Source organism: Nonomuraea sp. NPDC059194 (assembly GCF_042754765.1).
GTDB lineage: Bacteria > Actinomycetota > Actinomycetes > Streptosporangiales > Streptosporangiaceae > Nonomuraea.
Genome location: NZ_JBHZBH010000016.1, coordinates 1 through 55,891 on the forward strand (window position 1 = coordinate 1; position 55,891 = coordinate 55,891).

The 55,891-nt window shown below is 69.5% G+C and carries 47 protein-coding genes (1 of these 47 cut by a window edge); 22 read left to right on the forward strand and 25 right to left on the reverse strand.

What is annotated here, in order from left to right; translation table 11 throughout:
* Window positions 1–538: 538 nt before the first annotated feature.
* The gene (locus tag ACFXJ8_RS20335) at window positions 539–973 is read left to right on the forward strand and encodes a C40 family peptidase (protein WP_379645626.1); all 435 of its coding nucleotides are present in this window, start codon (window positions 539–541) and stop codon (window positions 971–973) included.
* Window positions 974–1,265: 292 nt separating this feature from the next.
* Here the strand turns inward: ACFXJ8_RS20335 and ACFXJ8_RS20340 are convergent, their stop codons facing one another.
* Both ACFXJ8_RS20340 and ACFXJ8_RS20345 read right to left on the reverse strand, forming a co-directional pair.
* Window positions 1,266–1,556 carry a hypothetical protein gene (locus ACFXJ8_RS20340; protein WP_379645470.1) on the reverse strand — a complete coding sequence of 97 codons (291 nt, stop codon included), beginning with the start codon at window positions 1,554–1,556 and terminating at the stop codon, window positions 1,266–1,268.
* A gap of 803 nt (window positions 1,557–2,359) precedes the next feature.
* A complete protein-coding gene (locus ACFXJ8_RS20345; RefSeq protein ID WP_379645471.1) occupies window positions 2,360–2,650 on the reverse strand; it encodes a hypothetical protein in 291 nt (96 codons plus the stop codon).
* Between the two features lie 1,048 nt (window positions 2,651–3,698).
* Here ACFXJ8_RS20345 and ACFXJ8_RS20350 point away from each other — a divergent pair.
* The gene (locus ACFXJ8_RS20350; protein ID WP_379645472.1) at window positions 3,699–4,067 is read left to right on the forward strand and encodes a hypothetical protein; all 369 of its coding nucleotides are present in this window, start codon (window positions 3,699–3,701) and stop codon (window positions 4,065–4,067) included.
* 226 nt (window positions 4,068–4,293) lie between these two features.
* Here ACFXJ8_RS20350 and ACFXJ8_RS20355 read toward each other — a convergent pair whose 3' ends face one another.
* Window positions 4,294–5,118, reverse strand: coding sequence for a tryptophan 2,3-dioxygenase (locus ACFXJ8_RS20355; protein ID WP_379645473.1), 825 nt, complete (start codon window positions 5,116–5,118; stop codon window positions 4,294–4,296).
* Window positions 5,119–5,194: 76 nt separating this feature from the next.
* Here ACFXJ8_RS20355 and ACFXJ8_RS20360 point away from each other — a divergent pair, with 76 nt between their 5' ends.
* The gene (locus tag ACFXJ8_RS20360) at window positions 5,195–5,662 is read left to right on the forward strand and encodes an Lrp/AsnC family transcriptional regulator (RefSeq protein ID WP_379645474.1); all 468 of its coding nucleotides are present in this window, start codon (window positions 5,195–5,197) and stop codon (window positions 5,660–5,662) included.
* 69 nt (window positions 5,663–5,731) lie between these two features.
* Window positions 5,732–6,568, forward strand: a complete 837-nt coding sequence (locus ACFXJ8_RS20365) for an LLM class flavin-dependent oxidoreductase (protein WP_379645475.1) — start codon at window positions 5,732–5,734, stop codon at window positions 6,566–6,568.
* On the opposite strand, the gene ACFXJ8_RS20370 is transcribed toward ACFXJ8_RS20365, so the two are convergent.
* The 7 genes from ACFXJ8_RS20370 to ACFXJ8_RS20400 all read right to left on the reverse strand — a co-directional run bounded on the left by ACFXJ8_RS20370 (window position 6,565) and on the right by ACFXJ8_RS20400 (window position 21,067).
* Window positions 6,565–7,125, reverse strand: coding sequence for a hypothetical protein (locus ACFXJ8_RS20370; RefSeq protein WP_379645476.1), 561 nt, complete (start codon window positions 7,123–7,125; stop codon window positions 6,565–6,567). The two genes, ACFXJ8_RS20365 and ACFXJ8_RS20370, sit on opposite strands and share 4 nt — an antisense overlap.
* A complete protein-coding gene (locus ACFXJ8_RS20375) occupies window positions 7,118–7,645 on the reverse strand; it encodes a hypothetical protein (protein WP_379645477.1) in 528 nt (175 codons plus the stop codon). The genes ACFXJ8_RS20370 and ACFXJ8_RS20375 overlap by 8 nt, the downstream gene beginning before the upstream one ends.
* A 35-nt stretch (window positions 7,646–7,680) precedes the next feature.
* Entirely contained in the window at window positions 7,681–18,882 is an 11,202-nt protein-coding gene (locus tag ACFXJ8_RS20380) for a hypothetical protein (RefSeq protein WP_379645478.1), read from the reverse strand.
* Window positions 18,883–18,929: 47 nt separating this feature from the next.
* Complete coding sequence (locus ACFXJ8_RS20385; protein WP_379645479.1) at window positions 18,930–19,280, reverse strand: hypothetical protein; 351 nt, start codon at window positions 19,278–19,280, stop codon at window positions 18,930–18,932.
* Window positions 19,277–19,681, reverse strand: coding sequence for a YbaB/EbfC family nucleoid-associated protein (locus ACFXJ8_RS20390; RefSeq protein ID WP_379645480.1), 405 nt, complete (start codon window positions 19,679–19,681; stop codon window positions 19,277–19,279). Before ACFXJ8_RS20390 ends, ACFXJ8_RS20385 begins: the two co-directional genes overlap by 4 nt.
* A gap of 103 nt (window positions 19,682–19,784) precedes the next feature.
* Window positions 19,785–20,180, reverse strand: coding sequence for a hypothetical protein (locus tag ACFXJ8_RS20395; RefSeq protein ID WP_379645481.1), 396 nt, complete (start codon window positions 20,178–20,180; stop codon window positions 19,785–19,787).
* A complete protein-coding gene (locus ACFXJ8_RS20400) occupies window positions 20,177–21,067 on the reverse strand; it encodes an SseB family protein (RefSeq protein ID WP_379645627.1) in 891 nt (296 codons plus the stop codon). The genes ACFXJ8_RS20395 and ACFXJ8_RS20400 overlap by 4 nt, the downstream gene beginning before the upstream one ends.
* Before the next feature lie 93 nt (window positions 21,068–21,160).
* On the opposite strand from ACFXJ8_RS20400, the gene ACFXJ8_RS20405 reads away from it, so the two are divergent.
* A complete protein-coding gene (locus ACFXJ8_RS20405) occupies window positions 21,161–21,568 on the forward strand; it encodes a hypothetical protein (RefSeq protein ID WP_379645482.1) in 408 nt (135 codons plus the stop codon).
* A 148-nt stretch (window positions 21,569–21,716) separates the two neighbouring features.
* On the forward strand, window positions 21,717–22,217 hold the full coding sequence (locus tag ACFXJ8_RS20410) for a DUF1269 domain-containing protein (RefSeq protein WP_379645483.1): 501 nt from the start codon (window positions 21,717–21,719) through the stop codon (window positions 22,215–22,217).
* Here ACFXJ8_RS20410 and ACFXJ8_RS20415 read toward each other — a convergent pair.
* Entirely contained in the window at window positions 22,207–23,523 is a 1,317-nt protein-coding gene (locus tag ACFXJ8_RS20415; RefSeq protein WP_379645484.1) for a DUF5994 family protein, read from the reverse strand. The two genes, ACFXJ8_RS20410 and ACFXJ8_RS20415, sit on opposite strands and share 11 nt — an antisense overlap.
* A 303-nt stretch (window positions 23,524–23,826) precedes the next feature.
* Here ACFXJ8_RS20415 and ACFXJ8_RS20420 point away from each other — a divergent pair, with 303 nt between their 5' ends.
* The 7 genes from ACFXJ8_RS20420 (at window position 23,827) to ACFXJ8_RS20450 (ending at window position 32,226) form a co-directional block, all read left to right on the forward strand.
* Window positions 23,827–24,033 (forward strand): cold-shock protein, encoded by a 207-nt coding sequence (locus ACFXJ8_RS20420; RefSeq protein WP_379574641.1) that lies wholly within the window; start codon window positions 23,827–23,829, stop codon window positions 24,031–24,033.
* 275 nt (window positions 24,034–24,308) lie between these two features.
* The gene (gene kdpF, locus ACFXJ8_RS20425) at window positions 24,309–24,398 is read left to right on the forward strand and encodes a K(+)-transporting ATPase subunit F (protein WP_379645485.1); all 90 of its coding nucleotides are present in this window, start codon (window positions 24,309–24,311) and stop codon (window positions 24,396–24,398) included.
* Window positions 24,398–26,047 (forward strand): potassium-transporting ATPase subunit KdpA, encoded by a 1,650-nt coding sequence (gene kdpA, locus ACFXJ8_RS20430; protein ID WP_379645486.1) that lies wholly within the window; start codon window positions 24,398–24,400, stop codon window positions 26,045–26,047. The genes kdpF and kdpA overlap by 1 nt, the downstream gene beginning before the upstream one ends.
* The gene (gene kdpB / locus ACFXJ8_RS20435) at window positions 26,044–28,146 is read left to right on the forward strand and encodes a potassium-transporting ATPase subunit KdpB (RefSeq protein WP_379645487.1); all 2,103 of its coding nucleotides are present in this window, start codon (window positions 26,044–26,046) and stop codon (window positions 28,144–28,146) included. The genes kdpA and kdpB overlap by 4 nt, the downstream gene beginning before the upstream one ends.
* Window positions 28,147–29,004: a potassium-transporting ATPase subunit C gene (locus ACFXJ8_RS20440; RefSeq protein WP_379645488.1), complete on the forward strand. Its 858-nt coding sequence runs from the start codon at window positions 28,147–28,149 to the stop codon at window positions 29,002–29,004. It begins immediately after the preceding gene.
* 4 nt (window positions 29,005–29,008) lie between these two features.
* Entirely contained in the window at window positions 29,009–31,555 is a 2,547-nt protein-coding gene (locus tag ACFXJ8_RS20445; RefSeq protein ID WP_379645489.1) for a DUF4118 domain-containing protein, read from the forward strand.
* Window positions 31,552–32,226, forward strand: coding sequence for a response regulator (locus ACFXJ8_RS20450; RefSeq protein ID WP_379645490.1), 675 nt, complete (start codon window positions 31,552–31,554; stop codon window positions 32,224–32,226). The genes ACFXJ8_RS20445 and ACFXJ8_RS20450 overlap by 4 nt, the downstream gene beginning before the upstream one ends.
* 331 nt (window positions 32,227–32,557) lie before the next feature.
* Here the strand turns inward: ACFXJ8_RS20450 and ACFXJ8_RS20455 are convergent, their stop codons facing one another.
* Complete coding sequence (locus ACFXJ8_RS20455; RefSeq protein WP_379645491.1) at window positions 32,558–32,818, reverse strand: SAV_915 family protein; 261 nt, start codon at window positions 32,816–32,818, stop codon at window positions 32,558–32,560.
* Window positions 32,819–33,087: 269 nt separating this feature from the next.
* On the opposite strand from ACFXJ8_RS20455, the gene ACFXJ8_RS20460 reads away from it, so the two are divergent.
* Window positions 33,088–33,486, forward strand: a complete 399-nt coding sequence (locus ACFXJ8_RS20460) for a hypothetical protein (protein ID WP_379645492.1) — start codon at window positions 33,088–33,090, stop codon at window positions 33,484–33,486.
* On the opposite strand, the gene ACFXJ8_RS20465 is transcribed toward ACFXJ8_RS20460, so the two are convergent.
* On the reverse strand, window positions 33,470–33,889 hold the full coding sequence (locus ACFXJ8_RS20465) for a YbaB/EbfC family nucleoid-associated protein (protein WP_379645493.1): 420 nt from the start codon (window positions 33,887–33,889) through the stop codon (window positions 33,470–33,472). The two genes, ACFXJ8_RS20460 and ACFXJ8_RS20465, sit on opposite strands and share 17 nt — an antisense overlap.
* Window positions 33,890–33,977: 88 nt before the next feature.
* On the opposite strand from ACFXJ8_RS20465, the gene ACFXJ8_RS20470 reads away from it, so the two are divergent.
* Window positions 33,978–34,298 carry a hypothetical protein gene (locus ACFXJ8_RS20470; protein WP_379645494.1) on the forward strand — a complete coding sequence of 107 codons (321 nt, stop codon included), beginning with the start codon at window positions 33,978–33,980 and terminating at the stop codon, window positions 34,296–34,298.
* 160 nt (window positions 34,299–34,458) lie between these two features.
* Here ACFXJ8_RS20470 and ACFXJ8_RS20475 read toward each other — a convergent pair whose 3' ends face one another.
* Window positions 34,459–34,602: a hypothetical protein gene (locus ACFXJ8_RS20475; protein WP_379645495.1), complete on the reverse strand. Its 144-nt coding sequence runs from the start codon at window positions 34,600–34,602 to the stop codon at window positions 34,459–34,461.
* Between ACFXJ8_RS20475 and ACFXJ8_RS20480 the strand changes: the two genes are divergently transcribed.
* Window positions 34,592–35,281, forward strand: coding sequence for a hypothetical protein (locus ACFXJ8_RS20480; RefSeq protein WP_379645496.1), 690 nt, complete (start codon window positions 34,592–34,594; stop codon window positions 35,279–35,281). The two genes, ACFXJ8_RS20475 and ACFXJ8_RS20480, sit on opposite strands and share 11 nt — an antisense overlap.
* 48 nt (window positions 35,282–35,329) lie before the next feature.
* Here the strand turns inward: ACFXJ8_RS20480 and ACFXJ8_RS20485 are convergent, their stop codons facing one another.
* The 3 genes from ACFXJ8_RS20485 to ACFXJ8_RS20495 form a co-directional block, all read right to left on the reverse strand.
* A complete protein-coding gene (locus tag ACFXJ8_RS20485) occupies window positions 35,330–37,249 on the reverse strand; it encodes an amino acid transporter (protein WP_379645497.1) in 1,920 nt (639 codons plus the stop codon).
* 226 nt (window positions 37,250–37,475) lie between these two features.
* Complete coding sequence (locus tag ACFXJ8_RS20490) at window positions 37,476–39,158, reverse strand: glycosyl hydrolase family 18 protein (protein ID WP_379645498.1); 1,683 nt, start codon at window positions 39,156–39,158, stop codon at window positions 37,476–37,478.
* Window positions 39,159–39,302: 144 nt separating this feature from the next.
* A complete protein-coding gene (locus tag ACFXJ8_RS20495) occupies window positions 39,303–40,142 on the reverse strand; it encodes a sulfurtransferase (RefSeq protein ID WP_379645499.1) in 840 nt (279 codons plus the stop codon).
* 130 nt (window positions 40,143–40,272) lie between these two features.
* Between ACFXJ8_RS20495 and ACFXJ8_RS20500 the strand changes: the two genes are divergently transcribed.
* Together ACFXJ8_RS20500 and ACFXJ8_RS20505 are read left to right on the forward strand one after the other, a co-directional pair.
* Complete coding sequence (locus ACFXJ8_RS20500) at window positions 40,273–40,992, forward strand: DUF427 domain-containing protein (protein ID WP_379645500.1); 720 nt, start codon at window positions 40,273–40,275, stop codon at window positions 40,990–40,992.
* Window positions 40,993–41,074: 82 nt separating this feature from the next.
* Entirely contained in the window at window positions 41,075–42,259 is a 1,185-nt protein-coding gene (locus ACFXJ8_RS20505; protein ID WP_379645501.1) for a hypothetical protein, read from the forward strand.
* Between the two features lie 18 nt (window positions 42,260–42,277).
* Here ACFXJ8_RS20505 and ACFXJ8_RS20510 read toward each other — a convergent pair whose 3' ends face one another.
* From ACFXJ8_RS20510 to ACFXJ8_RS20525, 4 genes are read right to left on the reverse strand one after another with little or no spacing between them, the layout of a single operon-like run.
* The gene (locus tag ACFXJ8_RS20510; RefSeq protein WP_379645502.1) at window positions 42,278–43,171 is read right to left on the reverse strand and encodes a hypothetical protein; all 894 of its coding nucleotides are present in this window, start codon (window positions 43,169–43,171) and stop codon (window positions 42,278–42,280) included.
* The gene (locus ACFXJ8_RS20515; protein WP_379645503.1) at window positions 43,168–43,719 is read right to left on the reverse strand and encodes an RNA polymerase sigma factor; all 552 of its coding nucleotides are present in this window, start codon (window positions 43,717–43,719) and stop codon (window positions 43,168–43,170) included. The genes ACFXJ8_RS20510 and ACFXJ8_RS20515 overlap by 4 nt, the downstream gene beginning before the upstream one ends.
* Before the next feature lie 58 nt (window positions 43,720–43,777).
* Window positions 43,778–44,488 (reverse strand): YqjF family protein, encoded by a 711-nt coding sequence (locus ACFXJ8_RS20520; RefSeq protein ID WP_379645504.1) that lies wholly within the window; start codon window positions 44,486–44,488, stop codon window positions 43,778–43,780.
* Window positions 44,489–44,529: 41 nt separating this feature from the next.
* The gene (locus tag ACFXJ8_RS20525; RefSeq protein WP_379645505.1) at window positions 44,530–45,039 is read right to left on the reverse strand and encodes a TetR/AcrR family transcriptional regulator; all 510 of its coding nucleotides are present in this window, start codon (window positions 45,037–45,039) and stop codon (window positions 44,530–44,532) included.
* Between the two features lie 68 nt (window positions 45,040–45,107).
* Here ACFXJ8_RS20525 and ACFXJ8_RS20530 point away from each other — a divergent pair, with 68 nt between their 5' ends.
* Both ACFXJ8_RS20530 and ACFXJ8_RS20535 read left to right on the forward strand, forming a co-directional pair.
* Complete coding sequence (locus ACFXJ8_RS20530) at window positions 45,108–45,623, forward strand: NAD(P)H-binding protein (RefSeq protein WP_379645628.1); 516 nt, start codon at window positions 45,108–45,110, stop codon at window positions 45,621–45,623.
* A 57-nt stretch (window positions 45,624–45,680) separates the two neighbouring features.
* Window positions 45,681–47,093 carry a hypothetical protein gene (locus ACFXJ8_RS20535; protein ID WP_379645506.1) on the forward strand — a complete coding sequence of 471 codons (1,413 nt, stop codon included), beginning with the start codon at window positions 45,681–45,683 and terminating at the stop codon, window positions 47,091–47,093.
* Here the strand turns inward: ACFXJ8_RS20535 and ACFXJ8_RS20540 are convergent.
* The 4 genes from ACFXJ8_RS20540 to ACFXJ8_RS20555 all read right to left on the reverse strand — a co-directional run bounded on the left by ACFXJ8_RS20540 (window position 47,065) and on the right by ACFXJ8_RS20555 (window position 53,617).
* Window positions 47,065–48,240 carry a flavin-dependent oxidoreductase gene (locus ACFXJ8_RS20540; protein ID WP_379645507.1) on the reverse strand — a complete coding sequence of 392 codons (1,176 nt, stop codon included), beginning with the start codon at window positions 48,238–48,240 and terminating at the stop codon, window positions 47,065–47,067. The genes ACFXJ8_RS20535 and ACFXJ8_RS20540 overlap by 29 nt on opposite strands.
* Window positions 48,241–48,308: 68 nt before the next feature.
* Window positions 48,309–49,172 carry an alpha/beta fold hydrolase gene (locus ACFXJ8_RS20545; protein ID WP_379645508.1) on the reverse strand — a complete coding sequence of 288 codons (864 nt, stop codon included), beginning with the start codon at window positions 49,170–49,172 and terminating at the stop codon, window positions 48,309–48,311.
* A 99-nt stretch (window positions 49,173–49,271) separates the two neighbouring features.
* On the reverse strand, window positions 49,272–52,772 hold the full coding sequence (locus tag ACFXJ8_RS20550) for a S8 family serine peptidase (RefSeq protein ID WP_379645509.1): 3,501 nt from the start codon (window positions 52,770–52,772) through the stop codon (window positions 49,272–49,274).
* 119 nt (window positions 52,773–52,891) lie between these two features.
* Window positions 52,892–53,617, reverse strand: a complete 726-nt coding sequence (locus tag ACFXJ8_RS20555; protein ID WP_379645510.1) for a MarR family transcriptional regulator — start codon at window positions 53,615–53,617, stop codon at window positions 52,892–52,894.
* A 214-nt stretch (window positions 53,618–53,831) separates the two neighbouring features.
* Here ACFXJ8_RS20555 and ACFXJ8_RS20560 point away from each other — a divergent pair, with 214 nt between their 5' ends.
* Window positions 53,832–54,818 (forward strand): hypothetical protein, encoded by a 987-nt coding sequence (locus ACFXJ8_RS20560; RefSeq protein ID WP_379645511.1) that lies wholly within the window; start codon window positions 53,832–53,834, stop codon window positions 54,816–54,818.
* A gap of 30 nt (window positions 54,819–54,848) precedes the next feature.
* Window positions 54,849–55,891, forward strand: partial view of a serine hydrolase domain-containing protein gene (locus ACFXJ8_RS20565; protein WP_379645512.1) — the 5' portion only. Its footprint extends 124 nt past the window's final position; 1,043 of the gene's 1,167 nt are visible here — the first part of the coding sequence; the start codon lies at window positions 54,849–54,851; its stop codon lies off the right edge, out of view.

The following is a 55,891-nucleotide window of genomic DNA, read 5'->3' on the forward strand; positions in this document are numbered from 1 at the left end:
CCACCCAGCCGGACACACAGAAAAGGATGATCAGGCGGAAACTTCCGCCGTGCCGATTGACTCAGCCGACACCGTCAAGGCGTGAGTCATCGAGGTCGGTGGTGGTGGTTTGTCCGGAAGACAGGAGCCTTGCCCGTTGAGAATCGAACGGGCAAGGCTGCCGTCCCTTCGGTGGACATGAAAAAAATAACCTATCCACAGCCCGAACTCATGGCCATTCGGGGCGTCGCCTCGCGCATTCTGAAAACGTCAATCAAACGCTTTCCAGCGCCCAGGGGAACGTCGCGAAGATCTCCCGCCCAGACAAATTCCGCGCCGAAACGCGCGGTCAACTGTCAATTCTACGGCTGCTGCGGCAAATGGCCCGCGTGTCGCATGGGATGGTTGACAGACGAGGACTGTCGCCAGGGGAAGAACGCGTGGTGAACCGATGACCAGGACCAGACGAGGGCTGTCGGCCATTCTGCTTGTCGGCTGCCTGGGAAGCGGATATGACACGCCGGTCTCCGGCGGCCTGGCGGTGAATGCGGCAGTGGAAATGATTGGCCTCCCCTATTCGTGGGGTGGCGGGGGAGTGGCAGGCCCGAGTCTCGGAAAAGGGCGCGGCGCCATGACGTTCGGGTTCGACTGCTCGGGGCTCGCCCAGTACGCGTGGGCGCAGGCGGGGGTGCGCATCGGGCGCACGGCGCGGGATCAGTGGAAGAACGGCTGGCGGGTACCCGAGGGGCAGGTGCAGCCGGGGGACCTGGTCTTCTACGACAGCGACCCGAAGTCGCCGGGGCCCGAGCACGTGGGCATCGCCGTCGACGGGGAGCGGATCGTGCACGCGCCGTCCACGGGCGGGTTCGTGACGTATGCGCCGCTGATCAGGCGCGGATACCTGGGGGCGGTCCGCCCCGGAATGAGCCCCGACATGGAAGCGGTCCGCCCCGCTGGGACGGCTCCGGCGACGTCTGAGGTCGCGACCAGATAACCGGAGATCCACGCGGGACGGACTCGCTGACTACCGTTTCAGATGAGGGCGAATCGCTGCTGAGCGTTGTTCGTCATCTCTGATATTCCTGGACTGCCTGAGGCCTGCCCAGGTCTGTGCCGTGGTGCACGGCGAAACCAGCCTTGTGCCCTGCTGTTCGCGATGAGCGGTCCGCTCTGGAGAAGCGGACCGCCCCAACTGACACCAGAAAGAACTGCGTCACAAGGGGGAGTGCAATTCGTTTCAATGGGACGGATCAGTGTCAGAACATCTCGCGTCCAACGAGTTCGGACTAGTCGTCGTTCTCGCAGTACTCGACGTCCTGGTCGATGTGGGCACCCAGGACGCCGATAGCGATCGGGCTGTTCTGGTTCACCACGTTCAGGTCCAGGCCAATCACTTCCTTGACGAGGACGAGGAGCCCTTCCTTGTCGTTGTCGTGGATGTTGGCGACCGGCGAGCACCTGTGCTCGTTGTGGATCTTCTTGTCGTCCTTCTTCGGGTAGTCATCCGCGTAAGCGGTGGCCGACCCGGCGAAGACGGTGCTGGCGATGGCTGCACCAATGAGGATGCGGCGAAGCATGTGTGTCCTCCGTTGAGATGGCCGGCGGATAAATCCGCTGCCGTTAGTCGTTTCTGGCAGAGCACCAAAGCGCTCGGCAATCATAATGGGCGATCACCTGGGTGCTTTCAAGTGGATTCCTACCGTGCCAGGACCAAAGGTCAGTATTCTTTCGGTAGTCCCGCGGCCCCTCCGCTAAACCTGTGCCCCAAGACTCTGAGTATTGCGGAACCTTCCTTACCCGCATTCGGGAAAAGGGTGTTGTTCGTTTGGCCTCTCTTGGGCTGCGGTAAACATGGACGAAAGAGAGCGTCGGCGGGGCGCAGACTCCATGCTGGCGCCAAGTTGACTATTCGGAGCATCTCCGGCATCACACGGAAGCCCTGCGAGAATGGGCAATCAGCGGAGCTGCCCGCTGGAATCGGGCGATAGTCTCACGGCGGACACTCCGTGCCTTCTTTGCAAAAGGAGTCGTTACGGGATCTTGTGGACCTCTGGCCTAGTGGTCCGGTTTATTCCATCCAGGGCTGTGGCATGACTAGTTATCGGCTGGGTTGGACGGAAGAATCACGTTTCAGATGATGGCGAATCGCTGCTGAGCGTTGTTCGCCATCTCTGATATTCCTGGACTGCCCGAGGCCTGCCAGGCCTGTGCCGTGGTGCACGACGAGACCAGCCTTGTGTCCTGCTGTTCGCGATGGGCGGTCCGCTCTGGAGAAGCGGACCGCACAGCTGACACTCGAAAGAACTGCGTTAGGAGGGATTGCAATTCGTTTCAATGGAACGGATCAGTGTCAGAACATCTCGCGTCCAACGAGTTCGGACTAGTCGTCGTTCTCGCAGTACTCGACGTCCTGGTCGATGTGGACACCCGCGACGCCGACAGCGATCGGGCTGTTCTGGTTAATCACGTTCAGGTTCAGGCCAATCAGCTCCTTGACGGCCTCCACCATCCCGCCCTTGTCGTTGTCGTAGATGTTGGCGACCGGCGAGCACCGGTGTTCGATGTGGACCTTCTTGTCGTCCTTCTTCGGCCAGTCATCCGCGTAAGCGGCGCTCGAGCCGACGAAGACGGTGCCGACGACCGCGGCACCAATGAGGATGCGACGAAGCATGTTTGTGTCCTCCGTTGAGATGGCCTGCGGATAAATCCGCTGCCATTAGTCGTTTCTGGCAGAGCACCAAAGCGCTCGGCAATCATAATGGGCTGATCACCTGGGTGCTTTCAAGTGGATTCCTACCGTGCCAGGACCAAAGGTCAGTATTCTTTCGGTAGTCCGGCGGCCCCTCCGCTAAACCTGTGCCCCCGAGACTCTGTGTATTACGGAACCTTCCTTACCCGCATTCGGGAAAAGGGTGTTGTCCGTTTGGCCTCTCTTGGGCTGCGGTAAACATGGACGAAAGAGAGTGTCGGCGGGGCGCAGACTCCATGCTGGTGCCAAGTTGACTATTCGGAGCATCTCCGGCATCACGCGGAAGCCCTGCGAGAAAGGGCAATCAGCGGAACTGCCCTCCGGAATCGGACGATAGTCTCACGGCGGACACTCCGCGCCTCCTTTGCAAAAGGAGTCGTTACGGGATCTTGCCGACCTCTGGCCTAGTGGTCCGGTTTATTTCATCCAGGGCTGTGGCATGACTAGTCATCGGTTGGGCTGGACTGAAAAATCACGACCGGATGGCTAATAGTGCGTTTTCAGCACTATGTCGGACTTTCTTTTTGAGTAGTGAGTCTTGGAGGTCATATGGGGAGCGGGCACGGCTGATCCGTCCATGGGCTGGGTAGATCGGCGCTACCCAGGTCTGTCATGAAGTTCGCTACTTCTGCAGGCCATGCACACGAAATGGACAAATATGACGACACAGAACGGCCTTCCGCAGCGTCGCGGAAGTGTTCGCAAGCTGACGCTGGCGGCCCTCACCATGGGCGCCCTCCTCCTGCCCTCCGCCCAGGCGTGGGGAGCGTCGAGCGCTGTTCTCGGAGTCCAGACCGCCGCTCAGCCGACGGTCCTCTCCCACGGGAAGTCACTGCAGGGCTGCAGCGGGCACGGCTGCAAGATCAGGCGCTGCTGCAGCCGCCACCACTGCCACTGCCCGCGTGGTCCCCGTGGTCCTCGGGGGCCGCGTGGTCCGCAGGGACCGAAGGGTCTACAGGGTCCGAAGGGTATGCAGGGTCCGAAGGGCGACAAGGGCGCCACGGGTCCGGGTGGCAGCGTCGCCACCGCCTTCCTCAAGAAGTGGAAGTTCGTCGCCACGGTGACGAGCGACGGAAGGACCCTCGTTCGCGACCCGCGCACCATGCCCTCGTGGCACGACCTGTCGACGGTGGAGAACTACCCGGGCAACGCCGTCGCCGTCGCGCTGGCGACCTCGGGTCCCGACCTGCACGTGACCGTCCGCAACGCCGAGGGCAAGATCGCCCATTCGGCTTGCCGCGTCTGGCCTGTGCCCGGTGAGGAAGAGGACGACGAGTACGAGAACGAGCCGTGGCCCGGCAACTGCGAGCCGTTCTGGGACATGACCCCGCCGAGCTAACACCCTGCTCTCGCCCGACCAGGGCACATGAGAGCCGGCCACCGCATGATCACCCGAGATCATGCGGTGGCCGCGGCCTTTTCCGGCCCCGGCCGCTCCCGACTGCTTCCGGCCGCTCCCGGCCGCGCGCCAGGAGCCCAGGACCCGGCCGGGTGTCCGGGGCCCGGGACGCTGGAACGGATGTCCGGGGGCCAGACCTCCGGAGAATGCCCGGAGCCGGGCGGCCCTAGATGAAGGTGCGGGCGGTCCACAGTTCGGGGAAGACCGTGCGCGCCATGCTGCGCTCCAGCCAGACCAGTCCCGCCGAGCCGCCGCTGCCCGCCTTGGCGCCCATCGCTCGCCGTACGGCCTGCAAGTGCTGGTAGCGCCAGTCGCCGAAGCCCTCGGCCACGTCCGCCAGCGCCTCGCCGAGCATGCGCAGGTAGTTGCCGGGCCCGGTGTCGCCGTAGATCGACACCCACGCGTCGACCACGCCCTCCCCGCCGGCGACCAGGCCGCGCCGCTCCAGCAGCGCGATCACCTCGTCCCACAGCGACGGCGACTCCAGGCTGTCCACGAGTTCGGCGTAGACCTCGGGCTGGCGCCTGAACGGCCGGATCAGCGACTCGGTCTTGAGCCCCAGCGCGAACTCCAGGTGCCGGTACATCGCGGACTGGAAGCCAGAACCCTCACCGAGCAGGTCCCTGAACCGGTTGAACTCGGCGGGGGTCATCCAGCGCAGCCCCCGCCAGGCGGCGTTGAGCCCGTCCAGGTGCAGCGCGGCCCTGCGCAGCGGCGCGAGCGCCCCCCACACATCGTCGTCGCGCAGCAGCCCCTGGGCCTGGCGCAGCTCGAAGCGGATCAGCCCGAAGTACAGCTCCATGATCTGGCTGATCATCAGGAAGGACATCTCGCCCGGGTCGTCGCTCAACGTCCGCTGCAGGGTGTGCAGCGTGCTCGCGCGCACATACCTGTCGTACGGCACGCGACGGTCGAACTCGAGCGTCGGCGCACCGCCGTTGGCCTCGGCTCTCTCGTCTCGCTCGACGGCGGTCCTGGGCATGACTTCCATGCGCCTCATCCTGCCGCCGCGCCTCGCCGAGTGGAATGCCGATCGAACGGTCCTTAGGCTGGTTACCCACACGTTCATGGCAGATTTCGCCTTACCGCCTTTGGAAGTGAAAGTGGACGATCTGGACTGGTTGTTGCTGGGTGAACTGCAAGCCGACGCGCGGTTGTCGTTCAGCGAGCTGTCGCGCAGGGTGCACCTGTCGCCGCCCGCCGTCGCCGAGCGGGTGCGCAAACTGGAGGAGTCAGGCGTCATCGCCGGTTACCGGGCGCACGTCGACCCCAGGCACACCGGCCGCAGCGTGGTCGCGCTCGTCACGATGTCCTGTTACGGGCCGGGGTGCGTGCTGCGTCACCCGGAGGTGCTCGACTCGGCGGACATCTTCGAGGTGCACAGGGTGACCGGCGGAGCGTGCTGCGTGCTGAGGGTCGCCGTGGCCACGATGGAGGACTTCGAGTCGCTGATCGACAGGCTCGCCGGGTACGGCACGCCGTCCAGCTCGATGGTGCTGTCGAGCCCCGTGCCCTGGCGTCCGACCCAACCCTGACCTCAGACGGAGGACCCCGAGCCCATGGGCGACACTGGGCAGCGGCAGATCTCGACGAGAGGAGACCCCATGCGTTTCGGCCTCAAGGTCAACCCGGGCACCTGGCAGGAGGCGGCCGACTGGGCGCGGGTCGCCGAGGAGTCGGGCTTCCACAGCCTGTGGACGGGCGACAACCTGCTCAACTCGCGTGACGCCGCCACCCCCGTGCACGACGGGCCCACGATCATCGCCGCGTGGGCGGCCACCACGACGCGGATCAGGGTCGGCCTGCTGATCGCCAACATGGCCTACCGGCGGCCGACCGTGCTGGCCAAGCAGGCGGTGAGCATCGACCACGTGTCGGCGGGGCGGTTCGAGCTCGGCATCGGCTCCGGTCTGTGGCCCGCCGACCACGCCATGGCCGGCGTGCCGTTCTGGAACCCCGGGGAGCGGGCCGAGCGTCTGCGGGAGTTCGTCGGCGCGGTCGACCGGCTGCTGTCGGGCGACACCCGCGACCACGAGGGCCCGCACTACCCCTACTCCGGCGCGGCGATGTCGCCCGCGCCGGTCCAGCCGCGCATCCCGCTCATCGTCGCCGCCAACGGCCCGAAGGGGCTCGCCGTGGTGGCCGACCACGCCGACGCGTGGGTGACCTTCACCGGGGCGTCCGCCGAGGAGGAGTTCTACCAGGCGTCGGTCGAGCGGTCCCGCACCCTCGACCGGCTCTGCGGCGAGCGCGGCCGGCAGCCGGGCCAGGTGCGCAGGATCCTGCTCGCGTACGGCTCGCTCACGCCGTGGGCCTCGGTCGACGACTTCGCCAGGATGGCGGAGCGCTACGAGGCGATCGGCTTCGACGAGATCGTCTGCTACGCGCCCAAGCCCGACGAGCGTGCTGTGTTCGACAAGGTCGTCAGCCGCTTCGCCTAGAACTCGGCGTCGGGCCGGTGCAGCTGCCAGAAGTCCTCCAGGTTCTGCCGGTAGAAGAGCAGGTCGCTCTCCAGCCGCTCCCTGGTGAACCGCTCGGGGTTCGCCTCGTGCAGCGCCCTGCCCATGGGAGTCCAGCACGCCTCGGCGGGTACGGCGTCGGCCCCGGGCGGCAGGAACTTCAGCGCCTCGGCGATCGCGTCGGCCGCGAACTCCCAGCCGGCGGCGACGTTCTCGAACATCTCGTCGTCGTCGGAGTTCGCGGTGAACGCCAGGCTCTCGCTGAGGGTACGGCGCGCGTAGGTTCCGGCCACGAACACCCACTGGCCAGGGTCGATCAGCTCCGAGCGCCCTTCGCCGAAGGTCAGCTCGTCGAGCCTGGCCGTGGCCTCACCCTCGTACGACACCTCCACCTCGACGCCGTCGAGCCGCAGGGTCCAGGTCTTCTCGCCCTCGCTCAGCGTCGCCCGCTCCACCGCGTTCCCCCCGGCCTCCTGGGCCGCCAGGTCGAGGTAGAGGTAGCCCTCCGCCAGCGAGCGGGCCAGGCCGAGCTCAGGCATAGTCGGCCCCCAGGTCTCGGTAGGTGTCCCTGACGACCTGCAACCGGTCGGCGGTGAACCTGCCGGGCTCCGCCGCGCGCACCTTCAGCCCGCGTTCGGACCAGAACGCCGACTCGGGCACCTCCTCAGTCCCCGGCTCGACGAACTTGAGCACCTCGGCGACGGACGCGGCGGCGATCGACAGGGTTCTGCGCGCCTCGGCCCGGTCGTCCACGGGCACGTTGCCCGCCGTCAGGTCGGCGACCCACATCCACTCGCCGGCGTCGAGGAGCTGCGAGGGCTCGGGGCCGCCGAAGGTGGGGTAGCCCTCGGGCATCACGGGGTGCGGCGGCAGCCCGAACAGGAACTCCCGCTCCGCGCCGCACTCCTCGCAGGCGCCCGCGTAGCGGCTGGCCAGCTCACCGTCGACGGTCACCACCGAGGTGGCCCACGTCGTCTCGACCGAACCGCACTCCTGGCACGGGTGCAGGTCGAGGTAGAGATGCGCCTCGTCCCTCGTACGCGCTACCGCGAATGGCATGGCCGTCCTTTCCTTCGTCCCATCATGCACCGCCGTCATGGAGCTCCCACCTTCTCCGGCATGATGAGCTCCATACCCGCTTCCAGCGCGTCGGGATCGGGCCCGATCAGATCGCGGTTGCGCTTCCAGATCTCCGGCCAGTAGCGCCCGTCACCGTAGACGTCCTCGGAGATGTCCGACAGCGAGTCGCCGGTGCCGACGACCCGCCGCACGGGCGTCGGCGTGGGTGTCGGCGTCGGGGTGGGCGTGGGAGTCGGGGCCGGCGTGGGGGTCGGGGCCGGCGTGGGGGTCGGAGCCGGGGACGGCGTCGCCGACGGTTCGGGAGCAGGCTCGCCCTCCGAGCCGCCGCGGCGCCGCCCGCAGACGCACACCTCGTCCGGCGGGCAGAAGCACTCCTCTTCTTCGTCCTCCGGCGGGTACCAGCCGGTGGTGTTGCTGCGCCTGCGGGCCTGCTCCAGCCGCTCCCTCCACCGGGCCTGCCGCGTCGCCAGACGGTTGTCCACCATCGTGACGAGGGAGTCGACGAGAGACGGCGGCAGCAGAGCCCGGTTGGGTCCGTCCTGTCCGACGCCCATCGAGTCGGCCATGGCCATCAGGACCAGCAGCCTGCTGGGCCGCTGTTGCGGCGTCGCGGCCTCGACCTGACGGGCGGCTTCCCGCAGCCTGGCGATGTTCTGGTGATCCGCCGCGGTCAGGACGGCCTGCCGGCCGGTCACCTGCTCCCGCGTCAGGAGCGCGGCGTCGGACGGCAGACCCAGCCGCGCGGCGATGGCGCCGACCGCCGCCGCGGCCGCTTCCCGCTCGATGGCGCCGATGGAGCCGAACGTCGCCACCTGGAACGTCGCGACGTGCTCCTCGACGGTCGCCTTGAACGGATCCGACCGCAGCCCCCGGTGGGCCGTCAGCTCCACCGCGACGGGGGCGTGCCCTGGGATGACGATGTCGAGCAGGCTGCTGCCGTACCTCCGCACACTGGCGCCGGCCCGCTGCGCGGCGCGCTCAACGGCGGCCACGGCCGCGTTCACCGCCGCGGTCGGCTGCTGGCCGATGAGGGAGAGGATGGCGTCGACCTGGGCAGGGGTGAGCTCGCCCGCCCGAGCCGCCGCGATCAGCCGCGTCCTCGCCCCGGGAGTGCCGGGCTCCAGGCCCGCCCGCGCCGCCTGCTTGCGGACGGCGTCCTCGCGCTCGCGGCGGGCGAGCCGGGGGGCGTCGGCCAGGTCCTCGATCTTCGCTCTGAGCCTGGCCAGCACCGCGAGGTCCTCACGGCCGAGAACGGGCGTGCTCTGCTCCAGGCGAGGGTCGGCGGCGCCGCGCGCCATCGTTCTGCCGGGTGGCAGCCCGTTCAGCTCGGCGATCCGCTCGGCGATCCGCGCCGCGACGCCGGTGGTGACGGCCCTGCCACCGCTCTGGGAGACCTCCAGCACGAGCTCGCCAGGGCGCCCGAGCTGCGGGTACGTTCGCACCTCGCCGGGCGCGAGGTCGGCCTCGGACACCACCAGCGTGAACTGGCCGCCCGGCCACTTCACCTCGAAGCGGCCAGGCCCGGTCGCCGTGACGGAGTCGACGTTGGCGATCCTGCTGAGGGCGTCCGCGGCCGCCGGCGTCGTGTCGAGCGCGCCGATCGTGGCCGCCGAGCCCAGCACAGGACCGGCGCCCGTGTTGAGGAGAGCGGCGATCGAGCCCCTGGCGGGCGTCGAGGTCACCTGCGGACCCGAGCCCCACGGCGGTTCGGGGGCCAGGTGCCCGCGCGCGACGATGTCGGCGGTGACCGCCTCGATCGCCTGGGCTATCCGCAGCTGGACCGCCGGGTCGCTCGCCTGCCGCCAGTCGCTGGACAGGACCGCGTGCTCCCTGAGCCGCGGCTCCAGGCAGTGGTCACGGCCCTCCTGCTGCTCGGCGGAGGGCAGGGAGCCTCTGACCACGCCCTGGCCCGCGCCGTTCTGCTCGGCCGCCGCCCACTGGAGCAGGTGGACGATCTCGTGGGCCACCGTCGCCTTGACGATAACGGGGTCGGCGTGCTCGTTGATCGTCGTGGTGGCCGGCGCGTCGGGGGTGGTCCCCCTGGTCGTCACGGCGTTGTCGCTGGAGACGAGCTCGCCGACGTTCAACTGGGTGTAGAGGATGCCGTGCTTCTCGGTGGCGACCTCCAACGTCCGGCCGTCGGCCATCAGGCGCACCGAGACGAAGCCGTCGCCCAGCTCCGCGGGCGTGGGCAGCCGCTGCTTGAGATCGTCCATGGTGAGGGGAGCGCTCCCGGCGCGAGCCGAGGGATCGTACGGCGTGCCGGGGATGGCAGGGGAAGCGGCGGACAGCCCGGACTGAGCGCTGACGCCGCCCTGGCCCACGCTGCTGCCTGCCAGGGCCGGATCCATGGCGGGCGTCTCCGCCGCCGAGGGCGCGGGGAAGGCCGGAGCGGGTTCCGCGTACGACACGTCGAGGCGGTCCAGCTCCGCCCGCACCTTGTTGGACAGGGTGTCCTCCACCGTCGAGGCGAAGTAGATCTGCCGTAGTGGGAGGTTGTGTTCGATGGCGAGGTCGAGCAGTTGCTGCGGCAGCGTGCCGAACGCCTCGGCGAAGCCGTTGTCCGCCGCGATCAGCAGGGCCTCGGGATCGTTCGGGTCCGTCGGGAGGCTGTGCACCCCTTCGCTGTCGATCAGGTACCTGCGCACGGTGCCGTCCGGCTCCACCTGGTCGAAGAGGACAGGCCTGCCGTGCGAGGCGACCTTGCGCGCCTCGTTCAGCAGGCGCCACGGCGACTCCTTCTCTTTCAGGACCTGCACCGGCCACTCGATCGGTTCGTTCTCAGAAGTGGACACGCCGAAGACCCATCCCGCGCCGAGAGGCTTGCCCGCCTCGAGGGCCGCGTTGATGGCGTTGAGCTCGCCCTCGAACATCTCGATGACCACGGTGGCGGTTCCCGCCTCGGGGAGGAACTCGGAAGGGCCGCGAACCCGGCGGCCGGTCACCGTTCGCCCGACGTCCGTCACCGTGGCGTCGAACGCCACCTCGAACTCGACCTTGAGCCGCCTGCCCCGCTGGAATTCGGTGTGCTCGTCGCGGTTTCCGATGCCCACCGTGTAGCGCACGGTGGCCTGCTCACCAGTGGAGACGCCCGCTGACAGGCTTGAGGGGCCGTGGCTGCCACCCGTGCCCCTGCCGACTGGGAGCATCGTGCCTGTGCTGACCGTGGTCGACCACTCGTGCTGGTACCGGTGGAACTCTCCGCCCTCCCGGTCTTCGAGGACGCCGACCACGACACCCCTCTTGAACGTCCTGGCCTGGAGGGCGACCTCCTGGCCGAGGCCGCTGGCGCTGCGCGGGTTCACCTCGCCGATCAGCAGCCCTTCGCCGGCCGTCATCCGCTTCAGGAGCGCGATCAGCGTCAGGTCGTCGGTCATCGTCTTCAACTGGTCATCGACCTCGAGCGCGGCGGCCTCGCCATGACGGAGCGCCACGGCGGCCCGCAGACTCTTGTACAGGGAGTCGTTGTTCTCGATCGTCTCGCTGCGGGTGATCGCGTCCATCAGTGGGAACGAGCGCGGGTCCCTGGCGCTATCCAGCCTGGGGACCTCGCCCTCGTCGTAGGGGCGGATCTCGGCGCTGTCGACCAGGCGGACCATCTCGACGTCGACGGAGAACTCGGTCTCCGTCTCGCGTTCGGGATGCAGCACCGCGTCGGCCGCCCCGCGCGCCGCGCGTCTGAGGCCGAACCAGCGGAACCGGGAGGGCACGCGCTCGATCGTGACCTTCAGCTTGCCTTCCTGCAGGAGCCTGTGCATGTCGGCCGGGCCGCCGGTGCGCTCGCCCGTGGTCTCCTGCATGTTGGAGGAACTCGACGTGGACCGGTTCCTGTCGGTCGACAGCGAGCCGTTCGCGCCGACGACGTTCGAGCCGCCGCCGTCGACCGATCCCCCGCGGGTGCGGCCGCTGCTGACTGTAAACCCCTTCTGCCTATAGGAGTAGTCCTGTCCGAGGGGCACCTTTGTCTTGGTGTGGCCGAGGTCCTGGACGGAGTCGGGGTCGAGATCCAGATGCATCCGCACCCTGAACCGCTCGGTCCTGCCCCAGCGGCCCGTCTTCATGGTGAACGCGGTGTGGTAACCGAACTGGCCGGTCATGTTGTCGACCTTGCCGCGCCAGCGCTTGCCGTTCAGCGAGCCGTACAGCTTGTCGGGGGCGGGGGCGTCGGCATCGAGGACACCCGGTGCCAGCCGCGCCAGGTGGGCCGTGGTCTCCTCGAGCAGGCTCACCCGCTTGCCGTCGCGGGAGAATTCGGCATTGTCGATCAGGGTCCCGCCGATCTTCGTGGCGAGATGGTTGACGATCCTGACCCGTCGGGGCTTGGCGGCCAGTGCCGCCGCCGTGGACAGGCGGTGCCCCTCCGGCGCCTTCTTCATGTCCTCGAGGCCGGGCAGGGTGGCGAGCTTGGTCTCCAGCGCCTCGCGCGTGTGGCTGTCGGCCGCGGGCTGGTCGGCCAGCTTGGGCTGCTTGTCGGCCGGGAGCGTCTGCAGTTCCATGAGGTAGCGCAGAACGAGCGGAACGGCGACCGTCCGGTCCAGCTCCAGGTTGCCGTCGAGCCAGCGCTCCACCGAGTCGGCCGTCATCCATGGCGGCAGTTGCAGCTTGCCCTCGGCGTACAGGCGCAGGCTCACCTCTTCGGGGACGGAGAAGATGGCCGAGCCGTCCACGGTCTCCCCGACGGGGGTGACCGTGCCGGGGGGGAACGCGTTCATCGAGAACTCCCCCTTGGCCTGGAAGTAGTGCTGGACGCCGATGTCGACCGACAGCCGCTCCCTGCCCCAGATCAGCAGCTGGTACATCGAGCGCGCGATCGACGCGGCCTTGCTCCCGCCCACGTTGGCGCTGCCGTTCGCGCCGGTTCCGTTCTGGTAGCCCGCGCCGACCCCGCCGTTGACATTCGCGTTGGCGGAGGCGGAGAAGGTGGTGTTCATGCTCTCCAGCTGAAGGAAGATGTCCGCAACGACGGCCTCGTGGGCTCCCAGGGCGCGGATCTCCCCCGGCTTCCAGTCGAGGCTGAGCCGAGCCCGCGACGGGCCGGGCAGCCGGAACCCGCGCCGCCCCTGGTCGAAGCTGCGCGAGTTCACGGCGAAGCCCGTGGTGTACCGCGAGCCGCCCTTCACCGCGTGGGCCAGCACGTTGTGGTGGCCGAGGAAGTTCGCCACGTGGTGCAGCGCGCTCGTGCCCCAGCGCAGGAAGCGAGAGAACAGTCTCCTGGCCGCCGGGAGCAGGTGGGTCGTGTCGACGTGGTGCATCGTCGCGTTGTCCATCAGCTCGGCGTGGGCGGCCTGCCACTCGCCTGGAAGTCTGCTGGGGTCGGTCAGCATGGCGGTCGGGAGCGCCATGCTGACCGTCGTCTCGTGCTCCGCGAGGACCACCGGCTCGCTGTCGCCGCTGCGGAGAGTGACGGTGGCCGTGCCCTGCGTCTCCGTCTTCCCGTCGGCCAGGAACTCGTGGAGCAACACGTCGTTGCCGGTGTCGCCCTTGGAGGACCCGGAGTTCGTGCCGCCTCCCGCGGCGGCGCCGAAACGGCCCTTGAAACCGAACCCTCTCTCATTCTCGCCGGGCTCGCGCGCGACGCTCACCTCGCCGCCCACGCCGCCCGAGTGCCCGTGCCCGGCCGCCACGACGTTGGTGTCGGACCCGATGTACAGCAGCGCCATGGCCTGGTTGAGATCCTGCTCGACCAGGGTGGTCGTCGCGAATTCCAGGCCGATCTTCAACTCGAGGGTGAAGATCTGGGTGCTCTCCCCTGCGTGGTTGCGCACGATCGGGATGAAGATGCCCTGGTGGATGGCCTGGTTGAGCCGGGTCTTGGTGTTCAGGTCTCGGAGCTGCTTCTCCATTTCCATCTGGTTGGTGTGCTGGGCGGCCGCCTCGTACTCGTCGTCGGAGTAGATCAGCTCGTCGTCCACCGGGGTGGGCAGCAGACCGAGGCTGCGCAGGCCGGTGATCGCGTCCGACAGGGTCTGGTCGAGGTTGGTGACCTCCTTGACGAGCGCGAAGCCCGCGTCGGCGAACTGGTGCTCCTCCTTGTTCTCGCCCTGCCAGACCGGCCGGGCCGCCTGGCCGGTCTTCGGCTCGATCCGTTGCGGGTCGTCACGCAGGATGATCTCACCGTCGGCGTTCCTCAGGGGTATGCCGTTCTCGTCCCGCTTCACCGCGGCGCGATCGAACGGCATGCGAGCGCGGGCCGCCTGCGACTCGGTGGCCACGATGTGCATCTCGCCCGTCGTCTCGACCGGATCGAGACGGGCGTCGCCTTCGATCATCGTGATCACCAGCACGGTCTTGTGCTTGAGCACGACGTTCTGGTGGTGCGCCATGCTGCGGTCGACGACCGGCTTGTAGGCCGTTCCTCCGGCGTTCACGCTCTCGGACCGCGACCGGCCGTAGTTGGCGTTGGCGTCCCACGAGGCCTTGAACGTCGGGCTCAGCTTCTGCAGCAGGTTGGCGAGCCACTCGAACGCGTGGCCGATGCCGACCGAGCCGCCACTGGAGAACCCGAACGTCCGGCCACCGTTCGAGGCGGTGACCCCGACGCCCAGGTCCTCCTTCCACCGCTCTTTGCTGGGGACTCCCTTCAGCCGCGCCGACTCGTAGTCGGGCTCGGTCCGCAGTTCGACCCGCGCGACCTCCCGCCCGTTGTGAGAGAGCTTGCCCTCGATGCCGCTGTTGACGGCCTGGGCCATCTCACCGAGCCACTGCTCGGACACGAAGTTGCGGAGCTGCCGCAGGGTGTCCTGGCCGGCGTTCTTGCCCAGTCGCTGCATCGCGCCGTCGATGAGCTCCTCCGCCCCGGTCGCCTCCAGAGTGACGATCGGCGGGAACGTGCGCTTGCTCTCGATCGGCTCGCCGTTGGGCTTGGCCGGCGCCGGGTACTCCGCCTCGATCTCGGCCAGCGTGACGGGCTCGCGCTCCGAGCGGTCGGTGTGCGAGGCGCTGATGTAGACGTGTACGTCGGACCGATCGTCCTTCGTGCCGCTGCCGACCGGGTCGAGGGTGACCCAGCCCTGCTGAGACGAGGGGCGGATGCGCACCGTGTACGCGCCGCTCCCCTTGAACCGGGTCGCCTCGCCTCTGTTGTCCTCGACGGCGCCGCCGACCACGTTGTCAAGGGCGTTCCCGCTCTCCGAGCGGTTTCGGCCGTAGTTCACCTCCGCGCGGGGGTTGACGAGCGTCACCAGCCAGCCCACGCCCGGTATCACCTTCACCAGACCAGCGAGCTTGCCGCCGATCTTGTAGGACACCGTGCGGACCAACTCCGCCGCGATCGCCAGGCCGCCCTGGGGAAGGCGGCCGAACATCATCTCGCTGGATGTGGCCCAGTGGCCGATCACCTCGATCAGCTCGGCCACGGTCAGCTTGACGTTGACCTCGCCCTGGTTGATCACGCCGACCCGTAGGACCACGCCCTCCTTCGAGATCAGCCGCGTCCACTGGCCGAGCAGCGCCCGGTGCAGATCGTCCACGGTGAACTGCTCGTCGATGCCCTGCGCCTGCAGGCCCGCGTTGATCCGCTCGGTCAGCCTGGCCATGTGCGGCAGCCGGCTGGTCATCGAGTTCACCATGGCCTCGGGGGAGGGCAGGGCCGCCTGCAGGGCCTCCTTGTAGGCCGTGACGTGCTTCTTCGCCTCCTCGGCCGCCTGGGTCAGCTCGCTCTTGGCGGCGGTCACGGCTGCGGGGTCGGCGCCGGTCAGCTGGAGCAGGGTCTCCGCGAGCCGCGCGTAGTCGCCCTGGGCGGTCTCGGCCGCCTGGAGCGCCTTCTTGTACGCCTTGATGATCCGCTCGTGGCGAAGCTGGATCTCCCGCTGCTTGTCCGCCTCGGCACGCGCCTTGCGGGCGCGTTCCTTCGCGAACATGTCGCGTTGCTTTCCGGCCTTCTGGGCGTTCAGCCGCGCCTCGAGACGCGCGGCCTTGGCCTTCTTCGCCGTTTCCGCGTGCGCCTTGATCCGGGCCTCGATGCCCGCCACCGCGCGTGACAGGGAATCGGCCTGTCCGCGCGCCAGCCTGGTCGCCTCGCCCAGCGGCGTCTCCGCGGCGGGGGGAGCCGGGGGTAGCACGCCCTGTCTGCCGGATTCCGCCGGCGACGTGGGCGGCGTCTCGCCGCGCTGCGCCAGGTCGGCGGCCACCGCGTCCATCAGCCGCTGCAGCGCCTCCTGCTCGCTCTGGCTCGACGCGTTCAGCCAGCGCCTGGCCAGGTGGCGGTGCTCGTTGTACCGGGCCTCCACGTACGCGGCCTGGTCGGTCTCGGCGCCGCCCCGGCCGGTCACCCGGTTCAGCGCGCTCCTGATGAAGCCCTGCCTGGGCTCCACGGCCACGGCGTTGAGGTCCTGCGCCGCATGAGTGATGTACTGCACGAGCGTGACGGAGACCAGCTCGGGGTTCATCCGTGCCGACAGCCGCAGGACGTGGGGGTCCGCCTCGGTGCCCGAGTTCAGCACGACAGCGGGATGACCGCCCGAGGCCGACGACGGGTACACGAGGCGGAAGTGCATCGTGGGCCGGCCGTCCATCTCGACCCGCAGCTGGGGGCCGCTGTCCGACCAGACGATGGAGCGCACGCCCCTGCCGAGGTCGGACGGGTTCACCACCGCCCCGTCGACGAGGGCCTTGACCTCGGCGTCGTTCAGATCGGGCTGCGAGAGGGGCCGGGTGTCGGTCGTCAACGCCGTGTCGACGACGGTCCTGGACGTCCTGGGGCCCCGACTGGTGGACGGCGCGGCGGGAGGAGCAGGGGGCTCGTTGGCCGTCACCGGGTCGAGCGCGCCGACCTTTGTGGCCACGTCGGCCGCGGAGTCGTCGTGGAAGCCGGGCCGCATGAAGGCGTCCCCGGCGCCCGGATCCTCGGCGATCAGCGCGCTCAGCCGCGCGTCGGGATTGCCGGCGAGCACATCCGCGATCGCCTTCGTCGCGGCGGCGCGGCTGGGCTCGTGCAGCTCGGCGAGCTGTTCGAGCGCGTCGATCGCGCCGTTCGACCGCGACCGGCCGACGGCGGCGGCGATCTCGGCGCCCAGCCAGGCCGCGGCGTTCGCGCGCAGCACCTGCGCGGGCATGCCGTCCCTGGCGTGGGTCTGGAGTCCCTTCCTGGCGCTGTTGATCTTTTCCGCGGGGATCGTGACGGTGCGGTCGGCGACATCGGTGAGACGCACGTCGCCGTTCTGGAGCCGCAGGGCGTCGGGGGCGACGTAGAACAGCGCCTCGTCGATCGCGGTCGCGGCGGCCGCGGCGGCCTCGGCGGGGCTCCTGGTCATCGCCAGGCCCGGCTGGGCCGTAGGTGCGGCGGCCGCGGTGGTCGCGCCCGCCGCGGCCTGCGTCTGGGCGCCGTTCTCCGTCTCCGCGGTGGCGGCCGGGGTGCCGGTCGTGCCGGTCGCGGCGCCGGGATCCGCCGACGTCCCGGGCTGGGGGGCAGCCTCCTGGGCGCCGGGCTGCTCCTGGCTCGTCTGGCCCTGTCCGGTGTTCTGCGCGGCTGAGGGGTCCTGACCCGTGGCGGGGTCTTGACCTGCGGCGGGGGTCTGGCCCTGTCCGGTGTTCTGCGCGGCTGAGGGGTCCTGACCCGTGGCGGGGTCCTGACCAGCGGCGGGGGTCTGGCCCGTGGCCGGATTCTGGCCGGTGGTGGGGTTCTGGCCGGTGGGCTGGTTGCGGGTGGCGTTGGCGTCCGGCGCGGCCATCGGCTCGCCCTGGGCCTGCTGCTCGGGATCGGGCTGGTTCGCCTGGGTCTGGGGCTGTCCGGAGCCCGCGGGAGCCGACTGCCGCTGCGGGGACGGCTGAGAGCCCGAGTTCGGCTCGTTCGCCTCCTCTTCCTGCTCCCCCTCGTCGGGGGTGGCCGTGATGTTGCCGGGGTCGGCCGAGCCCGGCGTTCTCCTCGTGGTGGAGCCTTCCCCGCCGGTCGTGCCGGAAGGCGCTCCGCCCGTCTGCGCGCCGCCGCCCGCGCCCGTGGCGCCGGTTGTCGTGGTCTGACCTCCGGCAGGGGCCGTGGGGTTCTGCCCGGAAGGGCCGCCGGACGGGTTGCCGCCGCCTGCCGTACCTCCTCCTGCGGGCCCGGAGGGAGAGTGGCCGGTGCGGGCCAGGTCGCGGGCGTCTGCGATGGCGGTGGCGTTGCTTATCGTTGTGGGCAGATGCGTCGCCGCGATCCAGACGCTGGGGCTGACAGGGCTGTGAGTGTCGGTACGGGGGGCGCCACCCATGATGGCGCCGACGACGGCCTCGAAGGTGAACGCGCTCGCGAGGGAACTGCTGAACGACTGGTCGTAGACGAGGGTGTTGGCGGCTATGCTGCCGAACGGCGAGGCGATGGCATTGGTGAGACCGGTGTTGAGCGCGCGCCCCAAGAACCCTGGCACATGGTCGGTGATCCTGGACATGGGTCCACCCACGCCCATGCCGACCGCCGCGCCCGCGACGCCGCCGACGATGTCGGCGCGGATCCGCTTCCAGTCCATCTCCTCGCGGTGGCCCATCTCGATCTGCTGGCGATTGGCGATGATGGTGCCGATCGGCTCCTCGAGGCCCTCCTCCAGCATTTCGTCGCCGACAGGGGAGATGAGGAATCTGGCGACGTTGGCGGGCCCTGTCGATCCGGTGAGAGAGGCCGCCCGGGCCACTGCGGGGGCGGCCATCGGGCGGCCCATCACCGCCTGCAGCCTGGTGAGGACCCTGGTGATGGCCGCGCGCGCCGCCACCGCGTGGCGGCCGATGAGCCAGGTGGTCGACCCGGCGGTGAAGAAGGCCACGAGGAGCCCGAGGGCGATCGCGATGACCGTGACCCAGAACATCACGTTGATGGAGAGCTTGGTGCCCTCCACCTCGACCGCCTTGTACTCGCAGTCCTTCGAGCGGCCGTCCGCCTCCTGCACGATGCCGAGCACGCCGGCCTGGCGACCGCACAGCTGTCTGGCCCTGGTGATGAATTCGGCGGTGGCCGGAGAGGGATAGCCCGCGGCGATGTGCCTGGTGGCGGTGCCCGCCGGGCTCACGTACTTGGCGGCTCCCGAGGAGAGGCAGTCGTAGGCCACGGCCATCTCGGACAGCCCGCGTTCGCTGGCCTTGGGCCAGGCCTGGCCGGTCGCCAGCATCGGGATCAACCAGTAGTTGACCCAGTCGGGGAACACCTCGGTCTCCCAGACGGGCCGCACGTCCCGGTCGATGACGATGAGCTTCCGCCCGCTCGCCGCGGATTCCTCGTCCTTGACATCCACGTTGTTGTGCGTCGTCGCCACGCCTGTCCCCCGTCAGCCGCTCGCTCGTACCTTCGTCCGCGCCGGTCTCAGACCTGGCGGGTGTTCACGCCTCTCGCGACGTCCTCGGCGATCGCCTGGTCCGTGGTGAAGTGGTTGTCGACGTTCTTGCGCACCCTGTCGCCGGCGTCGAGGAATTCCTTGGGCAGCTCGTCGCAACGGGTGAGGATCTGGGGCGGGTTCACGCCGCCGAAGTGGCTGGCGAAGAAGGCGTCACCCTCGGTGCTGCCGGGCCCCCATGGCTCGGCGTCCATGGCTTGGCGCAGCTTGGCCGTGAGCTCGGGCAGCTGTCGTTCGATCTCCTCGGCCAGGGCCTTCCACTGGGAGACTCCCGTGTAGGCAGTGGCCTTGACGACCTCGAAGCCGGACCAGTCGCTCATCGCTTGCCGCTCATCTGGTCGGCGAGCTGGTTCATCACGGTCTCGAGGTCACCGTCGAGATGCGCCCGCATCTGCTCGACGGGGATCAACGGCTCGAAGATCTCGATGATCTGCGCCCGCGCCTCCGCCGTCGCCCTGTGGATGGTCTCGGCGATCGCGTCGGCCAGGCCTCGCGCGTCCGGCCGACGGTAGATGCGCGGGTCGATGTCGAGCCTGACCAGCTCGCCGCGCGCTCCGACCGTCACCGTGACCAGGCCGTCGCGCGAGGTCGCCGTCACCTGGACGGACTTGGCCTTGGTGTGCAGCTCGGCGCCCTTGTCCTGAAGCTGCATGAAGGTCGCGCGCAACTCGTCCGCGTACGCCTGCAGGCCCGCGGAGTCGCGTTCCCCGAAGGACTCCATGTCACCTCTCCAGCCACACCATGCGCATACACATCGCAGGTGTTTCTAGCTAGTTTCAGCCACATGAACATCATCCGACAAGATTGTTGGCGAGTTTGATCTTTTAGCCGGGGTATGTCAGGGGGACGGAGCTTTCGCGCAGGTCGTCCACCTGGGCGCGGGGCACCCACCGGCGGTAGACGCCGCGCTCGATCCGCTCCATGCCGAGCGCCACGGCCTCGGGAGCCGAGCCGCCCAGATACTCCAGCAGCAGCTTGCCGTCGCGCTCGTCGTGGACCTGGAACTCCATGCCGCGCCACGTGCACACGGTGGTCACGAACCAGATCGCCTCGCAGTCGTCCGCGGGCACGGTCATCACGTGGCAGCCGGGCTCGACCTCGGTGAAACCCTCGGAGGGCTCCTCGCGGCGCAGGCGCATCCAGAGCTCGAACCCCGACGAGTCGGGGCTGGCGGGATAGTCGACGCCCCGCCACCTGGCGCGATAGGTGTGCCAGCTCATGAGCCCTCCGGCCTGACGACCAGGAGCCACTGGCGCAGGTCGCCCTGGTAGATGGCGCGCCTGTACTGCCTGCCGTCGTGGGTCAGCTCCCAGATCTCCGCGCCGTGGGTGAGGCCCACGCCGTACACCTTGTACTCGCGGATCACCTGGTCGACGTTGGGCACCAGGCCGAGGCCGACGAACGGCGGCTCCTCGACCACCCACCCGGCGACCGCGTCGCGCCGCTCCTCGTCCAGCCCGCCGTACGGCGTGCGGTAGAGGTCGAGCCCCACGGGACGCCAGCGCAGCATGTTGAGCGCGCCCTCGGGGGTGACGAAGTCGGGCTGCCCGAGCGCGGCGGCCAGCACGGCGGGCGTGGCGATGTGCGAGACGTCGAGCGCGTGGTGGCAGTAGCCGGAGACCCTGGAGTCGTCGCCCACCAGTAGGTCGTGGACGTCGGGCAGGCGCAGCAGCTTCTGCATCACGGGGACGCCCGACCCGGGGGCGAGGGTGAGGTCCTGGACCAGGGTGGGGACGGCGAGTCTGGCGACCGTACCCGACTCCAGGTAGAAGTTCGCCGGCAGGCCGGGGTTGACGGCCAGCCCCCAGCGCGGATCGGGCCAGCCGGCGGCCAGCTCCACCATCGAGGTGATCCGGAAGTACTCGGTGTGGCCGCCGAGGATCGCGCCCATCGCCTCGGCCGAGGTGTAGGCCGCCAGCCACGTCCGTTCCTCGTCGCGGAAGGTGGGCCAGGTGATCGGCTCGGACCCCTCGAAGGCGGCCCTGGACATCGGCAGCGCGAAGTCGGCGTCCTTCAGCATGCTCAGGCACAGGGCGGTGTTGCCTGCCTCGAAGGCCGCCCAGAGCTGTTCCTCGAAAGGACTGGACGGGTTGTACACGTTGATCACCTTAGCCAACGCTCGTTCCGTATTCGCATGTCATGGGGTCCATCTGGGAACACCCGCCAGAGAGGGCTCGTGACTTCGGGGGAGGTTGGCCCTATGGCTATCCACACGGAACGCGTGACCGGATGGGTCGGCTGGATCTGGTTCGGCGGCATGCTGATGATCATGTCGGGGATCTTCAACATCATCACCGGCCTGAACGCCATCATCAACGACGAGGTCTACGTGCAGACCTTCACGCGGCTGCTGCTGTTCGACCTGACCGGATGGGGCTGGATCCACCTGATCTGGGGTGTCCTGCTCACCGCCACCGGTGTCGGGGTGAGCTTCGGCAAGGACTGGGCGCGCGTGGTGGCCGTCATCCTGGTCATGATCAACGCCATCACGCAGCTCACCTGGATCGCGGTCAACCCGTGGTGGTCGCTGGCGATCATCGCCGTCGACGTCCTGGTCCTGTACGCGCTGATCGTCCACGGCCGCGAGGCCAAGGCGCTCGCGGAGTGAATGCCGGTTTTGGGAGTTTTGCGGACTTCCGTATAACCGGCATCGGGAAAGACGCACTCATGGCCTCTGTACGGCCGGGCGCGGTCGTTCGCGCGTCCGGGGAGGACACGCACGACCACGCCGAGAACGACAGGAAGACAGGAACGTCATGAGTCACCTCATCGCCATCTCCTACCCGGACGTCAACACCGCCAGCCTGGTCCGCGACCGGCTGTTCGAGATGCAGAAGCAGAAGCTCATCACGCTCGCCGACGCGTGCGTCGTCGAGCGCAGGCAGGACGGGAAGATCAAGCTGCACCAGGCCGCCAGCATGACCGGCATGGGCGCGGCCAGCGGCGCGCTGTGGGGCGGCCTGATCGGGCTGCTGTTCTTCATGCCGTTGCTCGGCATGGCCCTCGGCGCGGCGGGCGGCGCGGCCGGTGGCGCGCTCACCGACGTGGGCGTCGACGACAAGTTCATGAAGGACCTCGGCGCCAAGCTGGAGCCGGGCACCGCCGCGCTGTTCCTGCTGGTCGTGCAGAGCACGCCGGACAAGGTCATCCCCGACATCGCCCAGTACGGCGGGCACATCCTGCAGACCTCGCTCGGCCACGAGGAGGAGGAGCAGCTGCGCGAAACCGTCAAGGCCGCCCAGGGCGTCAACGCCTGACAGCCCGGCTCTCAGTCCCTTCCTTGGCGTACGAGACGAGATGGTCGATCTCCACGAACCCGGCCTCGTCGAACACCGCCCACGTGGGGTGCCCGTCGGCCTGCTTGCCGTCGGCGTACAGAATCGTCTCCGACGCCCCGTTCCGGTGGAGGAGGGTGACGGCCTCGTTCAGCATCGCCCGCTCGAAGGCGTCGTCGGCGTGGAGGGCGTCCGTGCCGAACCACCAAAGCACGCCGACGTCGCCGGTCGGCGTCTGGACGACGGCTTCGGCGGCGAGGTCGTCCTTGCGGTTGCGCAGCCACCAGCCGGGCGGGACCGTGCTACGGACCGTCTCGACGAGCGGGCACGCCTCCGCGCACCGGACCTCTGTCGTGGCGCGGCGCAGGTAGCGCCACGAGTCCCGGCTGGAGAACCCGGCGTGCTCCATCACCTTGCGGGTCACGGGCCGGCGTCCCGAAGGAAGGGCGGAAGGGCCGAGGCCCACCGTGGACTCGAAGGCGTGCACGGTTCGGCTGCCGCTCAGCTCGTCAAGGACATGGGAGACGAGCGCCTCGACGACGACCAGGATCTCCCGGCCGTGCAACCACAGGATGAGCCCGTCGCCGTCGTCCCGGCGAACCGCGTAGGACACCGCGCCCAGCACCTGGCCGTCCGCATCGACCATCACCTCGGTTCTGGGGCTGTCGAGCCGGGCCCACGGGGCGGGGTCGCGGCGGCACGTTCCCCTGATGGCCTCCTCGAGCGTCTCGGGCGAGCACATCGGCTGGCCCGGCAGGTGGTCGGCCTCGACCAGCGCGAGCACGGCCGTCTGGTCCGAGGGATCGTAGGGGCGGATCGCGATGTCGAGCGCCGGCCCCGGGTCGGACGGGCGGCAATGAGTGAGGATGTCCGTCGCGGACAGGGTGTTGCCGGTGCGCGCGGCGGTCTTCATCGCGGCCGCGGCCGTCGACGCCGCGGTTTCCGGCGGGACCACCAGGAGCATGAATCCGTCCTGGTCGCCGCGGACCAGCCGGACCGTGTCAGCCGTTCCCATGGAGTCGCTGACCCGGAGGAAGCGCCCGTCGACCATGAGGTGGGCGGGGCCGTCGTCCCAGGCTGCCAGGTCGAGCCTGACCCGCAGGATGGGGCCGAGCAGGGTGTCGAGCGTACGCACGAGGGAGGGGAGCTCACGGCGGAAGTCGGTGGAGTACGGCCACCAGGCGCCGTCGAGCGCTCCGTCGCGGGTGAGAGTCGGTTCGAGGCGGACCCGGGCGATCGCTGGGGGCTGGGGGGCGACGGGTGAGAGGTGCATGTCGTGGTTCGGCATCAGAGTGCCGCCCGTCTCCGGCACACAGGCCGGCTCTGTCTGAGGCGACGCCGACGTGGTTGTCGACATGCGAAAGGTCCCAGGTGACTTTCACTTTACGCCTGTGGGCGGCGAAGGGGGTCACAGCATCCGTACCACGTGCTACCTTTGAAGGAGTTGCAGTTCTGGTACCCATGAACGTTGTGTGCGCCTGCAGGCCTGGGGCGCATTTGTTTTTTCCGGTCATCTCCGGATGGGTCATTGCGGCGACGTGGGATCCGTGAGGTACGGATTTCAGTACTGCGCCTATCGAAGGAGATCGAGATGGCAACCGGCATCGTCAAGTGGTTCAACGCTGAAAAGGGCTTCGGCTTCATCGCCCAGGACGGCGGCGGCGCCGACGTCTTCGCCCACTACTCCAACATCGCCTCGCAGGGCTACCGCGAGCTCCACGAGGGGCAGAAGGTCAGCTTCGACGTCACGCAGGGCCAGAAGGGCCCGCAGGCGGAGAACATCGTTCCCGTCGTCTGACGTATTCGCGGCATCATGAGCCGGGGTCCGGTCCTGTAAGGGACCGGGCCCCGGTTCGCGTTTCGGGGACGTCCCCCGTAGGGAAGGTGTCAATACCCGGCCCCCGGCCGTATAGAACCCGTCAAGAACGACAAAACTCCTTAAATCTCCCGGTTTGCTGGCCTTGAAAGCACTGTCCGGACCTGAGGAGTGGGGATGGCTGACGTCATCTTCGTCGCCCTGACGATCGCGATCTTCGTGATCTTCGGGCTTGTCGTTAAGGCGGTGGAGCGCCTGTGAGCGCCGTGAACGCCGCTGGTTTGATCGTGGCCGTCGCTCTGGTGGTCTTCATCGTCGTGGCCCTGCTCTTCCCCGAGCGGTTCTGATGGGCTGGCTCTTCATCGCGTCGCTGATCGTCGCGCTGGCCGTGGCGTACCGGCCGCTCGGCGACCACATGTACCGCGTCTACAGCAGCGCCAAGGACACCGCCGTCGAGCGCTTCGTCTACCGCCTGCTCGGCGTCCGCGCCGACGCCGAGCAGCGGTGGGCCGGCTACGCCCGCAGCCTGCTCGCGTTCTCGGTGATCTCGATCCTGTTCGTGTACGGCATGCAGCGCCTGCAGGACAAGCTGTGGCTCTCGCTCGGCTTCCCGCCCGTGACCGACCACGTCGCGTGGAACACCGCGATCAGCTTCGTCACCAACACCAACTGGCAGGCCTACTCGGGCGAGAGCACCATGGGCCACCTGGTGCAGATGGCGGCGCTCGCCGTACAGAACTTCGTGTCGGCCGCGGTCGGCATGGCGGTGGCGATCGCGCTGGTGCGCGGCTTCGCCCGCAGGGGCGCCGACACCGTCGGCAACTTCTGGGTGGACCTGGTGCGCGGCAGCCTGCGCATCCTGCTGCCCATCGCGGTCGTCGGCGCGCTGGTCCTCGTGGCGGGCGGTCTGGTGCAGAACTTCACCGGCCCGCACGAGATCACGACGCTCGCCGGCGGCACCCAGAACCTGACCGGCGGCCCGGTGGCCAGCCAGGAGGTCATCAAGGAGCTGGGCACCAACGGCGGCGGCTTCTACAACACCAACTCGGCCCACCCGTTCGAGAACGCCACGGCCTGGACGAACTGGTTCGAGATCTTCCTGATTCTCCTCATCCCGATCTGCCTGACCCGCACCTTCGGCAGGATGGTCGGCCAGCTCCGCCAGGGCTACGCGATCCTCGCCGTGATGGCCACGATCGCCGTCGTCAGCGTCGTGCTCACCAACGTCTTCGAGCTCCAGGGCGACGCCACCGTTCCGCAGGCGGTCGGCGCCGCGATGGAGGGCAAGGACGTGCGGTTCGGCGTCGCCAACTCCGCGACGTTCGCCGCCGCGACCACGCTGACGAGCACCGGCGCCGTGAACTCCTTCCACGACTCCTACACGCCGTTCGGCGGCATGATGACGCTGTTCAACATGATGCTGGGCGAGGTCGCCCCCGGCGGTGTCGGCGCGGGCCTGTACGGCATGCTCATCCTCGCCGTGATCACCGTGTTCGTCGCGGGACTCATGGTCGGCAGGACGCCCGAGTACCTCGGCAAGAAGATCGGCGCCCGCGAGATCAAGCTGGCCTCGATGTACTTCCTGGTCACCCCGATCCTGGTGCTGGTCGGCACGGCCGTGGCCATGGGCAACCAGGCGGGCCTGGCGGCCATGCTGAACAGCGGCCCGCACGGCTTCTCCGAGATCCTCTACGCCTTCACCAGCGCGTCGAACAACAACGGCTCCGCCTTCGGCGGCGTCACGGTGAACACCCCGTGGTACGACGTGGCGCTCGGCCTGTGCATGGTGCTCGGCCGGTTCCTGCCGATCATCTTCGTCCTGGCTCTGGCGGGCTCGCTGGCCAAGCAGACGCCCGTGCCGGAGTCGGCGGGCACGTTGCCGACCCACCGGCCGCAGTTCGTCGGCATGGTCGTCGGCGTGACGATCGTCCTGGTCGCGCTGACCTTCCTCCCCGCCCTGGCGCTTGGCCCGCTCGCAGAAGGACTCTCGTCATGACGACCCACCTGGCCGAGGCGCCGAAGACCGCTCCCGCGCCCGGCGGCCTGTTCGACCCCAAACAGCTCGTCAGGTCGCTGCCCGACGCGCTCGTCAAGCTGAACCCCGTCACGCTCTGGCGCAACCCCGTGATGCTGATCGTGGAGATCGGCGCGGTGTTCACCACCGTCCTGGCGGTCCTCGACCCGTCCTTCTTCGCCTGGGCGATCGTGGTCTGGCTCTGGCTGACCGTCCTGTTCGCCAACCTGGCCGAGGCGGTCGCCGAGGGCAGGGGCAAGGCGCAGGCGGCGACGCTGCGCGCCGCCAAGCGCGACACCACGGCCCGCCGCCTCAGGAGCCGCACCTCCACCGAGTGGGACACGGTGGGTGCCCCCGAACTCAAGCAGGGCGACTTCGTGATCGTCGAGGCCGGTGAGATCATCCCCGGTGACGGCGACGTCGTCGAGGGCATCGCGAGCGTGGACGAGTCGGCGATCACCGGCGAGTCCGCGCCGGTGATCAGGGAGTCCGGCGGCGACAGGTCCGCGGTGACCGGCGGCACCAAGGTGCTGTCCGACAAGATCATCGTGCAGATCACCCAGAAGCCGGGCGAGAGCTTCATCGACCGGATGATCTCCCTGGTCGAGGGCGCGAACCGGCAGAAGACGCCGAACGAGATCGCGCTCAACATCCTGCTGGCCGCGCTGACCATCATCTTCCTGGTCGCCACCGTCACCATGCAGCCGCTCGCGATCTACGCCAAGAACGTGAACCCGGGCGTCCCCGACTCGCTGGCGCTCACTGGCGACGGCGTGACCGGTGTCGTGCTGGTCTCGCTGCTGGTCTGCCTCATCCCGACCACGATCGGCGCGCTGCTGTCGGCGATCGGCATCGCGGGCATGGACCGGCTGGTCCAGCGCAACGTGCTGGCCATGTCGGGCCGCGCGGTCGAGGCCGCAGGCGACGTGAGCACGCTGCTGCTGGACAAGACCGGCACCATCACGCTGGGCAACCGGCAGGCGGCGGAGTTCGTGCCCGTCGCGGGGGTGCCGGAGATGGAGCTGGCGCGGGCGGCGCAGCTGTCCAGCCTGGCCGACGAGACGCCCGAGGGCCGCTCGATCGTGGTCTACGCCAAGACGGCCCACGGCCTGCGCGAGCGGGAGCCCGGCGAGCTGGCCCACGCCGAGTGGGTGCCGTTCACCGCGCAGACCCGCATGTCGGGGGTGAACCTCGACGGCAGGCAGGTCCGCAAGGGCGCCGCCACGGCCGTCATGAAGTGGGTGCGCGACCAGGGCGGCCACCCGACCGACGAGGTCGGCCACATCGTGGACGGGATCTCCGGCTCGGGCGGCACCCCGCTGGTCGTGGCCGAGAAGGGCCGCGTGCTCGGCGTCATCCACCTCAAGGACGTCGTCAAGCAGGGCATGCGGGAGCGGTTCGACGAGATGCGCCGCATGGGCATCCGCACCGTCATGATCACCGGTGACAACCCGCTGACCGCCAGGGCCATCGCCGACGAGGCGGGCGTGGACGACTTCCTGGCCGAGGCCACGCCCGAGGACAAGCTCGCCCTCATCAAGCAGGAGCAGGCGGGCGGCCGCCTGGTCGCCATGACGGGTGACGGCACCAACGACGCCCCCGCGCTCGCCCAGTCGGACGTCGGCGTGGCCATGAACACCGGCACGTCGGCCGCCAAGGAGGCCGGCAACATGGTCGACCTCGACTCCAACCCGACCAAGCTCATCGAGATCGTGGAGATCGGCAAGCAGTTGCTGATCACGCGTGGCGCGCTGACCACGTTCTCGATCGCCAACGACATCGCCAAGTACTTCGCGATCATTCCCGCGATGTTCGCCGCGGTGTACCCGGGCCTGGACGCGCTCAACATCATGCGCCTTGCCAGCCCGCAGTCGGCGATCCTGTCCGCGGTCATCTTCAACGCGATCATCATCGTCGCGCTGATCCCGCTGGCCCTGCGCGGCGTGCGCTACCGGCCGTCCAGCGCCTCGAAGCTGCTCAGCCGCAACCTTTCTCTCTACGGCCTGGGCGGCATCGTCGCGCCCTTCGTCGGCATCAAGCTCATCGACCTTCTCATCCAGTTCCTTCCGGGGATGTCGTAAATGGAACGCCTGCCCAGCTGGATTCGCCAGCACCTCGCCGCCGTCCGCGCGGTCATCGTCCTGACCCTGGTCCTCGGTGGGATCTACCCGCTCGTGGTCACCGGGGTCGCCCAGGCCGTGTTCAACGACAAGGCCAACGGCTCCCTCGTGGAGAACAACGGCAAGACGGTGGGGAGCGCCCTCGTCGGCCAGCTCTTCACCGACAAGGACGGCAACGCCGTCCGGAAGTACTTCCAGAGCCGGCCGTCGGCGGCCGGGGACGGCTACGACATGCTGTCCACCGCGGCGAGCAACCTCGGTCCCGAGGACGTCGTCGACACCCTGCCCGTCCCGGGCGTCGAAGACGAGGGCAGGGCTTCGCTGCTCACCCAGGTGTGCGCCCGCTCCAAGGCGGTCGGCGAGCTGGAGGGCGTCAGCGGCGCCAGGCCGTACTGCACGCCCGACGGCGTGGGCGCGGTGCTGAAGGTGTTCCCCGCCGTGGGCACGCCGACCAGGGCCGTCAGCGTCAACCAGGCCTGCCCGGCGCGGCCCTTCGCCGCCACCTTCGAGGGCGTCACGGTCGAGTGCGGCAAGCCGGGCGAGGACTACGCGGCCGGCCGTACCGTGCCCGTCCGCGGTACGGCGGGGCCGCCCGTGGTGCCCGCGGACGCGGTCACGGCCAGCGGCTCCGGCCTGGACCCGCACATCTCGGTCGCCTACGCCGAGCTCCAGGCGCTCCGCGTGGCGAAAGCGCGCGGGATCGCCGTGGCGAGCGTGAACGAGCTCATCAGGGAGCACACCACCGGCAGGGCGCTCGGGTTCATGGGCGAGCCCGCGGTGAACGTGCTCGACCTCAACCTGGCCCTCGACAAGGGGTAGCGCGATGGCACGCGGGCGGCTGAGGGTCTACCTGGGCGCGGCGCCCGGCGTGGGCAAGACCTTCGCGATGCTCTGCGAAGGACGCAGAGGGCTTGACCGGGGCAGGGACGTCGTCGTGGGATTCGTCGAGACCCACGACCGTCCCCGCACCGCCGAGCTCCTCGACGGCATGGAGATCGTCCCTCGCCGGACGATCCACTACCGGGGCGCCACCTTCACCGAGCTCGACGTGGACGCCGTCATCGCCCGAGCGCCGAAGATCGCGCTCATCGACGAGCTGGCGCACACGAACGTGCCGGGGTCCAGGAACGCCAAGCGCTGGCTGGACATCGAGGAGATCCTCGACGCCGGCATCGACGTCATCTCCACGGTCAACATCCAGCACCTGGAGTCGCTCAACGACGTCGTCCAGCAGATCACCGGCATCCCGCAGCGGGAGACCGTCCCCGACGAGGTGGTGCGCCGCGCCGACCAGATCGAGCTGGTCGACATGTCGCCCGAGGCGCTGCGGCGGCGGATGGCCCACGGCAACATCTACGCTCCGGAGAAGGTGAACGCCGCCCTGTCCAACTACTTCAGGGTCGGCAACCTGACCGCGCTGCGCGAGCTGGCTCTGCTGTGGGTCGCGGGCAAGGTCGACGAGCAGCTCGACCGCTACCGCGCCGACCACGGGATCGCCACCACGTGGGAGGCGCGCGAGCGCGTGGTCGTAGCCCTGACCGGCGGCCCAGAGGGCGACACTCTGGTACGGCGGGCCGCCCGCGTCGCCGCCAGGACCAAGGGCGCCGACCTGCTGGCCGTCCACGTCACCAGCGCCGACGGCCTGTCCGGCGGCGACCCCGCCAACCTCGCCAGGCAGCGCACGCTGGTGGAGAGCCTGGGCGGCACCTACCACCAGGTGGTCGGCGACGACATCCCGCGCGCCCTGCTCGACTTCGCCGGCGGCGTCAACGCCACCCAGCTCGTGCTCGGCGCCTCCAGGCGTGGCAGGTTCGCGCAGATCTTCTCCCGCGGGGTCGGCGTGGAGACCACCGCGCTGTCGGGCTCGATCGACGTGCACATGATCACGCACGCCGAGGCGAAGAGGGGCCGCCACCGTCCTTCACGCGCCCGCGCGGCGCTGACAAGGAAGCGGCGGGTGACCGGATGGGCCGTCGCCATCGCCGGCATGATCGCGCTGACCGCGGCGCTGACCCCGTTCAGGGACGAGCTGTCGCTGCCGACCGAGATCCTCTTCTACCTGACCACGGTCGTCGGCGTCGCCCTCATCGGCGGCATGTGGCCGGCCATCACCGCGGCCGTCGGCGGGTCGCTGCTGCTCAACTGGTTCTTCACCCCGCCGATCGGCGAGTTCACGATCTCCGACCCGGAGAACCTGTTCGCGCTGGTCGTGTTCGTCGTGGTCGCCGCCATGGTGAGCACGATCGTGGACGTGGCGGCCCGCCGTACGAGAGAGGCGGCCAGGGCGGGCGCGGACGCCGAGATCCTCGCCACGCTGGCCGGGCACGTGCTGCGCGGCGAGGCCGCGCTGCCCTCGCTGCTGGCCAGGCTGAGGGAGACGTTCGGGCTGACCTCCGTCACGCTGCTCGAACGGCAGCCCGACACCGGCGGCATGCCGGACGACCACACCGACCCTGACGCCTGGCGGATCATCGCCACCACCGGCGGCCCGCCCTGCACCTCCCCTTCGGCCGCCGACACCGACGTGGTCATCGACGAGAACCTGGTGCTGGCCGCCCGCGGGCGGCTGCTCGACGCGGCCGACCGCCGGGTCCTGGAGGCGTTCGCCGCCGAGACCGCGGTCGCGCTGCGCCAGCGGCGCCTGGAAGAGGCGGCGGGGCGGGCCGAACCGCTGGCCGAGGCGGACCGGATGCGCACCGCGCTACTGGCCGCCGTCAGCCACGACCTGCGCACTCCGCTGGCCTCGGCCAAGGCTGCCGTGGAGAGCCTGAGCAACACCGCGATCGACTGGAGCCCCGAGGACCGCCGCGAGCTGCTGGCCACCGCCGACGAGTCGCTGGCCAAACTCGACCGCCTGGTCGCCAACCTGCTCGACATGAGCCGCCTGCAGGCGGGCGTGCTCGGGCTCTCGCTGGAGCACGTCGCCGTGGAGGAGGTCGTGCCCCGCGCGATCGACGACCTCGGCCCGCTGCGCGACAGGGTCGACGGCGACATCTCCGTCGACCTGCCCGAGATCAGCGCCGATCCCGCGCTGCTCGAACGCGTGCTGGTCAACCTGATGACCAACGCGGTCCGCCACAGCCCGCAGGAGGCGAATGTGCTCATCACCGCGAGCCGGCACGGCGACCGCGTCGAGATCCGCGTGATCGACCGGGGCCCCGGCGTCCCGCCCGAGGCGCACGACCGCATCTTCCTGCCGTTCCAGCGCCTGGGCGACCGCGACAACGACACCGGCGTCGGGCTCGGCCTCGCGCTCTCGCGAGGGCTGGCCGAGGCCATGGGCGGCACCCTCGTCCCCGACGAGACACCAGGGGGAGGTCTCACCATGATCCTCACGCTTCCCGTCTCGTCTCAGGCGGTGCTCGCGTGACCCGCGTGCTCGTCGTCGACGACGAACCGCAGATCCTGCGCGCGCTGCGCATCAACCTGGCCGCGCGCCACTACGACGTGGCCGTGGCCGCCGACGGCGGATCGGCGCTCAGGGAGGCCGCCGAACGGCACCCCGACCTCGTCCTCCTCGACCTCGGACTGCCCGACCTCGACGGCGTCGACGTCATCCACGGCCTGCGCGGATGGACGTCGGTGCCCATCCTGGTGCTGTCCGGCAGGACGGGGAACCAGGACAAGATCGAGGCGCTGGACGCCGGGGCGGACGACTACGTCACCAAGCCGTTCAACATCGAGGAACTGCTGGCCCGCATGCGGGCCGTCACCCGCAGGACCGGCCTCCACGAGGCCGAGCTCGCGCGCATCCAGATCGGCGACCGGGTCGTCGACCTGACGAACAAGACGGTCTCCGACGGGGTACGGCTGACGCCCACCGAGTGGCACATCCTGGAGATCCTGCTGCGTAACCCGGGCAAACTGGTCAGCCAGCGGTACCTGCTGAGCGAGGTCTGGGGCCCGAAGTACGTCAAGGAGACGCACTACCTGCGCCAGTACATGGCCCAGCTGCGGCGCAAACTCGAACGCGACCCGGCGCGGCCGGACCATCTGATCACCGAGCCGGGTATGGGGTACCGCTTCATCCCGCTCGCCTGAACCCCGCCTCCACTGGGTCACGGACCGGCCCGCGGGCTTCCTTCGTCGGCCGTGGTCGGCTGAGAGTGGCTGACCATGGTGGGCTGAGGCTCGCTGGGCGGGGGGCCGACGTGAGCGGGCACGTCGGCCCGGCTGCTGTCAGGGAAGCAGCTCGATCGCCAGCGTGAGGGCGGCGACGACGACGATCAGGGCGAGGAGCCCGAGCGCCTCAGGCCGCAGTTTCGGGGGCTTCATCATGCTTCTTCCGATGCGGGTGGGGAGGAAGGGCGGGCCACCGGAATGCATCACAGTCCTCCTTCGCGTCGGGCCAGGTCCTGCTCGAGCGCGCACATCAGGCGGCTCCCTCGGCCGGGCGGGTCATCGCGCCCGCCGGGTCGACGACGACGCCCATGACGTCCAGGTCCCTGAGCATGCCGCGCAGGGCGGGCTCGCTGAGCCGTACCCACTGCTGGTCGGAGCCGAGCACCTTGACCAGACGCAGGGGGGAGGTGAAGGCCACTGCGGTCTTCTCGCCCGCCGCCGTGCGGAACAACCGGAGCGAGGCGCTGAGCCGGCCCTGCCGGACTGGGATGAATAGCGGCACTTCTGACATGTGATTCCTCCTGGGGAACTCGTCCAGAAAGTGACGCTATGGCGGCTCGTGTCCTGTCGAGTGCGTCCGATACGGGATCTGGACGGCGCGCGCCGAAACCCTGACGGGTGATTGACACGAGCCCTTACGGTGGCTCGATCGGCATCAATATCGCGTCAGGGTTCGTCGGCAAGGCGAAGGGATGTCGTAGTGATTTGCCCTATACGTCCGGAAATGCGATGAGATGAATTATGGCATTCATTCGGGAAAGGCCGCCGGTGGAATTTCTGATGACCGGAGGGTTCGTGGTGAGCGTCGCGGCCTGCGCCGCCGTGGCGGCCCTCGTTCCTGAGGGCACGCCGCGCGTGGTCGCGATGGCCGCTGTGGCGGGGACGTTCGCGATCTGGTCGCGCAGCCCGCTCGCCGCGGCCGCCACTGCGCTGATGACGTGGCTCTTCACGACGGGTTTCCTGGTGAACGCCGCGGGGGAGCTGACCTTCACCCGATCTGACCTGGTCAGGCTCGGGGTGTTCGGCACCGCGGCGCTCGTGGGGCTGGTCGCTGGGGCATTGTTCCGGGTCGTCCGGGCCCGCGACGAGCGACGTTCCTTCGTGTCGCTGTGGCGCCGGGGCCCGATCCAGGTTCGCGACTACGTGGAGCAGGCGGTTCGCCTCACCTCTCGAACCTGAGGTTCTGGAGCGCCTCGGTGTGCCCCGCGATCGAGCGGGCGAAGGACTCCTCGGCGGCCTGGAGGCGGTCCCGCAGGGCGTTCAGGTCGAAGGGGTTTCGCGCCTGGTCGCCCAACACGGCGTCGAGGAGCTCCTGGCCCTGGCGCGACGCGTCGTCCTGCGCCGCCCGCACGGCCTGCGTCACCGAGTCGGCGAGCGTCGCGCTGTCCTGGCGCATCGCCCGCGGGTCAAGGGTCACCTCGCGCAGCCGTCCTGTGTGATCGACGCTCGCCCTCACCAAGCCTTCGGCCGCTTCTCCCGCGCCGGTGACGCGCTCGAATTCCGCGGTCGCTTCACGAATCCTGCGGAGCGAGCGCTCGCTCTCGCTGAGCATCCGGTCGAGGTCGTTCTCGGAAGCCATCATGCGCTCAGATCTAACAGCTCGCGAGTCGCGACAATTCGCCATTGACGTTTTTTTCACGCGAAATATATGTATAGAGGATTCGGGGACTATGAAGGATAAAAGCGTCAGCTCCAGCGTGATCGGCAAGACCGCCAAAGCGGTGGACCTGGCGCTCACGGTGCCGCTCACGGGATTCCGGGCCAACGTCAAGCCACAGACCGACCTGCCGTCTGACACGTTCGGGATGGTGGGCGACCTGATCCTCGGCAGCACCTATCGCGACATCCAGGACATCACCGAGGGCCTGATCGGCGACGCGGTGGCGGTCACCCAGTCCTGGACGCGGCTGCTCGGATACGCGAAGCGGAACTGGGAGACCGCCGAGGAGCTCAGCATGCGGGACGCCATGGCCGTGAGGTCCTTTCTATGACGATGCCGCCCGGCTTCGGCCCGCCCCTTCCTCCGGGTCACCCCCTGTCGCCCTTCCCCCCGGTGCAGGGTCCCCCGCCGGTGCCGCGTCCCCCTTGGGCACCGGGTCCTCCACCTACGCCGGTTCCTGCGCCGGGGCAGTTCGGGCCGCCGCATCCCAGCTATTCGACGGGCCCGCCGCTGAGGTCGCTCGCATCGCCCGGCGCCGCGCACCCCTTCATGGGCACGACGCCGCCGTCCTCCGTCCCGAAAACACCCTCGTCGGCCGTGCGGATCTGGCGCATCGCGACGGGCATGAGCGTCATGGCCCTCGCCACCTACCTGCTGGTGGAGGGCGCGCAGGGCAACGAGGAGGCGATCAGGCAGGCCAAGACGAGCTGGATCAACGCCCTCGGCGGCACGCTCGGCCTGGAAGGGCAGATCCTGCCCGGCATCCAAACGGTCCGGGAGGCGATGGCCGTCGGGTGGGACACCGACGACCAGCTCGCCTTCAAGATCGCGCTCAACGCCTTCAACAGCCAGCTGGGCGCGCTGAAGACGTCGGTGGAGTACATGGGCGAAGGGCTCGGCCACCTCGCCGACGCCTACGCCGACTTCGACACGGCACTGCGGCTCATGGGCGCCTCGCTCATCATCGCGCTGACCGGGCTGATGATCGCGCGAGTGTTTCCCGCCACCGCGGCGGCGGCGATGTTCAGCGAGGCCGCCGCGGCCAAGTCGGCGAACATCGCGGTGATCGCCGTCATTCTCCAGCTCGAAGGCTTCGTCGCGAACATGGCGTTCAACCTGCGCGATCTTCGTAGCGCCCTGCTGAACATCAAGACGGTACTGCCCGCCGGGGGAGGGGCGATCTCCTTCAAGGCCGCCGAGATCAACACACAGGGGCTGCCTCCCTTCCAGCCGCCCCCCGAGCGCGGCCCCGGGCAGCGGCGGCAACTCCCTGCCGGCAGCGAGGACTTCGACTGGGAACTGGAGGACTCGTAGGCGTGCACCCAGGAGCCCAGGAGCCCCGGGAGCGAACCCCGTGGAGGACTAGCCGACGTGCACCTGGGGGCGCTTGGAGACGTCGGGCTCGGCCTGGCGCAGCACCTCACGAGTCAGCGGCGGCACGTCACCGCCGCCGAACAGCAGGTAGCGCAGCATCGCAGTAACGGGGTTGCCCTCCACCCAGTGGAAGTAGACGTGCGGCTTCTTCCCCGTGAGGTCGCGCAGGTAGAGCAGGATCGCCGCGATCGTGTTGGGGACGTTGGAGCTGCTGACCTTGAGGATGCGGTAGCCGTGGCGCTCCTCGCCGACCACCTTCAGGTCCGACGAGAACTCCGACGCGTCGGCGATGGTCACCTCGAGGAAGAGCACAGGCTCGTCCGCCGGCAGGTGGTGGTGCTCCCTGGCCTCGCCTTCCTTCTCCGCGTACTCGCGCGGGTCCCGCTCGTCGGGCTCGTTGGCGATCAGGTGCAGCGGGCCGTCGATCCCCTCCACCAGGCGCAGGGCGGTGGGGTCGAACTCGATGTGGCCGACCCGCAGCTCGGTCGAGCGGGTGGCCCTGGAGATGATCGAGGTGACGACGATGGCCAGCACGAAGAACAGCGCGATCTGCAGGCCGTCGGGGCGCTCGACGATGTTGACCACGGTCGTGTAGCCGAGGACCAGCGAGATCGTCGCGAACGCGTACGTGGCGGGGCGCCTTCCCCTGCGGTGGTTGGAGATCGTGACGGCCACGGCGGCCGACAGGATCAGCGCGAGCACGCCCGTGGCGTACGCGCCGCCCTGGGACTCGACGTCGGCGCCGAACATGATGGTGATCAGCACGGAGATCGCGGTGAAGACCAGGACCAGCGGCCTGATGGCGCGGGTCCAGTCCGGGGCCATGCCGTACCTGGGCAGGTAGCGGGGCACGATGTTGAGCAGGCCCGTCAGGGCGGAGGCGCCGGCGAACCACAGGATGGCGATGGTGCTGACGTCGTAGACGGTGCCGAACAGGTCGCCGAGGTACTCGTGGGCGAGGTAGGCCAGCGCGCGCCCGCTCGCCTTGCCGCCCTCCTCGAACTCCTCGTGCGGGATGAGGATCGCCGTGGCGAAGCTGCTGGCGATCAGGAAACCGCTCATGATCAGCGCGGCGGTGGTGAGCAGTCGCCGCGCGCCCTTGATGCGCTCCTCCAGGCTGCCCTGGATCTGCGGCATGACCGCGACACCCGTCTCGAACCCGGACAGGCCGAGTGCGAGCTTGGGCAGGACGAGGAGGGAGACGCCGATCATCGCCAGCGGCCCCGCGTGCCCGGTCGTCAGGGCCTCCTGCCAGTTCGCCACCAGCTCCGGATGCTCGATCACCTGGAACAGGCCCACGCCCACGACGACGACGTTGAGCGAGAGGTACACGGCGACCAGGACGACCGCGAGCCCGATGGCTTCGCTGAAGCCGCGCAGGAAGATCGCGCCCAGCGCCACGATCAGCAGGATCGTGACGAGGACCTCCTGGCCGTGGAGGACCTCGGGGACGAAGGGATTCTCCACGATGTGCGCGGTGGCGTCGGAGGCCGACAGGGTGATCGTGAAGATGAACGCCGTTGCCACGAAGCCGAGCAGCACCAGCACCAGCAGCTTGCCCCACCAGTGCGGGAGCAGGCGCTCCAGCATGGCGATGGAACCCAGGCCGCGGGGGCTCTCCGCGGCCACCGCCCGATAGGTGGGCAGCGCGCCGAACAGGGTGAGCATCACCAGCAGCGACGTCGCGACGGGGGAGAGCGCCCCGGCCGCCAGGGCGGCGATGCCCGGCTGGTAGCCCAGCGTGGAGAAGTAGTCGACGCCCGTGAGGCACATCGTCTTCCACCACGGGTGCTGCTTGTCGGGATGCTCCTCGTGCATGCCCGAGGAATGGCGATCCTCCGGCTTCAGACCGTCCAGCAACCAGGCCTTGACCGACCTGTCGCCGGCGGCCTCCGTCGTCGTGGACATATCCTCACCCTTCGTGCGCCCCGTGGGGCACCAGGGTAGCGACTGGGCGAATTCACCCCTCGCGGGCATGGGTGCTCACGACGTGGTGAGGGGCGATCGCGTCTCCCTTCGCTTCCCCTCCTCCGAGGGCCGGTCCAAACGAGGGGTTCGTCGGCTGGGCGGCGGGCCGTACCGGAAGCCGGAAGGGCCGACGAGGGGACCGGCCCTTGATGGCGCTGGCGGAAGATCAGCCCAGGCCGTTCCTCATCGCGGTGATCAGTTCACCGTTCGAGGTGTCACCGCTGAGCTCCCAGAAGAACGCGCCACCCAGGCCCTGGTTCTTCGAGTAGCTCATCTTCCCGCCGATCGTGCTCGGCGTGTCGTAGCTCCACCACTGGTTGCCGCAGTGGGCGTAAGCCGTACCGGCGATGGTCCCGGTGGCGGGGCAGCGGGTCTTGAGCACCTTGTAGTCCTCGATGCCCTGCTCGTAGGTGCCGGGCGCGGGTCCCGTGGCCGTGCCGCCCGGCGCGGACTGGGTGACGCCGGTCCAGCCGCGGCCGTAGAAGCCGATGCCGAGCAGCAGCTTGCTCGCGGGCACGCCCTTGCTCTTGAGCTTCTGGATCGCGTTGTCGGAGTAGAAGCCCGCGATCGGGATGCCGCTGTAGTTGGTGAGCGGCGAGTGCGGGGCGGTCGGGCCCTGGGCCGCCCAGGCGCCGAAGAAGTCGTACGTCATGACGTTGTACCAGTCGACGTACTGCGCGGCGCCGCCGTAGTCGGCCGCGTCGATCTTGCCGCCGTTGTTGCCGTCGGCGGTGATGGCCGCGGTGACGAGGTTGCCGGAGCCGAAGCGGGTGCGCAGCGCCGACATCAGGTTCCTGAACGCGGCGGGCCCGCTAGTGTCGCAGGTCAGGCCGCAGGCGTTCGGGTACTCCCAGTCGATGTCGATGCCGTCGAAGACGTCGGCCCAGCGCGGGTCCTCCACCAGGCGGTAGCAGGACTCGGCGAAGGCCGCCGGGTTCTGCGCGGCCTGGCCGAAGCCGCCGGACCAGGTCCAGCCGCCGAAGGAGAACAGCACCTTGATGTGCGGGTACTTCTGCTTGAGCTTGCGCAGCTGGTTGAAGTTGCCGCGCAGCGCCCCGGCGTCCCAGGTGTCGGCGACGCCGTCCACGCTCTCGCCCGCCTGGTAGAAGCGGTCGTAGTCGGCGTAGCTGTCGCCGATCGTGCACTGGCCGTTCTGGACGTTGCCGAAGGCGTAGTTGATGTGGGTCAGCTTGGCGGCCGAGCCGCTGGTGTCGATGTTCTTGACGTGGTAGGCGCGCTGGTAGACGCCCCACTGGACGAAGTAGCCGAGGACCTTGTCACCGCCGCCTCCGCCGCCGCCCGTGGTGGTGGCGGTGACGGAGGCGCTGTGGGCGGAGCGGTTGCCGGCGGCGTCGCGGGCGCGGACGGTGTAGGTGTAGGCGGTGTTGGCGGTCAGGCCGGTGTCGGTGTGGGTGGTGCCGGTGACGGTGGTGACCAGGGTGCCAGCGCGGTAGATCTCGTAGCCGGTGACGGCGACGTTGTCGGTGGCGGCGTTCCAGGCCAGGGAGACGCTGGAGTTGGTGACGCCGGTGGAGCGGAGGTTGCCGGGGACCGACGGCGCGGTGGTGTCGCCTCCGCCGCCGCCCGTGGTCTTCCAGAGGGCGGGCACGTTGGGCGGCTCCCAGCCCGGCTGGGAGGTGTGGCTCTGGACGCACTCGTACTCGACGCCGTTGTGGGTGACGCGGGCGCCCGCCGTGTAGGCGGTCCACGGGGCCCAGGCGGCGAGGACGGCCGTCGAGCTGCTGGACGTGGCGGCGCCGTACGCGCTGGACGGGGCGACGACGGCCGCGGTGAGCGGCATGAGTAACGCCGCCAGGACGGCCAGGACCTTGCTCAGGGTGTGCTTCATCGAAGCTCCAACATCCGGTTCGGGGGGTGAACGGGGGGTGGGATGGGGATGCTGCCGAGGAAACTAATAGGAAGGTTTCCTTTTAATTTTGAATTGACGTTAGCCGCAAGCTGCGGCAGCGTCAATACACAATCGGTCCAGCCGTCAGCGGGCCTCCCCCAACTCGATCGGCACGCCCACCATCGAGCCGTACTCGGTCCACGAACCGTCGTAGTTCTTCACATTGGCCTGATCGAGAAGCTCGTGCAGCACGAACCACGTGTGCGCGGAGCGCTCCCCGATCCTGCAGTAGGCGATCGTGTCCCTGCCGAAGTCGACGCCCGCACCCGCGTACAGAGTCTGGAGCTCGTCGTCGGACTTGAACGTGCCGTCGTCGTTGGCTGCCTTCGACCACGGGATGTTGCGCGCCGTCGGGATGTGACCGCCGCGCTGCGCCTGCTCCTGCGGCAGGTGCGCCGGAGCCTTCAGCTTGCCGGTGAACTCGTCGGGCGAACGCACGTCCACCAGGTTGAGCTTGCCGATCGAGGACAGGACGTCGTCGCGGAAGGCGCGGATGGCGGTGTCCTGCTCCTGCGCGACGTAGCTGGTCGCTGAACGAGCGGGGACGTCGGTCACCAGCTCACGCGAGTCGAGCTCCCACTTCTTGCGCCCGCCGTCCAGCAGCTTGACGTTGGAGTGACCGTAGAGCTTGAAGTACCAGTACGCGTACGCCGCGAACCAGTTGTTGTTACCCCCGTAGAGCACCACGAGGTCGTCGTTCGAGATGCCACGCTCGGACAGCAGCGCCTCGAAACCCGCCTTGTCGACGAAGTCACGACGAACGGGGTCCTGCAGATCGGCCTGCCAGTCGATCCTGACAGCGTTGCGGATGTGGCTTCTGGTGTAGGCGCTGGTGTCCTCGTCGACCTCGACGAGCACGACGCCGGGGGAGTCGAGGTTGGCCTCGACCCAGTCAGCGTCAACCAGGGCGGCGGAACGAGTCATGAGTGAACCTCCTGGTCAGAGTTGGTGGACCCGTCACTCCCAGACTCGCACGAGGGCCGCCCCGACCCCGGTAACGCGTCGCCGGAATACCTGTGTCGCACCGGCGGTTGCCTCACCTATGAAGAGCCGTTTGAAGATCGAACCGACGGCCAAGCGCGTGCGCGTCTACTTCGGCGGCCGTCAGATCGCCGACACGACGAGGGCGCTCCTGGTCTGGGAGGGTCCTCACTACCCGACCTACTACCTGCCCCTCGCCGACGTCGACCAGGCGGCGCTCCAGCCGACGGGCGCGACCACGCGCTCACCCAGCCGCGGCGAGGGCGTCGTCCACACCGTCACCGCGGGCGGCAGGCAGGCGGCCGACGCCGCCCTCGTCTACCCCGAATCCCCGATCGAGGAGCTGAAGGACCACGTCCGCTTCGACTGGGCGGCGATGGACGCCTGGTTCGAGGAGGACGAGGAGGTCTACGTCCACCCCCGCGACCCGTACAGCCGCGTCGACATCCTGCCCAGCTCCCGGCGCGTCAGGATCGAGATCGACGGCACCACCGTGGCCGAGTCCACCCGCACGATGATCCTCTTCGAGACCGGCCTGCCGCCGCGCTACTACCTGCCGAAGACGGACGTCCGCCTGGACCTCCTGGCGCCGACCGACACCTCCACCCAGTGCCCGTACAAGGGAACGGCGGAGTACTGGACGGTCAGCGGCCAGAAGGACCTGGCCTGGTCGTACCGCACGCCGCTGCCCGAGAGCCAGCGGATCGCCGGGCTGATCGCCTTCTACAACGAGAAGATCGACATCTACGTCGACGACGTCCTGCAGGACCGCCCGAAGACCCCGTTCAGCTGACCCATCTGTCCCCAGTGTGCTGAAAGCGAGCGTCAACCGGCACTCCGCATAGTGGCCTCCGGGCCGCTCAGGAGGTGACGACATGACGTCCACGCAGGAACCGGCCGTGCGCGCGAGACCCTCGTACGACCCTCGGGTCACCCAGGTCGAACGGTGGTTCGTGCGTCAGGGGCTGCCCAGGCTCCGGCACCGCCACGGACGCGCGGACACCGTCACCAGGATGGCGCCCCTCCTGGGCCTCTGGGCCGTGGCCCTGTTGGCCCTCGATGGTCACGTGCCTCTCGTCCTGCTGGGAGTGGCCGTTCCCGGAGCGCTCGCACTCCGGTCCTGGATCGGTCGCCCCCGCAGGCCCGCTTTCGTGTTTCTGACCGCCTCGGCCTGCCTGTGCCTGTACGGCCTCGCCGTGCTGAAGGTCGCCGAGACCATCACGCTGGCGTTGATCGGTACGGGTGACCTCCACGAGGGCGACTTTCACGTCGCCTTCTGGACCTGGGTGGTGATAGGTGGCCTGCTCGCCCTGACGGCCTATCTGTGCACCGGCTTCGGGCTGATGCCGCTGGCCGGTCGCGCGCTGCTCCATGCCCTCGGCGACCTGCGCAACAGCTTCCAGCTGCAGGCGCGCAGCATGCCCATGCTGCTCTTCCTCACCATGTTCTTCTTCTTCACCGGCGAGCTGTGGCAGCTGGCCAGCAGGCTGAGCTGGGCACGCGAGACCCTCCTGATCGCGATCTTCGCCACCGTCGCCGTGCTCGCCTCCGGCGCCCGGTTGCGTGAGGAGATCGCGCAGATCCAGGACGGCCTGTCGATCGACGCCGTGGTCTCCGCCTGCCGGGGCACCCCGCTCGCGGACGCCGACGCCTGCCGTACCGAGGGGCGGGCCGCGGCGCCGCTGTCGCGCACGCAGAGCCTGAACCTGCTGTTCCTGCTGGCCAGCAGGCAACTCGCCCAGGCGACTGTGGTCGGCATCGGCATGTTCGTGCTGTTCGTGACGATGGGCATGGTCCTCATCGACGCAGAGACGATGCAGCAGTGGATCGGCGCGCCGCCCCGCCCCTCGAACCTCCTGCCTGCCGTACCGGCCGAGCTGTTGAGGGTGTCGCTGCTGCTGGCCGGCTTCTCCAGCATGTACTTCGTCTTCTCGACCATGGTCGATCCGCACTACCGCAAGCAGTTCTTCCCGCCGGTGATCCGCGAGCTCGAGCGGGTGCTCGCCGTGCGCACCGTGTACCTGGCTCTCGTCGGCGACGGCACCGGCCGCGCCAGGTGAGCGCGGCCGGGCCGGCGATCAGGAGAGCGGGCAGCCGTTGGCCGTCTCCACATTCTTCACGTACTCCTCCTTCATGGGGGCCGTCCACACCGAGACCATCGCCTTGCCTGGCTCCGTCAGCGAACCGCCGTTGACGAGGTAGGAGTCGGGCACCGAGGCCTTCGTCTCGGAGTTGCCCGGCTGGCGGTTCGGGTCGCCGACGCTGAACTCCTCGATGGTCACCCCCCGCTGCCGCAGCATCTCCCGCACCTCGGCGACCGGCTTGTTCATGTACGGCACGCAGTGCATCGGCTCGCCGAGCGCGTCGAACGAGGTGATCGAGCGGTACTTCTCGCCCGGCCGGGCCGCGCGGCCGAGCCTGATGTCGGCCGAGCCCTTGAACCCGATCGGGATCTTCAGCCCGACGGGGCAGCCGCCGACCTTGCCGCAGTCGCCGGGCTCCTCGATGGGCTCGAACTCCGTGACGTACCGTTCGCCGGAGGTCGGGAAGACCTGACCCTCGAAGGCGGCGGAGACCGGCTCGACCCTGAGCGAGATGTCCAGGCCCGCGGCCTGCAACTGCGCCTCGTAGTTGTCCGGGTCGGCGTAGAGGTCCTTCACCGTGATGACGTAGTAGCCGTCCTCCTGCTTGATGTCGAGTGCCGCGACCGGGTCGGGGCCGAGGCCGAGCCAGGACGGTCCCAGCCAGGTCGCTCCCAGGACGGCGGCGGCCACCGCACCCACGGCCGTGAGCCGCAGCCGCCAGCCGGGCCGCCATCGTCCGGCCGAGGGTTTGGCGACCGGTGCCGGATCGCCCTCCATGATCTCGTGCATGAGCTGTCGTGCGCCGTCGCTCAGGCCGGGGCCAGGGTCGGGCGCGAGGTGTGCGACGACACGATCGAGGTCGGCGTTCATCAGTGACCCTCCGTTCATGAGTGACCCTCCGCTAGTGAGACGGCGCGCGCGCCGTACCTGCTGAGATCGAGATCGGCGGCGGCCAGCGCCCTGGCGAGCCGCTTGCGGGCGCGGTGCAGGCGCAACCTGGCGGCGCCGCCGGAGCAGCCGAGCACCGTGGCCGCCTCGCCGATGGTCAGGCCCTCCCAGCCGATCAGCGCGAGCAGTTCCCTGTCGTCGGGCGGCAATTGCCGGAAGGCCCGGCGGACGCCGTCGTGGTCCCCGTCCACGACGGGGCCCGTCCAGGCCGTGAGCTCCTCGCGTAACCGTGAGGCCAGCGCGGTCCTGCGCCCCTCGGAACGGAAGTGGTTGGCGAGGGTTCGCCGGGCGACGCCGTACAGCCAGAGTCTGGCCCCGTCGCCCTCCGGCACCTCGGGCAGCCTGCGCCAGGCGGTCGTGAACGTCTCCGCGATCACGTCGGCCAGGTCGTCGGGCGAGTCGGTGCGCCGCCTGACGTAGGCCGACACCGCCGGGTAGTGCGCCAGGTACATCTCCTCGAACCGTCGTTCCCGCTCAGGTGGGCCCATGTGGCGATCCTTCCGGTTGGTGGACACACCTGAGGAGATGTACGGCATGCGGGAGTTGTTACCAGCCCCACATCCCGACCCTGACCGGAACGCCGGGTGAGGCGTGCAGCACGGGGTCGTGGTCAGGGGCGGGCAGGCCGCCGGCCTCGACGAGGTTCTGGTCCAGGCGCAGCAGGCGGGCGCGACGCAGCGGCCACGGTGGATGTTCGACCTCGGCCGCGGCCACCCGGTCCGCGATCAGGGTGAACAGCCGGAAGCGGGCGGTCAGGAAATGCGCCAGCTCCTCCTCCTCGATCGGCTCCGTGCTCGGCTCGACGTCCACGTCGCACCGCACTCCGCTCGGCTCGGGCCACTGCCTGCGGCAGCGGTAGCGCACGAGCGCGTCGTCGGCGTCCACGGTCATGTCCGACCAGAAGTACGGCAAGCCGTACCCCGCGCGGCCACCGAGCACGGCGGCGAGCCGTCCAGCGTCCAGCGACAGGAACCAGATGCCACTGCGGCCGTGATCGTCGCGCGCGTACGTTCGCAGGTTCGTCTCGGGGAAGCGGGACAGCCAGGGCATGACGGGCAGCCCGGGCATCCGCACGCCCTCCATGAGGAACGGGGTCAGCCCGACCCACGCCGTTCCGTCGAAGGTCTCGACCGTGAGGGAGTCGGGGAGCAGGGCCTGGACCTGCGCGGCTGGATACCGCCAGTGCAGGAAGGTCATCGTCGACCAGTGGTGGTACATCACCGGGCGAGCGACGTGCGGAGACGGCGGAGCTTTCATCACCGGCACCTACCCTCGGGTCGTACCGCAATACCGCGAGGTCAGGAGAGGGCGTCGATCCAACGCTCCAGCCGCCGGCCTTCGGCCGCCATCAGCTCGGGGTCGCGGAAGGTGTTGGTGAGCAGCGAGATCCCCTGGTAGGCGGCGATCAGGGCGACCGCGAGCTCGCGTGCGTCGTCGCGGCCCATCTCCGTGAACTGCCGCTCGGTCCAGTCGAGCAGCGCCCGTATCACGTCGGCGATGGCGCGGTCGAGGCCGTCGTCGCGCTTGTCCAGCTCGACGGCCAGCGTGCCCGTGGGACAGCCGTAGCGGGCCGCGACGTCACGCTGGTCGACCCACCCGCCCACGAGGGCCTTCAACCGGTCCTGCGGAGTGGGCAGCTGGTCGAGTGCGGCGACCATGGTGTCGAGGTGGTGCGCGTGGGTGGTGATCGCCGCCTCGACGAGCTGGTCCTTCGACTTGAAGTAGTAGTAGACGTTGCCCACGGGAACGTCAGCCGCTCGGGCGATGTCGGCCAGCGTCGTCTTCTCGACGCCCTGCTCGTGCAGCACCCGGGCGGCGGCGGTCGCGAGCCGCTCTCGTCCTGCTGTCGAGCCAGGGCGCGGGAACGCGTCCGGAGATCTACCGCCACCCCGCCGCGTTCGAGGACGCCGTCCGCCGGTCGGGCCTGGACTGGACGATCCTGCGTCCCGGCGGCTTCCACTCCAACGCCTACGCGTGGGCCGAGTCGATCCGCGCGGAGCGGACGGCCGCCGCGCCGTTCGGCGAGGTGGGGCTGCCGTCCATCGACCCGGCGGACATCGCCGAGGTCGCGGCGACCGTCCTGCGCGAGCCAGGCCATGCGGGCCGTACCCATGTGCTCACCGGGCCCGCGCTCATCACCCCGCGCGAGCGGGCCGCGGCGATCGGCGCGGCGCTGGGCGAACCCGTGCGGTTCGTCGAGCAGACCCGCGAGGAGGCACGTGCGCGGATGTCGCAGGTCATGCCCGCGCCTATCGTGGACGGCACACTCGCCATCCTGGGCACGCCGACCGCGGAGGAGCAGCGGGTGAGCCCTGCCGTCGAGCAGATCCTCGGCCGCCCGCCACGCACCTTCGCCGACTGGGCCGCCCGCAACCTCGCCGCCTTCCGATGAGGCCGCCGAAGCCTGCCGGAGACGCCCTGTCGGCCCCGCGCTGTAGGGTGGCGGCCCATGTTACGGCGATCATCACTCGTCCTGTGGGCGGTGGCCTTCGCGCTGACCGCGATTCCCTACGTGTACTGGGCCTTCGCGGCGGAGTCCGCTATCTATGTAGTCGCCGGGTCGCGCGCATGCCCGGGCTTCGATCTCCACTCCGAGGTCAGCTCGGTGCTCGCGCCGCTGCACGTGGTGCCAGGCCCGTTGATCGTCGTGGCCGGCTGCGGTCTCTGGGCGCTGCTCGTGCGCAAGGGCCTGCCGCGCTGGGGCCGTGCGGTCGGGTGGCTGGCCGCGGTGGGCCTCACCTGGCCCTTCCTCATCACGGTGGGGTTCGCGACGACGGACCTGGTGGTCGGTGAGGAGTGCGGGCAGACGTGGGCTCCGTTCCTGCAGCTCGGCTGGACCGGTCTCCGCCTGCTCACGGGCGTGCTGGTCGTCGTCGCCGTGCGGGTGCGGCGCACCACGCCGCGAGGGCGGGCCGCCCGTACGGCTGGCACCGCCCTCGCCGTACTCCTCCTGCTGAGCATGCAGACCGGCGACGGGACCGTGGGAAAGGTGACGGAGGCGACCGAGGAACGCTGCGACCCCTGGCGACTGCGCTACGGCGACCGGCCGGCGAGCCGTACCGACAGGGAGACCGCCTTCGTCTGCGTGGCCAGGGGCGAGCGCCTCTTCCTGCCGCCGAGGTTCCGCGACCTGCCCGACCCCGAGCTGGTCGCCTTCGGCAGGGACCTGTGCCGGGGGAGCATGCGCGCGGACCGGCGGGAGCTGGACCGCCTCCGCGACACGACCGGCGTGGCCGTCGGCACGGTCGAGACGACGCAGGCGCTGACGCTGCTCTGCCCCGAGGTGGACGCCCGCGAGCAGGCCGAGGAGAAACAGCAGAAGGCGGAGAACGACGCCTTCGTCGCGGCCGCGCAGCAGCGCTGCCTGGACGCCCCGGCGCACCGGCCGCGGATCAGGCCGGTGGTGCGGGGCGCGGCGACGGTGTGGTCGGATTACGGCGCGGTGACCGCCGCCGAGGGCGAGGAACCGGTCGTGGCGGCGCTGGACCGGGCGTTCGACAACGACCTCGTGGGCACCGCCAGGGGCGAGGTCGCCATCCTCACCGCGGACGAGGTGATGCACGTCTGCGTCACCGTCGAGGGCTACGGCACGCGCCCGCCGGTCGAGCGAAAGGGCTGGGAGAAGGTCGTCGAGGTCGGCTACACCAGCACCAGGGGCGAGCTGACCAGATGGGAGGGCGAGACCTTTCCGAACCCGCTCGTGAAAGGCAGGGGACGCTACCGGATCCGCGTGCACATGCGCGGCGCCCAGGCGGCGATGGAGGAGGACGGCAACGCCCGCCAGCAGTTCCTCGTCATCATCTTCCCCGGCGCGTCCAGCACGCCCCGAACCCTCACACCGACCAGGAAGCCCGCTCGTTGAGCGCCGAGGGGACGAAGCCCGCCGTCTTCTTGTACGACAGGGCGATCTCCTCGCGCTCGGCCAGCGTCATCACCTCGTCGATGTCGGTGAACCCCTGGGGAGCGCGCTGGTGCACCATGCTCATGATGACCTCGGGCCCGTCCTTGCGGTTGGACCGCACGATGTTGCCGGTGGCCTCGCGGCGCTGGCTCTCGTAGAAGTCCAGGCCGCGGCCGGTCGCCAGGGCGTTGGCCAGGACCCGGGCGTCGATGACGGCCTGCGTGCCGCCGTTGGAGCCGGTCGGGTACATGGGGTGCGCGGCGTCGCCCACCAGCGTGACCCGGTCCGTCGACCAGTACGGCAGCGGGTCCCTGTCCACCATGGGGTACTCGTAGACCACCTCCGCCGCCGAGATCAGCCCGGGGATGTCCAGCCAGTCGAACCGCCAGTCCGCCACGTGGTGGAAGAACTTGTCGATCTCGATCCGCCTGTTCCAGTCGCCGCGCGGCTGGGTCTCGGGGGCCTGGCGCTGGATGGCCCAGTTGATCAGCACCTTGCCGTCGGAGTCGGGCGGCGCGATGGGGTAGACGACGACCTTCTGCACGTCGTCGCCGGCCAGCAGCACCGACCTGCCGGTCATGAACGGCTTGCCGTACGTGGTGCCCCGCCACAGCACCTGGCCGCTCCACAGCGGCTCGCCCTCGTCGGGGAACAGGGCGGCCCGTACCGACGAGCGGATGCCGTCGGCGCCGACCAGCAGGTCGGCGTCGTGGTCGAGGCCGGTGACCGGCGAGCCGGTCACCACCGAGTCGGGTCCGAGACGCTCCAGTACGGCTTCCAGCAGCAGGTTCTGCAACCGTCCCCGGTGGATGGAGTACTGCGGCCACTGGTAGCCGGCCGCCACCCCGCGCGGCTCGGACCAGATGACCTGGCCGTGGCGGTTGACGTAGGTCAGCTCGGCCGACGGGACGCCGATCGCCGCCAGCCGCTCGCCGAGGCCGAGCTCGTCGAGCTCGCGTACGGCGTGCGGCAGGAGGTTGATGCCCACCCCCAGCGGACGGATCTCCCGCACCGACTCGTGGATGACGACGTCGGTGATGCCCGCGGCGTGCAGGCTCAGGGCGGTGGTCAGGCCGGCGATTCCGGCTCCGGCGATGACGACGCGCATGGGGACGACCTCCTGGTAGGCGCAGCATGATCTTGCCGGTAGCCGGTGCGGCTTTCAACCCCTACGCGTCAGGCCTTCCAGGCGGTGTCGAGGAACGCGGCGATAAGGGGGGCGATCTCGGGCAGGTTCTCTTCGAGCGCGAAGTGGCCGGTGGCGAAGACGTGGAGCTCGGCATCGGGCAGGTCACGCAGGTAGGCCCTGGCGCCCGGCTCGGGGAAGAAGGGGTCGCCGCTGCCCCACACGATGAGCGCGGGCGGCCGGTGCTCGCGCAGCCACCGCTGCCAGTCCGGGTAGAGGGCGACGTTGCTGTGGTAGTCGAGCGCCAGCGCGACCTGGGCCTCCTTACGGCCGGGCAGGTCGAGGAAGTGCTGGTCGAGCGTCCAGCCGTCGGGCGCGATGCGGCTCACGTCGGTGGTGCCGCCCTCGTACTGCCCCCTGGTCATGGGCAGGACCAGGATCTGCGCGACGGCCTCCTCCGCGCCGGGCACACCAGGACGGTTGGCGATGAAGCCCCTGGCCAGGTCGGACAGGCCCTCCTCATAGGCGTTGGCGTTCTGGACGACGAGCCCGGCGATCCACTCGGGGTGGCGGGTGGCCAGCCGGAACCCGACGGGACCGCCGAAGTCGAAGGCGTAGAGCACGAAGCGGTCGAGGCCCACGGCCTGGACGAAGCCCTCGGTGATGTCGGCCAGCCGCTCGAAGGAGTAGCCGAAGTCGGCGGGCGCCTCGGTGTGCCCGAAGCCGGGATAGTCGGGCGCGACCAGCCGGTAGTCGGAGCCGAGCGCGTCCATCAGCCGCCGGAACTGGTGGGAGGCGGAGGGAAAGCCGTGCAGCAGCAGGAGGACGGGCGCGTCGGCGGGGCCCGCCTCCCGGTAGAAGACGCGTACGCCCTCGACCTCCACGAACCGGTGATGCACCACAGGAATGTTCATCTCATGGTTATAGCGAGCAACCCTCTAACGGGTCAACTCCGAATTTTCCGTTAGAAATGCGCCCGCCCCCTCCACGCGGGAGGGGGCGGGCTGCGGAGGTCACGGCTTGTCAGGCCGCTCCGAGATGCGGACGAAGCTCACGACCGGCGAGCCCTTGCGCGCCGCGAAGCGCACGTTGAGCTGCCCGTCGGTCACCTTCACCGTGTGCTGCCTGGTCACCGCGGTGTACGTGCCCGCCTCCAGCGCCAGGTCGAGCGCCGGGATGGCGAGCTGGCCCTCGACGATCACGTCGAACACCCTCTTGCCCATCCCCATCGACCTGATCTCCGCGAAGCCGAGCTCCACGGTGTACGTCCCCGAGGGCACGTTGTCGAAGCGGTACTCCAGCATGTTCTCCCTGACGCGCCTGAACAGCTCCTGCTCGGTGGTGCCCTTGATGGTCCTCGTCGTGCTGCGCGTCGAGGAGGAGTTGGCGACGTAGCCGTGCGCCCCCTGGGCGTACTTCTTGTCGGGGGTCCACGTGTCGCCCTCGCCATCCACCACCGCCTTGGCGCCGCCCGCGTCCACGGCCACCTGGAGCTTCGGCACCGCGACCGTCACCCTGATCTCGATCACCGGCTGGCGGCCGCTGGCCGAGCGGACGGTCAGCGTGCCCGTCTGCACGCTGCCCGGCTGCAGGCCCGCGCTGGAGGCGGTGAGCTTCAGCGCCGCCGACTGCCCCTTGGCCAGCTCGCCCGCGGCCGGGGCCACGGTCAGCCAGGTCGCGCCGGAGGTGGCGGTGTAGGCGGTGGGCGAGCCGAGGTTGGTGAGCTCCACCGTGCGGTTCCTGGTGGCGCCCGCGGGCATCACCACGGTCACCTCCGCCACCGAGGCGCTCACCCGGCCGGTGACCAGGGCGGTGTCGATCCTGGTCAGCGTTCCCGGCGCGATCGTCGCCGGCTGGGAGAAGGTGCCGTAGTGCTCCCTGGACACCTCCACCGTGTAGTCGCCGGCCGGCACCTGCCCGTAGAACGAGCCGTCCGCGCCGGTGGTGAACGTCGCGACGTCGCCGATCTTCACCTGCGCCCCCGCGAGCGGGTCGCCGTCGTTGGCGTCGGTGACGGTGCCGATCGCCAGGCCGTGCCTGCTCGCGTTGATCGCCAGGCTCTGCCCGTTCGTGACCGCCGCCGCGTTGGCGGAGTACAGCAGGGCGTCGGTGCCGCCCGCGTTCTCGATGCCGACGGTGGCGCTGGAACCCTGCTCCCGCTCGCTCTCCACGTCCTTGTAGCGGTAGCCGACCGAGCCGTCCTCGCCCAGCACGACCGAGAACGACATCCGCTGGGTGGTGTCGGAGTAGAAGGTGACGTTGCGCCACTCGATCACGAAGGTCCTGCGCGGAGCGGTGCCGCTCGTCGCGGTGTAGACGCCCGCCTGGGCGTCGACCACCAGGTCGTCCCAGAACGGGTAGACCGCCAGGTTCGGCGTGCCGGTCGAGGGCAGCGTGCCGTTGTTGCCCGTGGTGACCCGGTCGGCGGCGAAGGTGGCCAGGCCGTTCGTGGTCACCCAGGCGCGCGACTGGCCCGCGCCGTAGAAGGGGACGGTGAACGGCAGCGTCACTTGGAGCGCCTCGTCGTCACCCGTGAGCGCCAGCTTCTCCGTGCCCGCCACGTAGGCGTCGGAGCCGCTCCTGCAGGTGTAGCCGAAGTTGTCGCCGCGCAGCGGCAGCTCGACGTCCTTGGTGACGTCGCCGGCGACGGTGATCTCCGCGGTGGCGGTGCTGGAGCAGCGCGAGAGCGGGGTGACGGTCAGCTCGTAGGAGCCGTGCGGCAGCGTCAGCCGGTACCTGCCGGTGGCGTCGGTGACCGCGCTGACCGGGGTACCCCGCGCTGTCACGGTGGCGCCCACCTCGGGGACGCCGGCCGTGGTGACCGTACCCGAGACAACGGCAGAGGCGGTCGGGGACAGGGCCACGTCCCTGGTCACGCTCTGCTCGGCCACGACCGTGGCCGTCGCGGTGGCCTGCGCGTAGCCGAACTTGGTCACGGTGATCTGGTAGTCGCCCGGCACCAGGCGCGGCAGGCTGTAGCCGCCGTCCTGCCCCGAGGTGACGGTACGGTCGATCGGCCCGGTGACCGCGACCGTGGCCTCGGGCAGCGGCGCGCCCTCGGCGGTGACCGTGCCCTTGAGCTCGCCGAGCCCCTCGCGCGGCGCGGCGCTGACCGCGGCGAAGGCGTCGAGACGGCCCTCGCCCCAGACGTTGTTGTCGGCCGCGGTGCCGCCGCAGCTGGTGTCGTCGACGTCGATCGCGGTGCTGTCGAGCAGCGGCCGGGTGGCGGCGATGTCACCCCGCAGGCGGGGCGAGGCCGACCAGATCAGCGCCACCGTGGCCGCGACGTGCGGCGAGGCCATGGAGGTGCCGGTGAAGGCGCTGTAGCCGCCGCCGGGCACCGAGGAGCGGACGTTCACGGCGGGAGCGGAGATGTTGGGCTTGATCTCGCCGTTCTCGCCCTCGCCCTCGCCCTTGCTGGAGCGGTTGTAGACGACGTTGTTCACGTCGAAGCCGCCGGTGCTGTAGCTGGCCACGTACTGTCCGGGCGAGCCACTGGTACGGCAGGCGGGCCCCTCGTTGCCGTTGGCGAACATCGGGAAGATGCCGGCCGCGATCCACGCGTCGACGGTCGCCTTGTACCAGGGGTCGAAGCCCGCCCCGCCCCAGGAGTTGTTGACGATGTCGGGGGCCAGGTCGGGGCGCGGGTTGGCGCCGGTCAGGTCCGTGGGCGCGAGCACCCACTGACCGGCGGCGAGCAGGGAGGCGTCGGTGCAGGTCTGGCCCTCGCAGCCCTTGGCCGCGATCCAGGTGGCGCCGGGCGCGACGCCGATGCCGGAGGCGCCCACCATGGTGCCCATCACGTGGGTGCCGTGGCCGTTGTTGTCGCAGGGTGCGGGGCTGGGGCAGACCTGCGCGGGGTCGAACCAGCTGTAGTTGTGGTCGACGCCGCCGCCGGGGATCCTGCCGCGGTACTGCGCGGCGATCTCCGGGTGGTCGAACTGGGCGCCGGTGTCGATGTGCGCGACCACGACCCCCTCACCGCGGGTGCCGAGCTCGCTCCACACCCTGGGGGCGTTGATCCGGTCCACGTTCCACTCGACGGCGTTGACCTTCGCCTCCGCCGTACCGGGAACGGGCTTGGGCAGGGACACGGTCCTGACCGGCTCGATGGCCGTGACCTCGGGCAGCCCGGCGATCTCGGCGGCCAGCTTGGCGTCGGCCGTCACGGTCACCGCGTTGACGATCCAGAAGGAGGTGAAGGCCGCGCGCCGGGATTCGAGCAGCTTGCGGAGGCTGGCCTGTGACGCTCGGGCGTGCTCGGTCTTGGCGGTGAAGACGGCCTTGGCCTTGTCGTCCTTGGCGGCGGCCCGGCGCGCGGCGGTGAGGTTGGCCTCGCCCTTCAACCGCACCCAGAACGTGGCCTTGTCATCCTTGGCGAGGTCGGCGCGGACGGCCTCGCTGATCTTCTCGGGTTCGGGTGCGGCGTGCGCGACGTTTTGGGGGAGAAGGAGGGCGAGCACCGCGAGGATCCCTAACAGGATCGTTCGACGGTGCCGGGGGGAGTGGGTCACAGGCGCTCCTCAGTGATCTTTACCTCCACGTGGACGAAGCGTGACTCCGGTCAGTTACCTTTTCAAGGGGCAGTTGCGGCCTATGTGGAAAATGTGACTTACCAGAACGGGTTCGCGTCCTAGCCGTGTGTCGTGCGCCTCGCGGCATGGGCCTGCCGCCACTCCTCGGCCGCCTGGATCATGGCCTGGCCGACGTGCTCGAAGAAGTGGCCGATGTCCTGCATCCGGGTACCGGCGGGTGTGCTCGGGCCGAGGACCTCGGCGCCCTGGCGGGTGAAGTCGGCCAGCATGGCGTTCTGGCGGGCGCTGGCCATCCAGCCGCGGAACCAGGCGTCGGCGTCGATGACGTACCGGTCGCGCCGCCGGCGGGGGTCGCGTTCGCGCCTGATGAGCTCCTGCTGTTCGAGTTCGCCGACGGCCTTGGAGATGGAGGCGGGGCTGACCTGGAGCCGCTGAACGAGCTCGGCGGCGGTCAGGCTGCCACTGTCGGTGACGTACAGGCAGGTCAGCACGCGGGCCGTCATCCGCGGCAGACCCGTGGCGGCCATCATCGCGGTGAACTGTTCCTCCAGCGCGTGGACTGCCTCGGGGTCGCGCCCGTGCGCGTCGGTGGCGGTCGGAGGAGCCGGGGTCGGGGCCGGCTTGCGGCGGCGAGCACGCCCCTGGGTCGCCCGTTGTGCCTGCTCGGCCCGGTAGCCGCCGGGGCCGCCGTTGCGGGCCACCTCCCGGGTGATGGTGGAGATGGGTCTGTCCAGGCGGCCGGCGATCTCGGTGTAGGTGAGTCCTTCCGCCAGCCCCTCCGCGATCGACTGCCGGTCCTGGTGGGTCAGCCTGCCTCCGGGCATCGGTCCTGCCTCCGTATCGCGGTCTTCGGTGTGGCCAGTATTGCGTTCGTCGACACTCCATTGCAAACGAGATTTGCATTCACCGTCAGTCTCATTGCAAGACTTCATCGCTTTCATCTGCACTTTTGTCTGAAGGCCACGTTTTCGTGTTGACGAATCAGTGAAAGCAAATTAGCTTTTACTCAGTCGTGAACGAGACTGATCGGAGCCCTTCATGAACGCCTTCCCCTTGCGCACCTGGCACCGGCCACTGGTGGTCTGCGCGACCCTCATGCTGGGGCTGATGCTCGTCGCCGGCGCCGGGCTCGTGGTGGACGACCGGACCCTGCTGGATGAGTCGGTGTGGGTCAAGCCGCTCAAGTTCGCCTTCGCCTTCGGTCTCTACGCCGGCACGCTGGCCTGGCTGCTGACCAAACTGAGCAAGGGAACGCGGCTGGGCTGGTGGGTCGGCACCGTCTTCGCACTGGCCGCGACCGTGGAGGTCGGCGCCATCACCATCCAGGCGGCGCGCGGCACCTTCAGCCACTTCAACGCCGACCAGACCGATCCGGTCACCCTGGCCCTGGTGCCGATCCTCACCTTCGGCGTGATGATCATCCTCATCACGCAGCTGATCCTGGCGATCGTCGTGCTGATCCAGCGCACCGGCGGGGCCGCGGTGAACCGGGCGATCCGCGCCGGGCTGGCGCTGGCCGTCTTCGGCATGCTGGTGCCGGTCTACTGGCTGGTCGCCGAGATCCACCCCCGTACGGTGACCGACGCCAACGGCAACCAGGTGCCGATGTACCAGGGCCACGGCATCGGCGACCCCGACGGCCACGGCATGCCCCTCACCGGCTGGAGCGTGACCGGCGGCGACTTCCGAGTGCCGCACTTTTTCGCCTTGCATGGCATCCAGGTGCTCCTCCTGCTCACCGCGGTGCTGGCCGCCCTGGCCGCCAAGCACGCCTGGCTGCGCGCCGAGAAGGTCCGCGCCCGCCTGGTGGGCAGCGCCGCCCTCGGCTACACCGGGTTGGTCGCGGTGGTGACCTGGCAGGCCTGGCGCGGCCAGTCCCTGATCCACCCGGACGCCACCACTCTCCTCGCCCTGGCCGCGGTGCTGCTGCTCACGGCGATGACCACGACAGGGGTGATCGTCACCGCCAGGCGCGCCGCAGCCGTACCGGCCGAGACCCCCGAGCTCCACCAGCACGTGCGCTGAAGACCTCTTTACTCCTGAAAGGAAACTGACATGACCATGTCCTTCTCCGCCAAGGCGGGATTGCTCGTCGCCACCGTGACCATCGCCGAGGGCGCCCTGACGGCCCCCGCGGCGGCCACTCCCTCTGACACCGGCCACGCCGACGTGCAGCGCGCTCTTGACCACGCCGTGGCCGCCGGCGCTCCCGGCGTCGTCGCCGAAGTCCGCAGCCCTCGTGGGAGGTGGTTCGGCTCGGCGGGTGAATCCGACACCGAGACCGGGCAGAAGCGCCGGCCGTCCGAGCGGTTCCGGATCGGGAGCACCACCAAGGCGTTCACCGCCGCCGTGGTCCTGCAACTGGTGGCCGAAGGCAAGCTGAGCCTCGACGACACAGTGGAGCAGTGGCTGCCCGGCCTGGTCGCCGGCAACGGCTACGACGGCCGAAAGATCACCATCCGGCACCTGCTCAACCACACCAGCGGCATCTTCAACTACGGCAACGACCCCGGCCTGTTCACCAAGGGCATGGGCGACGCCTGGTACGAGCACCGCTACGACAGCTACACCCCCGAGCAGCTCGTGAAGATCGGCCTGTCCAACCCGCCCTACTTCCCGCCGGGCGGCGGCTTCGGCTACTCCAACACCAACTACTTCCTGGCTGCCATGATCGTCGAGAAGGCGACCGGCAGGACGTACGGCGAGGAGCTCACGCGGCGGATCTTCCGTCCGCTGGGACTGACCGGCACCTACCTGCCGGGCGGCGAGGCGAAGATCCGCGGCCCGCACCCCGTGCACTACTCCACCCTGTTCTCCGCCGAGCCCGACCCCGAGATCCACGACGTGACCGAGATGAACCAGTCCTTCGCCTGGGCGGCCGGCGGCATCGTCTCGACCACCGGAGATCTCCAGCGCTTCTTCGGCGCGCTGCTCGGCGGGCGCCTGCTGCCGCCCGCCGAGCAGCGGGAGATGTTCACCACCGTCGCCACCAAGGGCGGCCCCCCGTGGATCCCCAACACGCGCTACGGCCTGGGCATCTTCTCCCAGGAGCTGCCGTGCGGCGGCACCGTCTGGGGCAACGGCGGCGCGACCTACGG

What these genes read in the sequence shown, in the direction of transcription:
- ACFXJ8_RS20335 (WP_379645626.1), top strand. Translation starts at nt 539, where the DNA reads ATGATTGGCCTCCCCTATTCGTGGGGTGGCGGGGGAGTGGCAGGCCCG.
- ACFXJ8_RS20340 (WP_379645470.1), bottom strand. Translation starts at nt 1,556, where the DNA reads ATGCTTCGCCGCATCCTCATTGGTGCAGCCATCGCCAGCACCGTCTTC.
- ACFXJ8_RS20345 (WP_379645471.1), bottom strand. Translation starts at nt 2,650, where the DNA reads ATGCTTCGTCGCATCCTCATTGGTGCCGCGGTCGTCGGCACCGTCTTC.
- ACFXJ8_RS20350 (WP_379645472.1), top strand. Translation starts at nt 3,699, where the DNA reads ATGCAGGGTCCGAAGGGCGACAAGGGCGCCACGGGTCCGGGTGGCAGC.
- ACFXJ8_RS20355 (WP_379645473.1), bottom strand. Translation starts at nt 5,118, where the DNA reads ATGGAAGTCATGCCCAGGACCGCCGTCGAGCGAGACGAGAGAGCCGAG.
- ACFXJ8_RS20360 (WP_379645474.1), top strand. Translation starts at nt 5,195, where the DNA reads ATGGCAGATTTCGCCTTACCGCCTTTGGAAGTGAAAGTGGACGATCTG.
- ACFXJ8_RS20365 (WP_379645475.1), top strand. Translation starts at nt 5,732, where the DNA reads ATGCGTTTCGGCCTCAAGGTCAACCCGGGCACCTGGCAGGAGGCGGCC.
- ACFXJ8_RS20370 (WP_379645476.1), bottom strand. Translation starts at nt 7,125, where the DNA reads ATGCCTGAGCTCGGCCTGGCCCGCTCGCTGGCGGAGGGCTACCTCTAC.
- ACFXJ8_RS20375 (WP_379645477.1), bottom strand. Translation starts at nt 7,645, where the DNA reads ATGCCATTCGCGGTAGCGCGTACGAGGGACGAGGCGCATCTCTACCTC.
- ACFXJ8_RS20385 (WP_379645479.1), bottom strand. Translation starts at nt 19,280, where the DNA reads ATGAGCGACTGGTCCGGCTTCGAGGTCGTCAAGGCCACTGCCTACACG.
- ACFXJ8_RS20390 (WP_379645480.1), bottom strand. Translation starts at nt 19,681, where the DNA reads ATGGAGTCCTTCGGGGAACGCGACTCCGCGGGCCTGCAGGCGTACGCG.
- ACFXJ8_RS20395 (WP_379645481.1), bottom strand. Translation starts at nt 20,180, where the DNA reads ATGAGCTGGCACACCTATCGCGCCAGGTGGCGGGGCGTCGACTATCCC.
- ACFXJ8_RS20405 (WP_379645482.1), top strand. Translation starts at nt 21,161, where the DNA reads ATGGCTATCCACACGGAACGCGTGACCGGATGGGTCGGCTGGATCTGG.
- ACFXJ8_RS20410 (WP_379645483.1), top strand. Translation starts at nt 21,717, where the DNA reads ATGAGTCACCTCATCGCCATCTCCTACCCGGACGTCAACACCGCCAGC.
- ACFXJ8_RS20415 (WP_379645484.1), bottom strand. Translation starts at nt 23,523, where the DNA reads ATGCCGAACCACGACATGCACCTCTCACCCGTCGCCCCCCAGCCCCCA.
- ACFXJ8_RS20420 (WP_379574641.1), top strand. Translation starts at nt 23,827, where the DNA reads ATGGCAACCGGCATCGTCAAGTGGTTCAACGCTGAAAAGGGCTTCGGC.
- kdpA (WP_379645486.1), top strand. Translation starts at nt 24,398, where the DNA reads ATGGGCTGGCTCTTCATCGCGTCGCTGATCGTCGCGCTGGCCGTGGCG.
- kdpB (WP_379645487.1), top strand. Translation starts at nt 26,044, where the DNA reads ATGACGACCCACCTGGCCGAGGCGCCGAAGACCGCTCCCGCGCCCGGC.
- ACFXJ8_RS20440 (WP_379645488.1), top strand. Translation starts at nt 28,147, where the DNA reads ATGGAACGCCTGCCCAGCTGGATTCGCCAGCACCTCGCCGCCGTCCGC.
- ACFXJ8_RS20445 (WP_379645489.1), top strand. Translation starts at nt 29,009, where the DNA reads ATGGCACGCGGGCGGCTGAGGGTCTACCTGGGCGCGGCGCCCGGCGTG.
- ACFXJ8_RS20455 (WP_379645491.1), bottom strand. Translation starts at nt 32,818, where the DNA reads ATGTCAGAAGTGCCGCTATTCATCCCAGTCCGGCAGGGCCGGCTCAGC.
- ACFXJ8_RS20460 (WP_379645492.1), top strand. Translation starts at nt 33,088, where the DNA reads ATGACCGGAGGGTTCGTGGTGAGCGTCGCGGCCTGCGCCGCCGTGGCG.
- ACFXJ8_RS20465 (WP_379645493.1), bottom strand. Translation starts at nt 33,889, where the DNA reads ATGATGGCTTCCGAGAACGACCTCGACCGGATGCTCAGCGAGAGCGAG.
- ACFXJ8_RS20470 (WP_379645494.1), top strand. Translation starts at nt 33,978, where the DNA reads ATGAAGGATAAAAGCGTCAGCTCCAGCGTGATCGGCAAGACCGCCAAA.
- ACFXJ8_RS20480 (WP_379645496.1), top strand. Translation starts at nt 34,592, where the DNA reads ATGAGCGTCATGGCCCTCGCCACCTACCTGCTGGTGGAGGGCGCGCAG.
- ACFXJ8_RS20475 (WP_379645495.1), bottom strand. Translation starts at nt 34,602, where the DNA reads ATGACGCTCATGCCCGTCGCGATGCGCCAGATCCGCACGGCCGACGAG.
- ACFXJ8_RS20485 (WP_379645497.1), bottom strand. Translation starts at nt 37,249, where the DNA reads ATGTCCACGACGACGGAGGCCGCCGGCGACAGGTCGGTCAAGGCCTGG.
- ACFXJ8_RS20490 (WP_379645498.1), bottom strand. Translation starts at nt 39,158, where the DNA reads ATGAAGCACACCCTGAGCAAGGTCCTGGCCGTCCTGGCGGCGTTACTC.
- ACFXJ8_RS20495 (WP_379645499.1), bottom strand. Translation starts at nt 40,142, where the DNA reads ATGACTCGTTCCGCCGCCCTGGTTGACGCTGACTGGGTCGAGGCCAAC.
- ACFXJ8_RS20505 (WP_379645501.1), top strand. Translation starts at nt 41,075, where the DNA reads ATGACGTCCACGCAGGAACCGGCCGTGCGCGCGAGACCCTCGTACGAC.
- ACFXJ8_RS20510 (WP_379645502.1), bottom strand. Translation starts at nt 43,171, where the DNA reads ATGAACGGAGGGTCACTGATGAACGCCGACCTCGATCGTGTCGTCGCA.
- ACFXJ8_RS20515 (WP_379645503.1), bottom strand. Translation starts at nt 43,719, where the DNA reads ATGGGCCCACCTGAGCGGGAACGACGGTTCGAGGAGATGTACCTGGCG.
- ACFXJ8_RS20520 (WP_379645504.1), bottom strand. Translation starts at nt 44,488, where the DNA reads ATGAAAGCTCCGCCGTCTCCGCACGTCGCTCGCCCGGTGATGTACCAC.
- ACFXJ8_RS20535 (WP_379645506.1), top strand. Translation starts at nt 45,681, where the DNA reads ATGTTACGGCGATCATCACTCGTCCTGTGGGCGGTGGCCTTCGCGCTG.
- ACFXJ8_RS20540 (WP_379645507.1), bottom strand. Translation starts at nt 48,240, where the DNA reads ATGCGCGTCGTCATCGCCGGAGCCGGAATCGCCGGCCTGACCACCGCC.
- ACFXJ8_RS20545 (WP_379645508.1), bottom strand. Translation starts at nt 49,172, where the DNA reads ATGAACATTCCTGTGGTGCATCACCGGTTCGTGGAGGTCGAGGGCGTA.
- ACFXJ8_RS20555 (WP_379645510.1), bottom strand. Translation starts at nt 53,617, where the DNA reads ATGCCCGGAGGCAGGCTGACCCACCAGGACCGGCAGTCGATCGCGGAG.
- ACFXJ8_RS20560 (WP_379645511.1), top strand. Translation starts at nt 53,832, where the DNA reads ATGAACGCCTTCCCCTTGCGCACCTGGCACCGGCCACTGGTGGTCTGC.